Origin of the sequence: Streptomyces sp. NPDC050085 (genome assembly GCF_044460595.1) — a bacterium.
In the GTDB taxonomy this organism is placed as follows: Bacteria; Actinomycetota; Actinomycetes; order Streptomycetales; family Streptomycetaceae; genus Streptomyces.
The window spans coordinates 162,008-217,878 of record NZ_JBITJZ010000010.1 but is presented as its reverse complement, the minus strand read 5'-3'; the positions used below and the strand labels follow the sequence as shown (position 1 = coordinate 217,878).

The 55,871-nt window shown below is 72.2% G+C and carries 51 protein-coding genes and 1 pseudogene (2 of these 52 running past the window's edge); 28 read left to right on the top strand and 24 right to left on the bottom strand.

The window, feature by feature from the left end:
* A protein-coding gene (locus ACIBUY_RS31705) for an FAD-binding and (Fe-S)-binding domain-containing protein (protein WP_399154421.1) crosses the window boundary here: on the bottom strand, window positions 1–2,443 show its 5' portion. The gene continues 452 nt to the left of window position 1, outside the view; only the first 2,443 of its 2,895 coding nucleotides appear in the window; the start codon lies at window positions 2,441–2,443; its stop codon lies beyond the left edge, outside the window.
* A 178-nt stretch (window positions 2,444–2,621) separates the two neighbouring features.
* On the opposite strand from ACIBUY_RS31705, the gene serC reads away from it, so the two are divergent.
* From serC to ACIBUY_RS31690, 3 genes and pseudogenes are all read left to right on the top strand, one after another.
* Complete coding sequence (serC, locus tag ACIBUY_RS31700) at window positions 2,622–3,740, top strand: phosphoserine transaminase (RefSeq protein ID WP_399154420.1); 1,119 nt, start codon at window positions 2,622–2,624, stop codon at window positions 3,738–3,740.
* Between the two features lie 111 nt (window positions 3,741–3,851).
* Window positions 3,852–4,178, top strand: a pseudogene (locus ACIBUY_RS31695) (TetR/AcrR family transcriptional regulator C-terminal domain-containing protein); the annotation flags it as partial.
* Between the two features lie 31 nt (window positions 4,179–4,209).
* A complete protein-coding gene (locus ACIBUY_RS31690; protein ID WP_365580632.1) occupies window positions 4,210–4,611 on the top strand; it encodes a PPOX class F420-dependent oxidoreductase in 402 nt (133 codons plus the stop codon).
* 8 nt (window positions 4,612–4,619) lie between these two features.
* Here ACIBUY_RS31690 and ACIBUY_RS31685 read toward each other — a convergent pair whose 3' ends face one another.
* Entirely contained in the window at window positions 4,620–5,618 is a 999-nt protein-coding gene (locus tag ACIBUY_RS31685) for a WD40 repeat domain-containing protein (RefSeq protein ID WP_399154419.1), read from the bottom strand.
* Window positions 5,619–5,686: 68 nt separating this feature from the next.
* Between ACIBUY_RS31685 and ACIBUY_RS31680 the strand changes: the two genes are divergently transcribed.
* Window positions 5,687–6,349, top strand: a complete 663-nt coding sequence (locus ACIBUY_RS31680; protein ID WP_399154429.1) for an SGNH/GDSL hydrolase family protein — start codon at window positions 5,687–5,689, stop codon at window positions 6,347–6,349.
* 172 nt (window positions 6,350–6,521) lie between these two features.
* Here the strand turns inward: ACIBUY_RS31680 and ACIBUY_RS31675 are convergent, their stop codons facing one another.
* Window positions 6,522–8,375, bottom strand: coding sequence for a serine/threonine-protein kinase (locus ACIBUY_RS31675; RefSeq protein WP_365579699.1), 1,854 nt, complete (start codon window positions 8,373–8,375; stop codon window positions 6,522–6,524).
* Between the two features lie 228 nt (window positions 8,376–8,603).
* Between ACIBUY_RS31675 and ACIBUY_RS31670 the strand changes: the two genes are divergently transcribed.
* Entirely contained in the window at window positions 8,604–9,995 is a 1,392-nt protein-coding gene (locus ACIBUY_RS31670; RefSeq protein ID WP_399154418.1) for an Ig-like domain-containing protein, read from the top strand.
* A gap of 73 nt (window positions 9,996–10,068) precedes the next feature.
* Here ACIBUY_RS31670 and ACIBUY_RS31665 read toward each other — a convergent pair whose 3' ends face one another.
* Window positions 10,069–10,962 (bottom strand): MBL fold metallo-hydrolase, encoded by an 894-nt coding sequence (locus tag ACIBUY_RS31665; protein WP_399154417.1) that lies wholly within the window; start codon window positions 10,960–10,962, stop codon window positions 10,069–10,071.
* Window positions 10,963–11,068: 106 nt separating this feature from the next.
* Between ACIBUY_RS31665 and ACIBUY_RS31660 the strand changes: the two genes are divergently transcribed.
* A complete protein-coding gene (locus ACIBUY_RS31660) occupies window positions 11,069–12,013 on the top strand; it encodes an AraC family transcriptional regulator (protein WP_365579687.1) in 945 nt (314 codons plus the stop codon).
* Window positions 12,014–12,043: 30 nt separating this feature from the next.
* Entirely contained in the window at window positions 12,044–13,048 is a 1,005-nt protein-coding gene (locus ACIBUY_RS31655) for an aldo/keto reductase (protein ID WP_365579685.1), read from the top strand.
* 138 nt (window positions 13,049–13,186) lie between these two features.
* Here the strand turns inward: ACIBUY_RS31655 and thpR are convergent, their stop codons facing one another.
* The 3 genes from thpR to ACIBUY_RS31640 all read right to left on the bottom strand — a co-directional run bounded on the left by thpR (window position 13,187) and on the right by ACIBUY_RS31640 (window position 15,656).
* On the bottom strand, window positions 13,187–13,747 hold the full coding sequence (gene thpR, locus ACIBUY_RS31650) for an RNA 2',3'-cyclic phosphodiesterase (protein WP_399154416.1): 561 nt from the start codon (window positions 13,745–13,747) through the stop codon (window positions 13,187–13,189).
* Between the two features lie 81 nt (window positions 13,748–13,828).
* Window positions 13,829–15,175 carry an MFS transporter gene (locus tag ACIBUY_RS31645; RefSeq protein ID WP_365579679.1) on the bottom strand — a complete coding sequence of 449 codons (1,347 nt, stop codon included), beginning with the start codon at window positions 15,173–15,175 and terminating at the stop codon, window positions 13,829–13,831.
* A gap of 43 nt (window positions 15,176–15,218) precedes the next feature.
* The gene (locus tag ACIBUY_RS31640; protein WP_365579677.1) at window positions 15,219–15,656 is read right to left on the bottom strand and encodes a MarR family transcriptional regulator; all 438 of its coding nucleotides are present in this window, start codon (window positions 15,654–15,656) and stop codon (window positions 15,219–15,221) included.
* Between the two features lie 180 nt (window positions 15,657–15,836).
* Here ACIBUY_RS31640 and ACIBUY_RS31635 point away from each other — a divergent pair, with 180 nt between their 5' ends.
* Window positions 15,837–16,019 carry a ribbon-helix-helix protein, CopG family gene (locus ACIBUY_RS31635; RefSeq protein ID WP_365579675.1) on the top strand — a complete coding sequence of 61 codons (183 nt, stop codon included), beginning with the start codon at window positions 15,837–15,839 and terminating at the stop codon, window positions 16,017–16,019.
* Window positions 16,020–16,039: 20 nt separating this feature from the next.
* Here the strand turns inward: ACIBUY_RS31635 and ACIBUY_RS31630 are convergent, their stop codons facing one another.
* Window positions 16,040–17,494, bottom strand: a complete 1,455-nt coding sequence (locus tag ACIBUY_RS31630; RefSeq protein WP_365579673.1) for an NCS2 family permease — start codon at window positions 17,492–17,494, stop codon at window positions 16,040–16,042.
* A gap of 285 nt (window positions 17,495–17,779) precedes the next feature.
* Between ACIBUY_RS31630 and ACIBUY_RS31625 the strand changes: the two genes are divergently transcribed.
* Together ACIBUY_RS31625 and ACIBUY_RS31620 are read left to right on the top strand one after the other, a co-directional pair.
* Window positions 17,780–18,049, top strand: coding sequence for a DUF2530 domain-containing protein (locus ACIBUY_RS31625; RefSeq protein WP_399154415.1), 270 nt, complete (start codon window positions 17,780–17,782; stop codon window positions 18,047–18,049).
* Between the two features lie 83 nt (window positions 18,050–18,132).
* The gene (locus ACIBUY_RS31620; RefSeq protein ID WP_399154414.1) at window positions 18,133–20,532 is read left to right on the top strand and encodes an HAD-IC family P-type ATPase; all 2,400 of its coding nucleotides are present in this window, start codon (window positions 18,133–18,135) and stop codon (window positions 20,530–20,532) included.
* 37 nt (window positions 20,533–20,569) lie between these two features.
* Here ACIBUY_RS31620 and ACIBUY_RS31615 read toward each other — a convergent pair whose 3' ends face one another.
* The 4 genes from ACIBUY_RS31615 to ACIBUY_RS31600 form a co-directional block, all read right to left on the bottom strand.
* The gene (locus ACIBUY_RS31615; protein ID WP_399154413.1) at window positions 20,570–21,460 is read right to left on the bottom strand and encodes a hypothetical protein; all 891 of its coding nucleotides are present in this window, start codon (window positions 21,458–21,460) and stop codon (window positions 20,570–20,572) included.
* A gap of 113 nt (window positions 21,461–21,573) precedes the next feature.
* Window positions 21,574–21,936, bottom strand: coding sequence for a hypothetical protein (locus ACIBUY_RS31610; RefSeq protein ID WP_399154412.1), 363 nt, complete (start codon window positions 21,934–21,936; stop codon window positions 21,574–21,576).
* 421 nt (window positions 21,937–22,357) lie between these two features.
* Window positions 22,358–25,498 (bottom strand): sacsin N-terminal ATP-binding-like domain-containing protein, encoded by a 3,141-nt coding sequence (locus tag ACIBUY_RS31605; RefSeq protein ID WP_399154411.1) that lies wholly within the window; start codon window positions 25,496–25,498, stop codon window positions 22,358–22,360.
* Between the two features lie 197 nt (window positions 25,499–25,695).
* Window positions 25,696–26,637 carry a DUF3027 domain-containing protein gene (locus ACIBUY_RS31600; RefSeq protein ID WP_399154410.1) on the bottom strand — a complete coding sequence of 314 codons (942 nt, stop codon included), beginning with the start codon at window positions 26,635–26,637 and terminating at the stop codon, window positions 25,696–25,698.
* A 383-nt stretch (window positions 26,638–27,020) separates the two neighbouring features.
* On the opposite strand from ACIBUY_RS31600, the gene ACIBUY_RS31595 reads away from it, so the two are divergent.
* The 5 genes from ACIBUY_RS31595 (at window position 27,021) to ACIBUY_RS31575 (ending at window position 31,435) form a co-directional block, all read left to right on the top strand.
* A complete protein-coding gene (locus ACIBUY_RS31595; RefSeq protein WP_365579702.1) occupies window positions 27,021–28,361 on the top strand; it encodes an MFS transporter in 1,341 nt (446 codons plus the stop codon).
* A 128-nt stretch (window positions 28,362–28,489) separates the two neighbouring features.
* Window positions 28,490–28,966, top strand: coding sequence for a DUF2771 domain-containing protein (locus tag ACIBUY_RS31590; RefSeq protein WP_365579660.1), 477 nt, complete (start codon window positions 28,490–28,492; stop codon window positions 28,964–28,966).
* Entirely contained in the window at window positions 28,936–29,643 is a 708-nt protein-coding gene (locus ACIBUY_RS31585) for a futalosine hydrolase (RefSeq protein WP_365579658.1), read from the top strand. Before ACIBUY_RS31590 ends, ACIBUY_RS31585 begins: the two co-directional genes overlap by 31 nt.
* Window positions 29,640–30,530, top strand: coding sequence for a 1,4-dihydroxy-6-naphthoate synthase (locus ACIBUY_RS31580; protein WP_399154409.1), 891 nt, complete (start codon window positions 29,640–29,642; stop codon window positions 30,528–30,530). Before ACIBUY_RS31585 ends, ACIBUY_RS31580 begins: the two co-directional genes overlap by 4 nt.
* A gap of 140 nt (window positions 30,531–30,670) precedes the next feature.
* Window positions 30,671–31,435 (top strand): NAD(P)H-binding protein, encoded by a 765-nt coding sequence (locus ACIBUY_RS31575; RefSeq protein WP_365579654.1) that lies wholly within the window; start codon window positions 30,671–30,673, stop codon window positions 31,433–31,435.
* A 214-nt stretch (window positions 31,436–31,649) separates the two neighbouring features.
* Here ACIBUY_RS31575 and ACIBUY_RS31570 read toward each other — a convergent pair whose 3' ends face one another.
* On the bottom strand, window positions 31,650–32,033 hold the full coding sequence (locus ACIBUY_RS31570) for a cold-shock protein (protein WP_043226786.1): 384 nt from the start codon (window positions 32,031–32,033) through the stop codon (window positions 31,650–31,652).
* 156 nt (window positions 32,034–32,189) lie between these two features.
* Here ACIBUY_RS31570 and ACIBUY_RS31565 point away from each other — a divergent pair, with 156 nt between their 5' ends.
* Window positions 32,190–32,456: a hypothetical protein gene (locus ACIBUY_RS31565; RefSeq protein WP_365566638.1), complete on the top strand. Its 267-nt coding sequence runs from the start codon at window positions 32,190–32,192 to the stop codon at window positions 32,454–32,456.
* On the opposite strand, the gene ACIBUY_RS31560 is transcribed toward ACIBUY_RS31565, so the two are convergent.
* Window positions 32,420–33,097, bottom strand: a complete 678-nt coding sequence (locus ACIBUY_RS31560) for an HAD family hydrolase (protein WP_399154408.1) — start codon at window positions 33,095–33,097, stop codon at window positions 32,420–32,422. The genes ACIBUY_RS31565 and ACIBUY_RS31560 overlap by 37 nt on opposite strands.
* Before the next feature lie 87 nt (window positions 33,098–33,184).
* Here ACIBUY_RS31560 and ACIBUY_RS31555 point away from each other — a divergent pair, with 87 nt between their 5' ends.
* The 4 genes from ACIBUY_RS31555 to ACIBUY_RS31540 all read left to right on the top strand — a co-directional run bounded on the left by ACIBUY_RS31555 (window position 33,185) and on the right by ACIBUY_RS31540 (window position 37,119).
* The gene (locus tag ACIBUY_RS31555) at window positions 33,185–34,189 is read left to right on the top strand and encodes an iron ABC transporter permease (RefSeq protein WP_365566640.1); all 1,005 of its coding nucleotides are present in this window, start codon (window positions 33,185–33,187) and stop codon (window positions 34,187–34,189) included.
* A complete protein-coding gene (locus tag ACIBUY_RS31550) occupies window positions 34,186–35,274 on the top strand; it encodes a FecCD family ABC transporter permease (protein WP_399154407.1) in 1,089 nt (362 codons plus the stop codon). Before ACIBUY_RS31555 ends, ACIBUY_RS31550 begins: the two co-directional genes overlap by 4 nt.
* Window positions 35,271–36,062 carry an ABC transporter ATP-binding protein gene (locus ACIBUY_RS31545; protein ID WP_365566642.1) on the top strand — a complete coding sequence of 264 codons (792 nt, stop codon included), beginning with the start codon at window positions 35,271–35,273 and terminating at the stop codon, window positions 36,060–36,062. Before ACIBUY_RS31550 ends, ACIBUY_RS31545 begins: the two co-directional genes overlap by 4 nt.
* Window positions 36,063–36,150: 88 nt before the next feature.
* Window positions 36,151–37,119 carry an ABC transporter substrate-binding protein gene (locus ACIBUY_RS31540; RefSeq protein ID WP_399154406.1) on the top strand — a complete coding sequence of 323 codons (969 nt, stop codon included), beginning with the start codon at window positions 36,151–36,153 and terminating at the stop codon, window positions 37,117–37,119.
* Window positions 37,120–37,129: 10 nt separating this feature from the next.
* On the opposite strand, the gene ACIBUY_RS31535 is transcribed toward ACIBUY_RS31540, so the two are convergent.
* A complete protein-coding gene (locus ACIBUY_RS31535; RefSeq protein WP_365566644.1) occupies window positions 37,130–38,155 on the bottom strand; it encodes a hypothetical protein in 1,026 nt (341 codons plus the stop codon).
* A gap of 169 nt (window positions 38,156–38,324) precedes the next feature.
* On the opposite strand from ACIBUY_RS31535, the gene ACIBUY_RS31530 reads away from it, so the two are divergent.
* The gene (locus ACIBUY_RS31530; RefSeq protein WP_365566645.1) at window positions 38,325–40,760 is read left to right on the top strand and encodes a helicase-associated domain-containing protein; all 2,436 of its coding nucleotides are present in this window, start codon (window positions 38,325–38,327) and stop codon (window positions 40,758–40,760) included.
* Window positions 40,761–40,861: 101 nt separating this feature from the next.
* Window positions 40,862–42,508, top strand: a complete 1,647-nt coding sequence (locus ACIBUY_RS31525; protein WP_399154405.1) for a DNA repair helicase XPB — start codon at window positions 40,862–40,864, stop codon at window positions 42,506–42,508.
* Here the strand turns inward: ACIBUY_RS31525 and ACIBUY_RS31520 are convergent.
* On the bottom strand, window positions 42,457–43,611 hold the full coding sequence (locus tag ACIBUY_RS31520) for a glycosyltransferase 87 family protein (RefSeq protein ID WP_399154404.1): 1,155 nt from the start codon (window positions 43,609–43,611) through the stop codon (window positions 42,457–42,459). The two genes, ACIBUY_RS31525 and ACIBUY_RS31520, sit on opposite strands and share 52 nt — an antisense overlap.
* 161 nt (window positions 43,612–43,772) lie before the next feature.
* The gene (locus tag ACIBUY_RS31515) at window positions 43,773–46,034 is read right to left on the bottom strand and encodes a heavy metal translocating P-type ATPase (RefSeq protein ID WP_399154403.1); all 2,262 of its coding nucleotides are present in this window, start codon (window positions 46,032–46,034) and stop codon (window positions 43,773–43,775) included.
* 177 nt (window positions 46,035–46,211) lie between these two features.
* Between ACIBUY_RS31515 and ACIBUY_RS31510 the strand changes: the two genes are divergently transcribed.
* Entirely contained in the window at window positions 46,212–47,087 is an 876-nt protein-coding gene (locus tag ACIBUY_RS31510) for a hypothetical protein (protein ID WP_399154402.1), read from the top strand.
* Between the two features lie 85 nt (window positions 47,088–47,172).
* Complete coding sequence (locus ACIBUY_RS31505) at window positions 47,173–47,868, top strand: copper homeostasis protein CutC (protein WP_399154401.1); 696 nt, start codon at window positions 47,173–47,175, stop codon at window positions 47,866–47,868.
* A gap of 5 nt (window positions 47,869–47,873) precedes the next feature.
* On the opposite strand, the gene ACIBUY_RS31500 is transcribed toward ACIBUY_RS31505, so the two are convergent.
* Genes ACIBUY_RS31500 through ACIBUY_RS31490 form a run of 3 tightly spaced genes read right to left on the bottom strand, consistent with a single transcriptional unit; the run spans window position 47,874 to window position 50,914 of the window.
* On the bottom strand, window positions 47,874–48,611 hold the full coding sequence (locus ACIBUY_RS31500) for a TioE family transcriptional regulator (protein ID WP_399154400.1): 738 nt from the start codon (window positions 48,609–48,611) through the stop codon (window positions 47,874–47,876).
* 4 nt (window positions 48,612–48,615) lie between these two features.
* Window positions 48,616–48,894, bottom strand: a complete 279-nt coding sequence (locus ACIBUY_RS31495; protein WP_399154399.1) for a hypothetical protein — start codon at window positions 48,892–48,894, stop codon at window positions 48,616–48,618.
* A 28-nt stretch (window positions 48,895–48,922) separates the two neighbouring features.
* Complete coding sequence (locus ACIBUY_RS31490) at window positions 48,923–50,914, bottom strand: HelD family protein (protein ID WP_399154428.1); 1,992 nt, start codon at window positions 50,912–50,914, stop codon at window positions 48,923–48,925.
* A gap of 349 nt (window positions 50,915–51,263) precedes the next feature.
* On the opposite strand from ACIBUY_RS31490, the gene ACIBUY_RS31485 reads away from it, so the two are divergent.
* Window positions 51,264–51,452 (top strand): hypothetical protein, encoded by a 189-nt coding sequence (locus ACIBUY_RS31485; RefSeq protein ID WP_365566661.1) that lies wholly within the window; start codon window positions 51,264–51,266, stop codon window positions 51,450–51,452.
* A gap of 61 nt (window positions 51,453–51,513) precedes the next feature.
* On the opposite strand, the gene ACIBUY_RS31480 is transcribed toward ACIBUY_RS31485, so the two are convergent.
* Window positions 51,514–52,188, bottom strand: a complete 675-nt coding sequence (locus tag ACIBUY_RS31480; protein ID WP_399154398.1) for a maleylpyruvate isomerase family mycothiol-dependent enzyme — start codon at window positions 52,186–52,188, stop codon at window positions 51,514–51,516.
* A 30-nt stretch (window positions 52,189–52,218) separates the two neighbouring features.
* On the opposite strand from ACIBUY_RS31480, the gene ACIBUY_RS31475 reads away from it, so the two are divergent.
* The gene (locus ACIBUY_RS31475; protein ID WP_365566663.1) at window positions 52,219–52,872 is read left to right on the top strand and encodes a hypothetical protein; all 654 of its coding nucleotides are present in this window, start codon (window positions 52,219–52,221) and stop codon (window positions 52,870–52,872) included.
* A 162-nt stretch (window positions 52,873–53,034) separates the two neighbouring features.
* Window positions 53,035–54,243, top strand: coding sequence for a Cmx/CmrA family chloramphenicol efflux MFS transporter (locus ACIBUY_RS31470; protein WP_399154427.1), 1,209 nt, complete (start codon window positions 53,035–53,037; stop codon window positions 54,241–54,243).
* Here ACIBUY_RS31470 and ACIBUY_RS31465 read toward each other — a convergent pair.
* From ACIBUY_RS31465 to ACIBUY_RS31455, 3 genes are all read right to left on the bottom strand, one after another.
* Window positions 54,233–54,616: a DoxX family protein gene (locus ACIBUY_RS31465; protein WP_365566664.1), complete on the bottom strand. Its 384-nt coding sequence runs from the start codon at window positions 54,614–54,616 to the stop codon at window positions 54,233–54,235. The two genes, ACIBUY_RS31470 and ACIBUY_RS31465, sit on opposite strands and share 11 nt — an antisense overlap.
* A gap of 88 nt (window positions 54,617–54,704) precedes the next feature.
* The gene (locus ACIBUY_RS31460; protein WP_365566665.1) at window positions 54,705–54,971 is read right to left on the bottom strand and encodes a DUF4031 domain-containing protein; all 267 of its coding nucleotides are present in this window, start codon (window positions 54,969–54,971) and stop codon (window positions 54,705–54,707) included.
* The gene (locus ACIBUY_RS31455) at window positions 54,968–55,357 is read right to left on the bottom strand and encodes a hypothetical protein (RefSeq protein ID WP_399154397.1); all 390 of its coding nucleotides are present in this window, start codon (window positions 55,355–55,357) and stop codon (window positions 54,968–54,970) included. Before ACIBUY_RS31455 ends, ACIBUY_RS31460 begins: the two co-directional genes overlap by 4 nt.
* Window positions 55,358–55,462: 105 nt before the next feature.
* On the opposite strand from ACIBUY_RS31455, the gene ACIBUY_RS31450 reads away from it, so the two are divergent.
* Window positions 55,463–55,871, top strand: partial view of a MurR/RpiR family transcriptional regulator gene (locus tag ACIBUY_RS31450; protein ID WP_365566667.1) — the beginning only. The gene runs 521 nt beyond the window's last position; 409 of the gene's 930 nt are visible here — the first part of the coding sequence; the start codon lies at window positions 55,463–55,465; the stop codon falls past the right edge of the window.

The window sequence follows — 55,871 nt, the reverse complement described above, 5'->3', positions numbered from 1 at the left end:
GCAGGTCGGAGCGGAGCGCCGCCGCACAGGACGGCTCCAGGACGATCACCGGCGGCTCGCCCTCAAGGGCGGACGGCATCAGGTCGAGGGTGTGCTTCAACACCGTTCGCGCGCGGTCGAGTTGGCCCGTTGACGTGTACGTGAGTCCGCAGCAGACCCGGCGGCGCCGCGGGTCCAGCGCATGGCCGGACACCCGGTCGGGGCCGAACGTGAACGTCATCCGCGGCGGCAGCAGCACGGTCATCCCGGCCGCCTCGAGCACCCGTACCGCGGCCCGTCCGACCTCGGGCGCGAGGTGCTCGGTGAACGTGTCCGGCCACAGCACCACCACCTCGCTGCCCCGCGCACCGAAGCGCCGCTCCCGCATCCGCTGCCGGAAGTCCCGCCGCCACCGGGCGCTGAACGTCTCCCGCGCCACCCGCGGGACGCGCCGCTCCTGCGCGACCCCCGCGATCCGTTTCCCGATCCGCACCAACACCCCTACCGAGGAAAGGGCGTTGACGAGGGGCGCCGTCCGCGTCACCTCCACCAGGCGCAGCCAGCGCGGCAGCCACCCCATCGCGTAGTGCGCCATCGGCCGGCGCCTGCCCTCGTAGTGGTGGTGCAGGAACTCCGCCTTGTACGTGGCCATGTCGACGCCCACCGGACAGTCGCTGCGGCACCCCTTGCAGGACAGGCACAGGTCGAGCGCGTCCCGCACCTCCTCCGAGCGCCAGCCGTCCGTGACGACCTCACCGGCCAGCATCTCGTGCAGCAGCCGGGCCCGTCCGCGCGTGGAGTGCGTCTCGTCGCCGCCGGTGGCCCGGAAGGAGGGGCACATCACCGATGTACTCGAACTCGGCTGTTCCGTACGGCACTTGGCGACGCCGACGCACCGGCGCACCGCCGCGCCGAAGTCCCCGCCGTCGTGCGGGTACCCGAACACGACGTCCACCGGCCTGCGCGGCAGCACCTCGAACCGCAGGTTCTCGTCGAGCCGCGCGGGCCGCACAAGCATCCCCGGATTGAGCACGTCCGCCGGGTCCCACACCCCCTTGACCCGCTCGAAGAGCCCGACCAGGTCATCGCCGTACATCGCCGGCAGCAGTTCGGCGCGCGCCTGCCCGTCGCCGTGCTCGCCCGACAGCGATCCGCCGTGCGCGACGACGAGCCCGGCGAGATCCTCGGAGAAGCGCCGGAAGCGCGCGATGCCGTCCCGCGTCAGCAGATCGAAGTCGATACGGACATGGATGCAGCCGTCGCCGAAGTGCCCGTACGGCGTGCCGCGCAGCCCGTGCTCGCGCAGCAGCCCCCTGAACTCCCGCAGATACCCGCCCAGTTGGGCGGGCGGCACCGCGCAGTCCTCCCAGCCGGGCCACGCCTCGCTGCCGTCCCGCATCCGCGTCGCCGTGCCGCTCGCGTCCTCCCGGACCCGCCACAGCGCCCGCTGCCCCGCCGGGTCGTCGACGACGAGCGCGTCCACGACGTCCGCCGCCCGCACGATCCGCTCGGCGGCGGCCCGCGCCTCCCCTGGCGTCCCGCCGCCTGTCTCCACGAACAGCCACGCCCCGCCCCTGGGCAGCCCCGCATCGCCCGGTACGAGGTCGGCGGCCATGCCCTCCACCGTCAGCGGCCCGTACGGCAGCAGGCCCGCGGCGGCGTCCGCGGCCGCGCTCTCGTCCGCGTACGCAAGCACGGCGAGGGCCGTCGCGCGCGGCGCCTCGACCAGCTTGACCGTCGCCTCGGTGACCAGCCCGAGGGTGCCCTCGGTGCCGCAGAAGAAGCGGGCGAGGTCGGTGCCGTTCTCCGGCAGCAGCGCGTCCAGGGCGTACCCGGAGATCCGGCGCGGCAGCCCGGCGTACGGCGCGAACCCGGTCCTGATCGTCGCCAACTCCCGCTCCACCAGGGCCCGTAGCCCCTCGGGCGCGCCGTCCCAGCCCTGCCCGAGCCGGTACGTGTCGCCGCCCGCGGCCACCACGTCGAGCGCGGCCACGCTGTCGGCCGTCGTCCCCCAGGCCACCGAGTGCGAGCCGCACGAGTTGTTGCCGATCATGCCGCCGAGGGTGCAGCGGCTGTGCGTGGAGGGGTCGGGCCCGAACCGCAGCGGGGCCGCCTCCGCCTGCAGCCGGTCCAGGACCAGGCCGGGCTGTACCCGGGCCGTACGCGTCCCCGAGTCGACGTCGAGGATGCGGTTCATGTGGCGGGTGAAATCGACGACGACGCCCGTCCCCGTGGCCTGCCCGGCGATGGAGGTGCCGCCGCCGCGCCCGACGACCGGCACGTTCCGTTCCGCGCACAGGGCGAGGACCGCCCGGACGTCGTCGGCGTCGCGCGGCGCGACGACGCCGAGCGGGACTCTTCGGTAGTTGGACGCGTCCATGGTGTTCAGGGCGCGTGCCGTGGTGCCGAAGTCGACGTCGCCCCGGACGACGTCACGCAGTGCCTTGCCGATGTCGTCAGCCATGTCTTCAGCATGCCCGGGATCCCGTGTTCGATGGGGGCCGTGCGGCGCGTGTGGCGAGCGTCCGGCCCCCATCGAACACGGGACCCGGCAGCAGGAAGCGGTCCCGCAGGCAAGATGCCGTATCTCACCCGGCGGACGGATTGCGGCCCGGCACACCCCACCGACTACGCTCCACGACGTGGCTGAGATCCAGATTCCCGCTGACATCAAGCCCGCCGACGGACGTTTCGGCGCGGGCCCCTCCAAGGTGCGGACGGAAGCGCTGGACGCGCTGGCCGCCACCGGTACCTCCCTGCTTGGCACGTCCCACCGCCAGGCCCCGGTCAAGAACCTGGTCGGCCGTGTGCGCGAGGGCGTGCAGGACCTCTTCTCCCTCCCCGAGGGCTACGAGGTCATCCTCGGCAACGGCGGCTCCACCGCCTTCTGGGACGTGGCGACGCACGGCCTGATCGAGAACAAGTCGCAGCACCTGAACTTCGGCGAGTTCTCCTCCAAGTTCGCGAAGGCCTCGAAGCTCGCTCCCTGGCTGGCCGAGCCCACCGTGATCTCCTCCGACCCGGGCACGCACCCCGAGGCGAAGGCCGAGGCCGGCGTCGACGTCTACGGCCTCACCCACAACGAGACCTCGACCGGTGTCGCGGCCCCCATCAAGCGCGTCGCGGGCGCCGACGCCGGGTCCCTCGTCCTGGTCGACGCCACGTCCGGCGCGGGCGGCCTCCCGGTCGACATCGCCGAGACCGACGTCTACTACTTCGCCCCGCAGAAGTCCTTCGCCTCCGACGGCGGCCTGTGGCTCGGCGTGTTCTCGCCCGCCGCGATCGAGCGCGCCGAGCGCATCCACGCGTCGGGCCGCCACGTCCCGGAGTTCTTCTCGCTGCCGACGGCGATCGACAACTCCCGCAAGAACCAGACGTACAACACCCCGGCCCTGTCCACGCTCTTCCTGCTCGCCGAGCAGCTGGACTGGATCAACGGGCAGGGCGGTCTGGCCTGGTCGACGGCCCGTACGAAGGACAGCTCGAGCCGTCTGTACTCGTGGGCCGAGGACTCGAAGTACGCGACGCCGTTCGTCACGGACGCCGCGCAGCGCTCGCAGGTCATCGGCACGATCGACTTCTCGGACGAGATCGACGCCGCCGCCGTCGCGAAGGTGCTCCGCGCCAACGGGATCGTCGACACGGAGCCCTACCGCAAGCTCGGCCGCAACCAGCTGCGCATCGCGATGTTCCCGGCGATCGACCCGGCGGACGTCCAGGCGCTGACGGCCTGCATCGACTACGTCATCGGGCAGCTCTGATCCCACGCCCTGCTCGCCGCAGGGTTTGATCTCTCGCGGGGAACTGCGGACCGGCCGTGGCTGGTCGCGCAGTTCCCCGCGCCCCTTTCGGGACACGGGGGCGCGGCCCAGTGGCTGCTCCAGGTCAACCAGGCGCGTCCGGTGCTCGGCCCCGGCGCCATGGCCGGCATGGAGAAGATGATGGGCCGGCTGCGGCCGATGGGGCTCAGCGACCCCGAGCTGCTGTCCGTCCTCGTCCTGGTCGAGGGCATGACGGACGCCGCGTTCTGGGAGGCCCAGCGCCCGACCCTGGAGGCGGTCATGGACACCGGGAACTACCCGGTGATGATGTCGCTGTCCGACGACACGTTCTCGGACGCCTTCGACCACTTCGGATTCGGCCTGCAGCGCATCCTGGACGGCCTCGACGTACTCGTTGCAGCCCGCAGCAGAAGGTGACAGCGCGCCGGGGCAGTGCATTCATGGACGTATGACCACTCGACCGAGCCCGGAACTCGCACCGCTGGTCAAGCAGTACGCCGTCCTGCTCACCACGCACAAGAAGGACGGCACCGGCGTCGGCACGCCCGTCAACATCGTCATCGAGGGCGACCACGCCTACTTCCGCACCTACGGCAAGGCGTGGAAGGTCCGGCGGATGCGCAACAACCCCGAAGTGGAGATCGCCCCCTCCACCCTGCGCGGCAGGCCCACCGGGCCGGCCCTCAAGGCCCGCGTCCGCCTCCTCGACCACGGCAGCGCGGAGGAGAAGCACGCGGCGCACCTGATCCGCCGCAAGCACCCGGTCATGCAGGGCCTCGGGGTGCCGCTCGCACACCGCATGAAGCGCGACCGCACGCTGCACTACGAGGTCCGCGTCCTCGGCACGTAGCCCCCGGGTCAGCCCTTCTTGGGCCGCCGCAGCAGTCGCCCGATCCCGATCACGGCGATGAGCACGACGGCGGCCCCCACGGCACCCGCCTTGCCCGTGAAGCCACCGCCGTCCCCATCCACCGAACTCCCGCCGGAACCACCGGAGTTGCCGGACCCGTCGCTGCCCTCGACCTCAACAGCCTTCACCGAACTCCCCTGCCCCTCACTGCCGTACAGCAGGGTCTTGCCGTCGACGGTGTACGTGACGGACTCGCCCTGCGCCTGCATCGGCACGCTCAACTGCCCCTGGCGCTTGGGCTTTCCGTCGTTCCAGGAGTACGCGACGCCGCCGAAGTAGCCGCGCAGCGCAAGCTGTTTCCCGTCGGGCGAGAACGCGCCGTCGGTGACCCACAGGTCGATGTCGGCAACACGGCGGAAGGTATTGGTGGCGGAGGGGTTCAGCGGGTCGGGGCCCTCGTACAGGCCGCCGCCGTCCTCGTCCTTCTCCACGATGTAGACCCGGCCGGTCTTGGGGTGGACCATCATCGCCTCGGCGTTGCGCGGCCCGTCCGCGTACTTCACGACGTACTGCTTGGCCCGCACCGTCTGGTCGTGCAGGTTCTTGGGCTCGGGCAGCTTGTAGATCCACACGTGGTCCCACTTGCCGCCGAGGTTGTCACCGATGTCCCCGACGTACAGGTCGCCGTCGGGCCCGATCGAGACGGCCTCGACGTCGCGCGGGGCGCCGACGCCGGTGAGGGTGAGCCGCGCGACGGTCTTCCCCGTCCGCCCGTCGACCGCGTACAGGTACGCGCCGTCGTCGCTGTCGTTGTGCGTCCAGTAGATGCCCGGGTGAAGGCGGGAGGCGGCGAGGCCGCTGGACTCGGTGATCCGCGGGTCCTCGATCGTGAACCCGTCCGAGCCCGCCGGCCGTGAGTCGGCCGCGGCCGGCCCGGCCCCCGCGCCGAGCAGCACAACGGCAACGGCCGCAGCCGCCGCACCCAGCCTCGCCTTGTTCGCACGCATGCCCCCAGCTTGCCAGGCGTGTTCGGTCTCACACGCACGCGGTCCGAGTGATCGACGATGATGAGCGGATGCTCAGGTTCATGCCGGTCGGCGACTCGATGACCATCGGAAGCGCCGGTGAACACACCTGGCGCCACCGGTTCTGGCAGCACCTGCGCGCCACGGGCACCCCGGCGACCCTGGTCGGCCCGCGCACCGCCCTGCACGGCGACACCCACGACTACGCCGACCCCGGCTTCCCCCAGCACCACCTGGCCGGCTGGGGCGAGGGCTGGCTGCACATGGCCCCGGCGATCGCGGACGCGCTCACCGGGACCCGCGCCGACGTCCTGCTGATCTCCCTGGGCCTGATCGACCTCGGCTTCTACACGAACGCCGAGCAGACCGCGGACAACACGCGCCGCTTCGTCACCGCGGCCCGCACCGCGAACCCGGCCGTCCGCATGGTCGTGCTCCCCGTCATCCCGAACGTCAGGGCCGAGACCGACGCCCCCTTCGCCGCCCAGGTCGCCCACTTCAACACCCTGCTGGCGAAGGCCGTCGCAGACCTGGACGAACCCCGCTCACCGCTGCTGCTCGCGTCGGTCCCACCGTCGTACGACATCCACCGGGACACGTACGACGGTACGCATCCGAACGCGTCCGGCGAACACAAACTGGCCGCGGCGTTCGCGGACGCGCTGCACCAGGCGTGGAGGCTGGGCGGGCCCTATCGCGCGGCCCGCCCCTAGGGCGTGTCTTCAAACTCCCTCCCCCAGCCTTCGGCCGGGGGAGTGCCGGGTGCCGACCCTCGTACTGGATGTACTTGGGTCTGCGCCCGGTGCGGCGAGAGTGCGTGCCAGGCGTCGTGAGGCTGGGGGCACCTCCCAGCGTTAGCTGGGGGAGGGAGTTTGAAGACACGCCCTAGTAGTCCACCGTCCCGCACCAGGTCTCGGCCCACGCGGAGGGCCCGTACGTGTTGGCCGCGCGCACCGAGACGCAGATCTGGTCACCGGAGAACGGGCCGTTGATGACGTAGCTGAGGTTGCCGGTGGAGTACACGGTGTCGACGTTCTTCTTGCCGAACTGACTGCCCTTGTTGGTGTAGTGGATGTCGTAGCGCGTCGCCCGGGCCACCTTCGACCAGCTCACCTTGATCGGCATGTCGCACGCTCCGGCGCAGCCGTGCACGTAGTCGATCCGGTAGCTCGTCAGCGCGGCCGGCTTGGAGCCGGTCGACGAGCCGCCGGACGAGGACGACCCGCCACTGCTCGAACCGCCCGAGGAACTCGATCCGCCCGACGAACCTCCCGAGCCCGACGTCGAGCCGCCCGAGCTCGACGTCGAGCCGCCCGACGACGACGAGCCGCCCGAGCCGGAGGAACCGGTGGAGCCCGAGGACGTGCCGCCGATGTCGGCCGCACCGCCCCCGCCCGTCGCCGAACTCCCGCCGTCCGGCTGCTCCTTGGGCCGGTCGGCGCCGCCCTTGCCGTCGTCCTTCTTCTTCGGCTTGCCCGACGCCTTGCCTCCCTTGGAGGGCGAACTGCTGGGCGTATCGGGCGAGTTGCTGCCGTCGGGGGACGGGCTCACCGTGCTGGGCGCCTCGGCGTGCACGCCGTTGCCGCCGCTCCACGGCTGGAGCACGGCCACCGTGCCGCCGCCGACGCCGAGGACGACGACCACGGGCAGGGCTATGAGCGTGCGGCGCCTGCGCGGGCGGCGCTCCCGCTCCTCCGGCCTGGTGTCGCCCGCGCCCACGACGACGGGCGGCTGCTCGGGCTCGGCGGCCTGCGGGCGCAGCCCCACCGTCGACCGGTCCACGGGCTCCTCGCGCAGCGGCTGCACCTCGGCGTCGAGCAGCCGGGCGGCCTGCTGCGCGAGATGCGTGACCAGGTCGGCGGGCAGCCAGGCCTGACCAGCGGCCACGGGAACGACCCGCTCGGGGTCCGCGAGCAGCTCGTCCACGCCCGGACGCCGATCGGCGTCCTTGGTCAGGCACCGCTCGATGAGCGAGCGCAGCGCGGGATCGTCGATGCCCTCCAGGTCGGGCTCGTCCTGCACGATCTGGAACATGACGGCGTGCTGGTTGCTGGCCCCGTGCCCGAAGGGCAGCCGTCCCGTCGCCGCGTACGTGAGCACGCACCCGACGGTGAACACGTCGCTGCCGGGCCCCGCGCTCTGCCCGCGGATCTGCTCGGGCGACATGAAGCCGGGCGACCCGACGACCATCCCCGTACTCGTGAGCAGCGACTCGACGGAGGTCTCCAGGGCGCGCGCGATCCCGAAGTCGATGACCTTGGCCCCGTCCACGGTCAGCATCACGTTCGACGGCTTCAGGTCGCGGTGCACGATCCCCGCGTCATGGATGTCCTTGAGCGCGCGCAGCAGCCCGTCGGCGAGGGTGTGCACCGAATCGACGGGCAGCGGCCCGTGCCGCCGTACGACCTGCTCGAGCGAGAGCCCCGGCACGTAGCCGGTCGCCACCCACGGGGGATCGTCGTCGGCGCCGGAGTCGAGCACCGGAGCGGTGTACCGGTCGTCGACCCGGCTCGCCGCCTCGATCTCCCGCCGGAACCGCGCCCGGAACCGGGCGTCGGACACGTGCTCCTCGTGCACCACCTTCACGGCGACGGTGCGCCCGCTGTCCGACCGGGCGAGGAACACCCGCCCCATGCCACCGGCCCCGAGCCGCCCGAGCAGCAGATACGGCCCGATGCGGGCCGGGTCGAAGACGGTGAGCGGCTTGATGCCGCCGTCGACGTAGTCGTCCTCGCTCATGATGGTGTGGCTCCCCCGAACTCCGCCGCCTGGCAATCAACGCAACGCCGTTGAGAATAGAGGTTGTTGATGTTCCCGGTGCAGGCGAGGACGCGCCACGGAGCGGGTTCGGTTCTGATGAGACGTCAGCTCCCGTACGAAAGGGCCGAATCCGTCGTTCGGGGGATCTTGTGACAATCACGCGTGTATTGACCCGTCCGGGGCGCGGCCCGCTCCCACCATGGGCTCATGCCAGCCGACAAAGATCTGACAGCACCACCGCTCCGGGCGGCTCGCGCCCTCCTGGCCGGATCGGCCGCCCTCGCCCTCGCCGTCCTGCCCGCGACGTCCGCCGGCGCGGCCACGGGGGACGGCGAGTACGGCCACTGGGAAGTCACCGGCCGGGGCCAGGGGGTGGTGCACATGGACCAGGTGTCGGGCTTCCCCGAGGGGAGGTTCACCACGGACAGCACCTCGCACCCCGTCCAGTCCGGGAACTCCGCGTTCCTCGGCGCGAGCACGCCCGTGGGCGCCAAGTACGGCAGCTCCCAGGGCAAGCCGTACGTCAACCTGCGCACCGCCACGGGCGGCAGGACGTCGACCACGACCCTGAGCTACGCCCACTCGCCGGTCCCCGGCACCTGGGCCCTGACCCTGGGCGACGTGGACGCCGACCGCGTCCACGTCAGCGGCGTCGGCGCCGACGGCAGCCCGCTCACCGCCGCCCAGCTCGGCTTCAAGGGCGCCTTCAACTACTGCCAGAACTCCCCCAAGCCCTCCACCTGCGCCGGTTCCGGTCCCTTCACCGACATGCCCGTCTGGGACCCGGCCACCGCCACGCTGAGCGGCAACGGCCTGGACACCCTCGGCGCCTCCGGCTGGTTCGAGCCGACCGTGGAGATCCGCAGCATCACCCTGAGGTTCAGCGTCCAGACCGGCATCCCGATCTACCAGCTGTGGACGTCCACCCTGGACCAGAAGATCAGCGGCAAGGTCAGCTCGGACTGCGGCGTCCCCGTCGGTGACAAGGTCACGCTCCTGCACGACGGCAAGCAGGTGCTCGACGGCAGGGGCAACCCCGCGACCACCACGGTCGGCGCCGACGGCACGTACTCCTTCAAGGACGTGGCCCCCGGCACGTACGACGTGAAGGTCGGCCCCGCCGAGGGCTACACCCCCTCCGTGGTCACCAAGCCGGTCGACGCGACCGACGCCCAGGACAAGACCAACGTGAACGTCGCCCTGACCTGCACGGTCATCGAGGACCCGGTCCCCGAGGACGTCGACACCGGCGTGGACGAGCCCGTCGTCATCCCGGTCCCGCCGGGCCCCGGGCCCACCCAGGACAGCAGGCCCAGGACCATCCGCTGGCCCGAGCACGGCACGGTGACGGTCGTCCCCGGCAAGAACCAGCTGATCTACACGCCGGACGAGGGTTACGTCGGCCCTGACTCGTTCACCTACTCCAGCCTCAACAAGCGCGGCCAGACCGTCGTCAAGACGGTGGAGCTGCACATCAAGCGCTCGCTGGCCAACTCCGGCTCCCCCGGCACGTACGCGCTGGCCGGTTTCAGCGTGCTGCTGGTGGGCGCGGGCGTCTTCGCGATGCGCTTCGCGGGCGGGCGACGCCGCCGCTCCTGACCGCACCAACTCGCCTACCCTGCAGGGCTGTTCGCACCACGCGGACAGCCCTGCACCCGTCTGCGGGCGCCGGTCACTGCCACCGGCTGACCGCGAACCCGCTCCCCTCGCGCCGGATCTCCGCCGCCACGGGCCCGGGAAAGTGCGCCGGGATCACCAGCTCCCGCTCGTCGGCCGCCCGCCGCAGCACCCGCACCCGGCTGGCCGCGGACTCCGCCCGGTCCACGCACATCGCGCTGCTGCACGTGGGCGCCGCGAACTGGGCCGGGCTGTGCAGCAGGTCCCCGACGAAGACGGCCCGGTCGGCGCCGGAGGCGAGCCGCAGGACCGAGGAGCCCGGGGTGTGTCCTGGCGCCGGCTCCAGCACGAGACCCTCGTCGATGCGGTACGCGTCGCCCTCCCAGAGCACAGCCTGCCCGGCCTCGACGACGGGCGCGATGCTGTCGGCGAAGAGGAAGCGGTGGTTGTCGTGCGGGGTACGGGCGGCGCCATCGGGCCCGTAGTAGTCGTGGTCGGCGCGCGGTACGAGATAGGTGGCGTTCGGAAAGGTGGGCACCCAACTCCCGTCCTGTGCGCGGGTGTTCCACCCCACGTGATCCCCGTGCACATGCGTGTTGACGACGACGTCGACGTCCTCGGGCCGCACCCCGGCCCGCGCGAGCCGTTGCGGGAAGTCCGTGTCGAGGCCCGAGAAGTGCGGGGTGCCGGGGCGCTCGCGCCCGTTGCCGACGCCCGGGTCGACGACGATCGTGCGGCCCCCGACGCGCAGCACCCACGCCTGTACGGCGGCCAGCACCTGCCCGCTGTCGGGGTCCTGGAAGTCGGGCGCGAGCCACTCCTCGTGGGCCCGCCAGGCGTCGTCGATGCCGGGGAACAGCTCCCCGGGCTGCCCGAAGGGCCCGCGAACCTCCTCGACCTTGAGGATCTCGATGTCACCCAGGGTGATACGTGCGAAGTCGGTGTCCATGACGACCACGGTAGGAAGGAGCGGTCGAGCGTCTCAATGCTCACTCGGCTCGGTGCGATACGCGATCGGCTCACGGGCGGCGCCGTCGTCGGCCTACTCTTCCCTCATGGACGTGGTCAGCGATGCGATAGCCGCCGTACGGACGGGCAGCCCTTCCGCCAATCGCCTGCAAGTGAACGGGAGTTGGTGCGTCCGCCTGGCCCCGTACGAGGGTGCGGGCTTCCACGTCGCCCTGACCGGCACGTGCTGGCTGCTGCCCGACGGCGGGCCGCCGCTCACCCTGCGCCGCGGCGACGCGGTCCTGCTGCCGCACGGCGCGGGCCACGTCCTGGCCGACTCCCCCGCCGCCCCGGCCGCACTCGCCCGCGCGGTCCCCTTCGAGCAACTCCCCGCGCTTCCCCCGGCATCGGGGCCCGGCACCGTGGAGCTGCTGTGCGGCAAGTACCGCCTCGACCGCAGCCACACGCACCCGCTGCTCACCGAGCTGCCCGACGTGATCCACCTGCCGTACGACGACGAGCGCCACCCCGAACTCCGGTCGGCCATCGGCCTGTTGAGCCAGGAGGCCGCCACCGCGCGCCCCGGCTCCTGCGCGGCCGTGCCGAGCCTGCTCGACCTGCTGCTCGTCTACATGATCCGGGCCTGGACGACCGGCCCGGCGGGCCGCACCACCGCCCGCTGGCCGGCCGCGCTCGCCGATCCGGTGGTGACCGAGGCCCTGCGCCTGCTGCACAGCGACCCCGCGCACCCCTGGACCGCCGACCGCCTCGCGACCCGTACGGGCGTCTCCCGCGCCACCCTCAACCGCCGCTTCACCGCCCTGGTGGGACGCGCCCCGATGACGTACCTGACGTGGTGGCGGATGACCCGCGCGGCGACCCTGCTGCGCACGGCGACCACGCCGCTGGACGGCGTGGCCCGCGAGGTCGGCTACGGCTCGCCGTACGCCCTGTCGCACGCGTTCCGCCGGGAGTTCGGGGTGACGCCCGGGCGGTACCGCGTACGGCACGCGGCGGCGCGCGCCGGTCACACCCTCAACTCCCTTGCCTAGAGCGCACTCCAGCACATTGGCTAGGGACTCATGAAGTACACGCAGCTCGGACGCACAGGACTCAAGGTCAGCCGGCTCGTCCTCGGCACCATGAACTTCGGTCCGCAGACCGACGAAGCCGACAGTCACGCCCTCATGGACGCGGCGCTGGCCGGCGGAATCAACTACTTCGACACCGCCAACGTGTACGGCCGGGGCGAGGCCTCATCCATTAACCGCAGGGGCCGTACCGAGGAGATCATCGGCAACTGGTTCGCCCAGGGCGGCGACCGGCGCGACAAGACGGTGCTCGCCACCAAGGTGTACGGGAACATGACGGCCGGCGATGACGTCTGGCCCAACCACGACCGGCTCAGCGCGCTCAACATCCGCCGCGCCGTCGAGGCCAGCCTCAAGCGCCTGCAGACCGACTACATCGACATCTACCAGTTCCACCACATCGACCGCCGCACCCCCTTCGAGGAGATCTGGCAGGCGATCGACGTCCTGATCCAGCAGGGCAAGATCCTCTACGCCGGTTCCTCGAACTTCTCCGGCTACAAGATCGCCCAGGCCAACGAGACCGCGGCCCGCCTCGGCCACGTCGGCCTCGTCAGCGAGCAGTGCCTGTACAACCTGGCCGAGCGCCGCGCCGAGATGGAGGTCATCCCGGCCGCGCAGGACTACGGCCTCGGCGTCATCCCGTGGTCCCCGCTGCACGGCGGCCTGCTCGGCGGCGTGCTCAAGAAGGAGTCCGAGGGCAAGCGCCGCAAGGACGGCCGCAGCGCGAGCGCCCTGGAGAACACCGAGGTGCGCGAGCAGGTCCAGCGGTACGAGGACCTGCTCGACAAGCACGGCATCGAGCCCGGCGAGGCGGCCCTGGCGTGGCTGCTGACCCGGCCGGGGATCACGGGCCCGATCGTCGGCCCGCGCACCCGGGAGCAGCTGGACTCGGCGCTGCGCGCCCTCGAGCTCGAACTGAGCGAGGAGCTGCTGACCGGCCTCGACGAGATCTTCCCGGGCCCTGGCCCGTCCCCGGAGGCCTTCGCCTGGTAGTCACGCGGGTACCGGGAGCGGCGGCCGCCGGGCAGGAGTCACTGGCCGACGGCCGCCGCCACTGCCACCACGACGAACATCAGCACCAGCACACCGGCCATGATCCGGTTACGCGTTTTCGGGTCCACGCCTTCGAGACTAACGCGTGGCCGTCAGCGGCCACCCCTCGACCTTCTCGTACCGCGGCCGCTCTCCCGGAACCCCGGAGTCCGGCAGATTGCTGCGTACGAGGGCCAGCTCGCCCACGGTCCAGGCGGTGCCCGCGAAGCTGTCGAGCGCCTCGACGTACGGCCCGAAGTCGACGTCGTCGCCCCGGCTGCGCGCCAGCGTCAGGTGCGGCCGGTAGCGGCGGTGCTCCCCGGGCAGCCCGGCCCTGCGGCCCGCCGCCTCGGCCCGCTCGGCGAGCCGCCGCATCGCCGCCACGTCACCGTCGCCCCCCGCCCACAGAGCCCGGCCTCCGAAGTGCCCGCCGCCGCGCAGCGCGAGCTCGAACTCCTGCGTGTGCCCGGCCGCCCGCGCGAGCCGCTCCGCCAGCTCCGGCACGATCGCCTCCGGCACGTCCCCGTAGAAGGCGAGGGTGAGGTGCCAGCCGTCGCGGCCGGTCCAGCGCAGCCCCTCCCGGGCGGTCAACCGGTCGACGGCGCGGCCGAGTTCGGCGAGAACGGGGGCGGGCGGAAGCACGGCGGCGAAGAGTCTCATGGGGCCAGTTTCCCGGGAACGTCGTCGGCGGCGGGCCGGTGGGGGCTGGTCGCGCAGTTCCGCGAGAAGCCCCACCGGCCGTCAGGCCACCGCGGCCAGTTCCCGCGGAGCCCGCGGCACGAACTGCAGGTGCCGCTCGCCGCGCCGCAGATCCACCTTGAGCCGCAGGTTCGCCGCGCGGGCCAGCATCAGGCCGACGCCGACCGCGGCGGCGGCGCAGATCAGGCCGCCGAGCATGAAGCTGACGCGGACCCCGTACTGGTCGGCGAGCCAGCCGAAGAGCGGTCCGCCCAGCGGGGTGCCGCCGGTGAACACCATCATGAACAGGGACATGACGCGGCCGCGCATCTCGGGGTCCGTGCCCATCTGGACCGTGGAGTTGGCCGTCACGTTGACCGTGAGGCCGAGGATGCCGAGCAGCACGATCAGCGGCGCGAACGCCCACACGCCCGGGGCCCACGCGGCCAGGACCTCCAGCGTGCCGAAGCCGATCGCGGCGCCGACCAGGACCCTGAGGCGGGTCGAACGGCGCCGGGCCGCGAGCAGCGCACCGGCCAGGGAGCCGAGCGCCATCAGCGTGTTGAAGACGCCATACATGCCGACGCCGCCGTGGAAGACGTCGTCGGCGTACGCGCTCAGCCAGATCGGGAAGTTGAACCCGAAGGTGCCCACGAAGCCGACGAGCACGATCGGCCAGATCAGCTCGGGGTGCCGGGACACGTACCGCAGACCGTCCTTCAACTGGCCCTTGCCGCGCGGCGCGAGCTTCGTCTTGTGCAGCTCGGCGGTGCGCATCAGCGTCAGGCAGGTGAGCGGCGCGAGGAAGGACAGACCGTTGGCGAGGAACGCCCAGCCTGGGCCGACGGCGGCGGTCAGCGCGGAGGCGACGGCCGGGCCGATGAGGCGCGCGGACTGGAAGTTCGCGGAGTTCAGCGAGACGGCGTTGCGGACCTGGTCCGGGCCGACCATCTCGGAGACGAAGGACTGCCGCGTCGGGTTGTCGACGACCGTGACGAGACCCGTGAAGAAGGCGGCGACGTAGACGTGCCAGACCTGCACGTGACCGCTGAGCGTGAGTGCGGCCAGGAACAGACCCGACAGGCTCATCGCGCCCTGGGTGCAGAAGAGCAGGCTCCGCTTGGCGAACCGGTCGGCGATCACGCCGCCGTAGAGGCCGAAGAGCAGCATCGGCAGGAACTGCATCGCCGTGGTGATGCCGACGGCGGCGGAGGATCCGGTGATGGAGAGCACCAGCCAGTCCTGGGTGATGCGGGCCATCCAGGTGCCGGTGTTGGAGATGACGGCCCCGGTCGCGAACAGGCGGTAGTTCCGCACCTTCAGGCTCGCGAACATCGAGGGCTTGCGCCCTGCGCCGGGGGAAGTAGGGGTAGGTGCGGGGGCGGAGTCTGCTCCGGATCCCGTACTCAAAGTGGGTTCGCCTCCTCGGCGGTCGTCGTTCCCCCGAAGGGGCTCAGAGGTGGGCGAGCTTCTCGAGGACGGGTGCGGCCGCGCGCAGCTTGGCCCACTCGTCCTCGTCCAGACCGTCGGCCAGGGTGGCCAGCCACGCGTTCCGCTTGCGGCGGGACTCCAGGAGCATGGCCTCGGCCTGCTCGGTGGACGTGACGACCTTCTGACGGCGGTCCTCGGGGTGAGGCTCCAGCCTGACCAGTCCCTTGGCCTCCAGGAGTGCGACGATGCGGGTCATCGACGGCGGCTGCACGTGCTCCTTGCGGGCCAGTTCACCCGGGGTCGCGGTGCCGCATCGTACGAGGGTGCCGAGCACCGACATCTCGGTCGGGCTCAGCGATTCGTCGACCCGCTGGTGCTTGAGTCGACGCGACAGGCGCATCACTGCGGAGCGCAGGGAGTTCACGGCGGCGGCGTCGTCGCCATGGGAAAGGTCCGGCATGTTCGTTAGCGTAACTCATTACTATGCCTAACGACCACCGGAAATCCGCTCCAGGCCCGTGATCCACGCCACCGCACCCGCCCCACCGGCCCCTCCGCAGAAACCTCACGTCACCCATATGAGTGAGCCGAATCCGGAAAGTGACGCACGCGCACACGCCGCCCCGCGACCCTGTTCCGCATGGGATCGACAGTGCTCAGCCTGCGGATAGACGGTGAGCTGCTCGACCGGCTCAAGGGGCATGCCGCGAAAAGAGGAATGAGCGTCCAGGACTATGTGGTCCGGACGCTCATTCGGGACGACTTCGACGAACGCTTCAAGACGGCCGTCGAGGAGACGGAGAAGTTCTACGGGGCCGCCTGAGGGTCGCCTCAGGTCTCACCTCACGTGAGGCCGAGTGCGGGCATCAGGTAGTAGAAGGCGAAGACGGCCGACACGGCGTACATCGCGACCGGCACCTCCTTGGCCCGGCCGGCCGCGACGCGCAGCACGGTGAAGGCGATGAAGCCCATGCCGATGCCGTTCGTGATCGAGTACGTGAACGGCATCATCAGCATCGTCACGAACGCCGGGATGGCGATCGTCCAGTCGTCCCAGTCGATGGCGCGGATGCCGCCCGACAGGATCAGGAAGCCGACCGCGAGCAGGGCCGGGGTGGCCGCCTGGGACGGGACCATCGTGGCGATCGGCGTGAGGAACAGCGCGACCGCGAAGAGGCCACCGGTGACGACGTTCGCGAAGCCGGTGCGGGCACCCTCGCCGACACCGGCCGTGGACTCCACGAAGCAGGTGGTGGCGGAGGACGACGAGGCACCACCGGCGGCGACGGCGATGCCGTCGATGAACAGGACCTTGTTCATGCCGGGCATCTGACCCTTGTCATCGGTCAGATGCGCCTCGTCGCTGATGCCCATGATCGTGCCCATGGCGTCGAAGAAGCACGACAGCAGCACGGTGAAGACGAAGAGGACGCCGGTCAGGACGCCGACCTTCGAGAAGCCGCCGAACAGGCTGACATCGCCGACCAGGCCGAAGTCCGGCGTGGAGACGGGGTTGCCGGGCCACTTCGGGATGGTCAGCCCCCAGTTCGCGGCCGGCACCTTGGCGACGGCGTCGATGATCATCGCGACGACCGTCATGGCGACGATGGAGATCAGGATCGCGCCGGGCACCTTGCGCACCATCAGCGCCAGGGTCAGCAGCACGCCGAGCACGAAGACGAGCACGGGCCAGCCGTTGAGGTGGCCGTCGGCGCCGAGCTGCAGCGGCACGGTGGTGTGCGCGGCGTCGGGGATGCGCGAGACGAAACCGGAGTCGACGAGACCGATCAGCATGATGAACAGGCCGATGCCGATCGCGATGCCCTTGCGCAGGCTCAGCGGCACGGCGTTCATCACGCGCTCCCGCAGACCGGTGGCGACCAGCAGCATCACGACGAAGCCCGCGAGGACGACCATGCCCATCGCGTCCGGCCACGACATGCGCGGCGCGAGCTGCAGGGCGACGACGGTGTTCACGCCGAGGCCCGCGGCGAGCGCGATCGGCACGTTGCCGATGACACCCATCAGGAGCGTGGTGAACGCGGCGGTCAGCGCGGTCGCGGTGACCAGCTGACCGTTGTCGAGCTGGTGCCCGTACATGTCCTTCGCGCTGCCGAGAATGATCGGGTTCAGCACGATGATGTAGGCCATCGCGAAGAACGTGGCGAATCCGCCGCGGACCTCACGGGCGACGGTCGAGCCGCGCTCGGAGATCTTGAAGTACCGGTCGAAGCCGTTCTTCGGGGCCGATGGCGGCTGCGCGTTGACATCGACCGGGGCGGTGGCCGAAGTGGACATGGGTGACCTCAGCGGTATTCAGCAGTGATTCTGCGGGCGGGAAGTTCAGGAGCATGCGGCGGGACAGCATGATCGGGAGGTGATCAAGACCTGATCGAGTCTGGTCCGTACGCGATCACCAACAGGTTTCCCCGATGTTTCCGTTGGCATTTCGTACGAACAGAAGTGGCCAGACTCAGGCTGTTTCAGTATGAACATCTGAGGTCGAAATCGCTATCTCCGCGCGTAGACCCGTGCGGCACAGGGCCTGTGACACAGCTGATGGCGGCCTCGTAAGCTGTGCACATGGCTGTGTTTTCTTCGGGATCCGCGAAGCACGAGGCACCGGAACCCCTGGAGGGGCCCGTCGTCGCCACCATCACCGGCGGCACGATCCTCTGGTTCGTCCTCTTCCTCGTACAGCTGCCGTTCTACGGCTGGTTCGACGACCACGGACACACGTGGTGGATCTGGACGTGTCTGGCCGGAGCCGGGCTCGGCCTGATCGGCATCTGGTACGTGCGGGGGCGCGACGCGGCGATCAAGCGAGCGGCGGCTACGACCGAGGGTGCATAAGGGGTAGTCCCCGGTCCTCCCCAGGTCGGATCTTTCGCCCGCCCGACGGGTGAACGCCCCAAATCGCCCGTACTGTCGTTCCCATGACCCACATCGACGCGGGCGCGGAACTGGATCCTGTCCACCCGGTTCCCGTGCCGGACCGGGCCACGGGGCTGACCGGTGCCGAGGTCGCGGAGCGGGTGGCCCGGGGCGAGGTCAACGACGTCCCCGTGCGCAGCTCCCGTTCCCTGCGGGAGATCGTCCACGCGAACGTCTTCACCCGGTTCAACGCGATCATCGGCGTGCTCTGGCTGATCATGCTGTTCGTCGCGCCGATCCAGGACAGCCTCTTCGGCTTCGTGATCCTCGCCAACACCGGCATCGGCATCGTCCAGGAGTGGCGGGCCAAGCAGACCCTCGACTCGCTCGCGGTGATCGGCGAGGCCAAGCCCACGGTGCGGCGCGACGGGGTCGCGACCGAGGTCTCCACCTCCGAGATCGTGCTCGGGGACCTGATCGAGATCGGGCCCGGCGACAAGATCGTCGTGGACGGCACGTGCGCCGAGGCCGACGGCCTGGAGATCGACGAGTCGCTGCTGACGGGTGAGGCCGACCCGGTCGTCAAGCACCCCGGCGACGAGGTCATGTCGGGGTCGTTCGTGGTCGCGGGCGGCGGCGCGTTCACCGCGACGAAGGTGGGGCGCGAGGCGTACGCGGCCCAACTCGCCGAGGAGGCGAGCCGGTTCACCCTCGTCCACTCCGAGCTGCGCTCCGGCATCTCCACGATCCTCAAGTACGTGCAGTGGATGATGATCCCGACCGCGATCGGCCTGGTCATCAGCCAACTCGTGGTCAAGAAGCACAACTTCAAGGACTCCATCGCGCGCACGGTGGGCGGCATCGTGCCCATGGTCCCCGAAGGGCTCGTCCTGCTCACCTCCGTCGCCTTCGCCATCGGCGTCATCCGGCTCGGCCGCAAGCAGTGCCTGGTGCAGGAGCTCCCGGCGATCGAGGGCCTCGCCCGCATCGACACGGTCTGCCTCGACAAGACGGGCACGCTCACCGAGGGCGGCATGGACGTCGCCGACCTGCGCCCCCTTGGCGACTCGGACGAGGCGTACGTACGCAAGGTGCTCGGCGCGCTGGGCGAGTCCGACCCGCGGCCGAACGCCTCGCTCCAGGCGATCATCGACGCCTACCCGGACAGCGAGGACTGGCGCTGCACGCAGGCCCTTCCCTTCTCCTCCGCCCGCAAGTACAGCGGCGCCGCGTTCAGCGAGGGCGACGGGACCAGCAGCGCATGGCTGCTCGGGGCCCCTGACGTGCTGCTGCCCGCAGGTGACCCGGCCCTCGCCGAGATCGACGCGCTGAACGAGCAGGGCCTGCGCGTGCTGCTGCTCGCCCGGGTGACGAAGGACCTGGAGGACCCGGGCGTCAAGACGGACGCCGAGCCGGCCGCCCTCGTCGTACTGGAGCAGCGGCTGCGCCCCGACGCCGCCGACACCCTGCGGTACTTCTCCGAGCAGGACGTCAAGGCCAAGGTCATCTCCGGGGACAACGCGGTGTCGGTCGGCGCGGTCGCCGCCAAGCTCGGCCTGGCCGGCGCGGAGAACACCGTCGACGCCCGCACCCTGCCCAAGGACCGGGCGGAGATGGCCGACGCGCTCGACGAGGGCACGGTCTTCGGCCGCGTGACGCCGCAGCAGAAGCGCGACATGGTCGGCGCCCTCCAGTCGCACGGGCACACGGTCGCGATGACCGGCGACGGCGTGAACGACGTACTGGCCCTGAAGGACGCCGACATCGGGGTGTCGATGGGGTCGGGCTCGGAGGCGACACGGGCGGTCGCCCAGATCGTCCTGCTCAACAACTCCTTCGCGACGCTGCCTTCGGTCGTCGCCGAGGGGCGCCGCGTCATCGGCAACATCACGCGCGTGGCGACCCTGTTCCTGGTGAAGACCGTCTACTCGGTGCTGCTCGCGCTGCTCGTGGTCTGCTTCCAGGTCGAATACCCGTTCCTGCCACGGCACTTGACCCTGCTGTCGACCCTGACGATCGGCATCCCGGCGTTCTTCCTGGCCCTCGCCCCGAACAAGGAGCGGGCGAAGCCGCACTTCGTGAGGCGCGTGATGCGGTACGCGATTCCGGGCGGCGCGGTGGCCGGACTCGCCACCTTCGTGATGTACATGATCGCCCGGCACTTCTACACGGGCTCGGGCTCGCTCGACGCGGAGACGAGCTCGGCGACGCTGACGCTGTTCCTGATCTCGATGTGGGTGCTCGCCATCATCGCCCGCCCGTACACGTGGTGGCGGATCTGCCTGGTCCTGGCGATGGCCTTCGCGTTCCTGCTGGTCCTGGTCGTGCCGTGGCTGCAGGACTTCTTCGCGCTGAAGCTGGTGGGCACCGCGATGCCGTGGACCGCGGTGGGTGTGGCGGTGGTGGCGGCGGCCGTCCTCGAACTCACGTGGAAGTGGGTCGACCGCCGCTTCCCCGCCTAGGAGAAGGCCCCGGCGAAGGGCCTGGCGAGTAGGGACGTCACTCGGTGAAGACCTTCACCGAGTCGGCGCTCCCGCCGTTTCGGTTGACGCCGATGAAGAAGTCGCCCCCGATGTGGGTGATGTCTTCGATCTCGTCGGCCAGGTCGTTCCCCGGAATTCCGATGTCGCTCTCCACGTCACCTCCGGACCAGTTGTACTGGTACACCCAGTTCCACCCGGTGGTGGGCGTTGACTTGTTGATGGACTTGGTGTTCCAGATGTAGTTCTCGGAGCAGTCGGTGCCCTGGTCGGAACGATTGTCGTGACTCGTCAGGCTGGTCTCCACCCGCGTCCATCCGCTCGTCAGCGAACCGGCACCGGGATGGGTCCACAGGCTGCCCGCGCGGCGAGCGGCGTATTTGCCGGCCCCGCCGGCCGCCGTCGCGCTGTAGCAGAGGCCGCTGATATCGCCGGTGGGCAGATGGACCACCTCGCTCGCGCCAACGGCTCCCGACGAGTTCAGGTGAATGACCGTCACATCGTCGCTCGGGTACTCCGATTGACTTCCCTGAGTGGCGATCAGGGCGGCGCCCTGGCCCTGGTAGTTCGGGTGGTAGGCGAGGTCGTTGCCGTGGCCGAGTGCGGGGATGGAGGTCGGCGCCCCGGCACAGGTCCAGCTGGCCCCGTCCCAGGTCGAGCCGTCGCGCAACCATCGGGACAGGACCGGCTCCGCCCCGCCCGCCTTGGTGAAGATGATGTAGAGCTGGCCGCCCGCCCCCGCGACCATGCCCTGCATGACGGTGCGGCCTGCCTTGCATGCACTGCTGTCAGGGATGTTCAGCCGTTCCGCCCCGCTCCTGTCCGTAGCGGCGTGGGCGGACGTTGTCGAAGCAAGGGCGATTCCGGTCACGGCTGCCACTACGGACGCGAATCTCAGCAGTTTCTTCATTCGGTGCCTCCCCGTTGCGGACAAGGGGAGGAGGCTAGCATTTGACGTGTATCTCGCATCCGATTGGCATCAACTCGCTTCCAAATCAATGCCTGTGACAGTCAGTCAGCACCTCAGAGCCAGCCCTTCTTGCGGACGAAGCCGAAGGTGGCGAGCGCGGTGAGCGCCACCGTGCCGATCAGGATCGGCAGGGCGTAGAAGTTGTCGAAGCCGTATTCGTCGAGGTGGACGAAGTTGGCTCCGGGGATGGCCGCGAAGGTCGACGGGATGACGAACATGAGCGTCATCGCGGTCAGCCTGCGGTTCTCGACCGTGGACGTCACCTGCTCCTCGGTCAGCGCGTTGAGCTTGTCCATGTCCCGGTTGAAGTCCCGCAGTTCGTCGCGGATCTCGGTGAGCAGGGCAATGGCCTCGGGGGTCTCGGCGGCGCCGTTCAGCGCCCGGTCGAGCGTGCGGGGGTCGATGTTCGTGGTCATGGTGATGCTCCGTTTTCTGTACGTCGCTGTACGTAACCGCATGCCGTCGTACGGGAGTTGGCGCGGGCCGCGCCGCGGCACGGGGACATGGCGATGGGACGCGTACCGGTGAGTTCAGGGGTACGCGACAGGGGGGTTACCAGGGGCGACGCGACGGCGTACGGCTAAGCGCTCGGAACCGGGTTCAGGTTCAGGTTCAGGTTCAGAGCGTGCCGGAGGTCGAGGCGACGCGGTGCTGCGGGGAAGGGCAACTCGGACTGTGGTCCATGGCGGTTCGCCTCCTCTCGGTCGGTCGTGCGGTGTGCGGATCGCGGTGTGCGGATCGCACGTCCCACGCTAACAGCGACCTTGGACCCGCAGAGGGGCAGAAAGCCCCCGGCCGCCCGGGACCAAGGTCCTGAGCGGCCGGGGGTGCGTGCGGTCAGTCGAACCAGCGGTCGCGGGCCAACTCCGCGGTGCGCGACGGGTCTTCGAGCAGCGCCGCCACTTCGAAGCGGCGCGGCCACTGCCCTGCCGCCCAGGCGAGGCCCGCGGCGACGCCCTCCAGGGTCGCGGCGTGCACGGTGCCGTCGGGGGTGCGCCGCCAGTCGAGTTCGGTGCCGGAGACGAACAGTTCCTCGTGTTCGACGTACGTCGCCGGGGTCGCGGCCCCGAGGAGCGTGCGCACGGAGTCGGGCACGGGGTGCTCGGCGCCCTCCTCGGTGACCTCCGCGTCCACGGCCTCGCTGAGGCGGCGCACCTGGAAGAGCTCGGCGAGCTGCGCGGCCCGGGCCGGGGCGACGGGCAGCAGCGCACGTCCGGCGGCGAGCGGGATGAGGTCGGGCGCGTCGGCGACCAGCGCGTCGGCGGCATCGACCACGACCACGTCCCCGTCGCGCACGGCCCGCAACTCGTCGGGCAGCGTGACCTGTTCGGGGTCGAGGTCGGCCAACATGCCGTAAATGGCGTGGAGTTGAGCGGCATCGACCGGGCGGTCCGGGTCGGCGAGGCGGTCCAGGAGCTCGGCGGCGCCGCCCGGCTCGTCGAGCAGTGCGGCGACCGAGGTGCGGACCCCGAGGGCGCGCAGCACCTGCTCGTCGTCGAACCCGGAGGCGTCCACGGCCTCGTACAGGCCGGTCAGCAGCGGGTCACCGCTCTCGGCGCGCAGCCCTGCGGGGCGGCGGCCGTCGAGGACCGGGTTCCCGCGCAGCCACCACGCGGTGTACGAGCGGACCAGCTCGTGCGTGCCGTCGGGCAGCAGGATGCGGACGGGCTGGGTGAGCGCGTCGCGCAGCGGCGGCCGCGAGAGCAGGGCGAGCGCCTGCGGCCAGCGGTCCTCGTCGACCAGGTCGAGATCCCGGACGGCGACGAGCTCGGTGACGACGGGCGGCACGGGGGTGTCGGGCAGCCGGTCGAGGACGTCCTCGCACCACACGTCGACGGCGTCGAGCAGCCCCGGGTCGTCGGGCTCGGGGAAGTCGCTGTCGCGCGGGTCGAGTTCGTCGGGGTCGAGGACGACGTCGGTGGCGCGGACGAGGGCGAAGGTGGCGAGGACCCCGCAGGCCGCAAGGGGCTGCTCGCCCCAGCGCTCGGCCAACTCCTCGTCCACGTACGGGAGTTCACCCTCGCGCGCGACGGAGGCGATGGCGCTGCCGGGCAGGACGAGTTCGGCGGCGGGGGCGAGTTCGCCCTCGTCGTCGAGGAGGGCGAGGGCGCCGAGCCACGGCTCGTCGCCGGGGTCGAGGTGGGCGTCGCGCACGAGCGTGAGCACGAGGTCGGTCAACTCGTCGGTGCTCAGGGTGCCTTCGTCGTCCCAGGAGGGTTCGTCGTCGAGGGACGCGGCGACCGCGGCCCGCACCTGGGGCGTCGTCAGGATCGCGCGGGCCGTGGCGGGCAGCGCGCCCAGCTTCTCCAGGAGGGGGTGCGCGGCGTCGGCGTGGGCGACCTTGAGGCCGAGCCTGGCCAGGGCCTCGCCGGGTACGGCCGACGCCTCGGCGGTGGGCAGCAGCACCTGGCGCGGCCCGATCGTGGTGCGGCCCCCGGCGAGCGGCACGGGAAGCCCGCTGAGCCGGTCGGGGTCGACGCCGGCCAGGGAGTCGTAGAGCCGCCGCCACCAGCCCGGCTCCTTCTCGAGCCCGGCGAGCCGGTCGATCGCCTCGGTCAGCGGAAGCCGGGCGACGCCCAACGTCCGCAGTTCCACCCGGCGTTCGAGCCCGGCGGGCAGCAGGCTGGGCAGGACGTCGGCGAGGACGCGCACGGTGTCGGCACCGGCACCCTCGACGACCTCGGCGTCCCGCGGCTTGAGCGCGACGGGCCGGTCGTCGTCCTCGCCGTCGGGCGCGAGAGCGGGCGGCAGGAAGGCGACCCGTGGCAGCCGCTCCAGGATCGCCGCCCGCAGCGCCCCGTCGAGCTCGCTCTTGCCGAGCGGCCCCGGCACCAGGTCAAGGATCGCGGGGCCCACCGGCCGCCAGTCGCCGAGGAGTTCGGCGTAGGCGTCGGCGGCGCGCTGCACGAGGTGATCGGTGAGCGGCCCGGGCGCGACGTGCCGCCGCGCGGTGTCCAGCGGGAACGAGGCGATGAGCAGCGCGGGCACGCCGAGGGCCTCGTCGCTGGGCGTCGGCGCGTACAGGACGGGCTCGCTGCGCGGCGGCTGCGGGGCCCCGTTCCCGTCGGCGGGCACGGCCCAGGTGACGGACCAGTGGGGGCGCAGGCGCTCCTCGACGGGCCGGTCGGCGAGCAGCTCGGCGTCGAGGCCACCGGAGCGGGTGACGGTGCGCCAGCGCAGCTCTGCGGGCTCGCGGGCGTCGTCGCTGATGACGGTGTACGGGTCCTCGTCCGACGCGGCGCGCCGGCGCAGCGTGCGCGTACCGGCGTCGGTGGTCACCGTGACCTCGGCGAGGCCGGGCAGGGCGAGCAGCAGCGTGTCGTCGACGGCGTCGAGCAGCCGGGCGGCGAGCGCCTGTGCCGCCGGGTCCCGCAGCGGCAGGATCACGACGGTGTCGTAGCCGTCGGGGGCCGACCCCTCGGCCGCGAACGGCAGCCGCAGCAGCGGCACATGGCCGTCCCGGCGGCGCAGTTCGTCCCCGAGGGCCGGGCTGTGCCGGGCCGTGTCGGCGGCCTCGACGCGCGCCTCGCGCAGCGACCACCGCACGCCTCCGGTACGCCCCACGACGGCGGGCTCGTCGCTCACGGCGAGCACGGCGGCGAACCCGACGCCGAACCGCCCCACGGCCGACTCGGTGTCCTCCCGCTTCGCCGAAGCGCGCAGCGTGGACAGCGACTCGACCCCGGCGGCGTCCAGCGGGGCCCCGGTGTTCGCGGCGGCCAGCACGCCGTCGCGCAGGGTCAGCGCGAGGCGCCCCTCGGCTCCGGCGCGGCCCGCGGCATCGGCGGCGTTCTGGGCGAGCTCCACGACGAGCCGGTCCCGGTACCCGCCGAGCGCCAGATCCTCCTCGGCGTTCGCGTCCTCCCGGAACCGGGCCCCACTGGCGGCCCACGCGTCCAGCACCCCGCGCCGCAGTCTGGCGGTACCGAACGGGTCGATGCCCTCCGGCGCCGGACGCGCGATCTTGCTGACGCTCACGGGTGTCTCCTCTGGGGCCGGTGAATCGATCGGGCCGAACGGTATCGCGGCTACCCAGGCTGCCTCGGATCGTGCGTCCCCGAGTGCGGGTGGTGCGTGGCTGGTCGCGCAGTTCCCCGCGCCCCTGAAGGGGCGCGGAGCAACCACGACGGCGCAGCAGTCGCTACGAAACAGAAGCCCCTACGGCGCGAAGGCGCCTAAGAGTGGCCGAGGTCCTCGACGCCCTCGGGGACAGCCCCGACAGACCCCGCGTCCGCGGCAGGCCGCAGCGGAAGCTCGTCCACGATCGTCTCGTCGATCACCGGCCCCGCGGGACGCACCGGCTTCGGCATGACCGCGGCCTCCGAATGCCCCCCGCACCCGTACGCGAGAGAGACGACGCGCCCGTCCGCCGGCGAGAACTCATTGGCACAGACGCCGAACGCCTGCCCGAGCGAGCCCCCGATCGGCGAGAGGAACCCGCACGAGACGCACGTCGCCGGCGCGGCCTGCGCCATCGGGGTCTTCGCGCCGAAGGACTCCTCCCAGCGGTCGGCCGCGACATGCAGCCCGTAGCGGGACAGAACGCGCGCCCGGCGCAGCCCCAGCTCCTCCGCGACCGCCGCGATCGAGCCACGGGTCGGGACGACCGGCAGGTCGGAGACGGGGCCCGCGATCACCTCGGCGTCCTCGGTGTCCGCGATGTACTCGGCCTCGACCAGCTCGGCCATCTCCTCGGACACCGGGGAGTTCGGCGGCGGCGCGTCCTCGCCGGTGAAACCGGGCTCCAGACGCAGATCGTCGGCCTCGGTGGGGAGCAGGTCGCCAGGACCGAGGTCCCCGGGACGAAGCCGCTCGCTCCACGGCACCCATTCGGGGGCGAGCAGGGCGTCGGGCCCGGGCAGCAGCACCGTCTCGTCGAGCGTGACGAACTTCGCACGCGAGGCCCGGGCGACGGTCACCGCCCAGCGCCAGCCGCGGTAGCCGAACTCCTTGCACTCGAAGAGGTGCGTGACGACCCGGTCGCCCTCGACGACCGTCTCGACGTGCTCGCCGACCACGCCGGGCGCGGCGGCCTCCTCGGCGGCCGTGCGGGCGAGATCGACCGCCTCGGCGCACAGGCGGTCAGGGGTGCGGCTTCGCGTTGTCGCTGCGCTCACAGGTATCGCTTCTCTCCTACGCCGTCTCACGAGTGCGCCGTCCTGTGTGCGGGAGCGCGGACGGAGCGGACCGGAGGGCCGCGTCGACGTCCGCGCCCGACGTTCCGGGCGCACCTACGCCACCCATTCTGCGGGATGGCCAAGAGGCGCGCGGCCGAGAACAACCGCCGCGGGCGCGCTACGCACGCTACCTCCTCCTGCGCCCTGCGCCCACACCGACGTACGAGCGGCACTCGACCCGAAACCCGACCCGCGTGCCCATATCGGCACTAGTACGCCCGTTCAAGGGGCACTATGACTGGGTGGCTACCGCAAGGTCGTCGTCCCGTCCGTCGTCGCGCACGACGGGTGCGACGGCGTACGGACACGGCGGCTCGGGCCCGGTGCGCGGGGCCGTCCGCGCGATCGGGCGCGCCCTCCACCTGCCGTTCACCGGCACCGCGCGCGGCATCCGCAAGGCGACGCACGCGCACGGGGCGGGCGAGTCGGGCCTCGGAAAACTGATCGAACTGCACGCGGTGAACGGCGCGGGCGACGTCATGATCACGGTCGCGCTCGCCTCGACGGTCTTCTTCTCGGTCCCCACGGACGAGGCACGCGGCCGCGTCGCGCTCTACCTCGCCATCACCATGGCGCCCTTCACGCTCCTCGCGCCGGTCATCGGCCCGCTCCTGGACCGGCTGCCGCACGGGCGGCGGGCCGCGATGGCCGGTGCCATGTTCGCGCGGGCGCTGCTCGCCCTGGTCCTGTCGGGCGCGGTGGTCACCGGCGGCATCGAGCTGTACCCGGCCGCGCTCGGCGTCCTCGTCTCGTCCAAGGCGTACGGGGTCGTGCGCTCGGCGGTGGTGCCACGGCTGCTGCCGCCCCGCTTCTCCCTGGTCAAGGCCAATTCCCGGGTCACGCTCGGCGGGCTGCTCGCCACCGGGATCGCCGCTCCCATCGGGGCGGGGCTGCAGATGCTCGGGCCGCGCTGGCCCCTGTACGGCGCCTTCGTGATCTTCATGACCGGGATGTTCCTGTCCTTCTCGCTGCCGCCCAAGGTCGACTCGTCCAAGGGCGAGAGCAAGGCGCTGCTCGCCGCCGACGAGGACCATCTGCGCGGGCCCGGCAAGCGGCAGCGCCGCCCCGGCCTGCGCACGGTGGGCACCTCCGTCACGCACGCCCTCGCCGCGAACGCCGCGCTGCGCTGTCTGTCCGGGTTCCTGATCTTCTTCCTGGCGTTCCTGCTGCGCGAGCATCCGCTGACCGGACAGAGCGCGGCCATGTCGCTCGGCCTGGTGGGCGTCTCGGCGGGCGCGGGGAACGCGCTGGGCACGGCCGTCGGGGCATGGCTCAAATCGCGCGGCCCGGAGATCATCATCGTAACGGTCGTCGCGGTGGTGCTCGGCGCGGCGATCGTCTCCGCGGTCTTCTTCGGGGCGTTCATGACGGCGTGCCTCGCGGCGGTCGCCGGGTTCGCCCAGGCCCTGGCGAAGCTGTCCCTGGACGCGACGATCCAGCGGGACGTGCCCGAAGGCGTCCGCACCTCCGCGTTCGCACGCTCGGAGACGTTGTTGCAGGTGGCGTGGGTGATCGGGGGTGCGATCGGGATCGCGCTCCCGTTGAACGGGGCCCTCGGCCTGTCGGTCGCTGCGGCCATCGTGGCGGTGGGCTGGCTGTCGACGGTGCGGGGTCTTCTTTCGGCGGCCCGCCACGGCGGGCCGGCGCGGGCCCGGGTGACCTAGGGCGTGTCTCTCAGATCCCTCCTGCCCCGGCCACAACGAAAGCCGCACTCGGCAACGAACCGCACAGGGCGCACGGCACGCCGTACCCGCCTAGCAGACGCAGCGGACCCGCCAGATAGCCTTCCGCCATGACCTCCCAGCGTTTCGTTGTGCGCCACAGGCGCACCGTGGCCGCCGTCGGTGCCGTAGGCGCCGGACTGCTCGTCCTCTCCGCCTGCGACAAGCCGACCCCGCTGGCCACCGTCACGGTGGGCCGCAACACGGTGAACTCCGAGGCCTCCTGCTACAAGGACGGCAAGGCGCTCGAGCCGACGTCGCTCGAGGGCTGCCTCAAGGACAAGGACATCAAGTCCATCAAGATCGACCCCGATGAGACGGTCCGCTTTGGTGTCGACCCGGACATCGCGGACAAGGGCTGGACGATCCTGATGAACGGTCAGCCGCTCACGGACGCCAGCAAGAAGACGTACCGCACGGTCCCGGGCAGCGTGTTCTTCAACCAGCAGTACGGCGCCACCGGCACCGCCACCACCGTGACGATCCTGGAGGGCAGCGACTCCAAGGCGTACGGCCTGTGGTCGTTCAAGCTCAAGAAGGACTCCTGACCACGGACACCGCACGCGTCCTCGTCGCCACCGCCGTCCCGGCCGAACGGGACGCGGTGGCGCGCGGCCTGCACGACCACCCGGCGGGCGACACCGGCACGATCGATGTCATCGCCGTAGGGGTGGGTCCGGCCGCCGCGGCAGCCGGCACCGCCACCGCGCTCACCACCGCCGCGCTGTCCGGCCGCCGGTACACGCTCGTCGTCTCGGCCGGCATCGGCGGCGCCTTCGCCGCCCCGCCCGGCGCGATCCTGGTCGCCGACGCGATCACCGCGGCCGACCTCGGCGCCGAGACCCCCGAGGGTTTCCTCCCGGTCACCGAACTCGGCTTCGGCACCGTCACCCACCGTCCGCCGGCGTCCCTCGTACGAGACCTCGCCGCGGCCACCCGTGCCACCGTCGGCACCGTGCTCACCGTCTCCACGGTGACGGGCACGGCGGCCCGCGCCGCGCTCCTCAGGGACCGTCATCCCACTGCCGTCGCCGAGGCGATGGAGGGGTTCGGGGTCGCCGAGGCCGCCGCCGCGCACGGCGTCCCCGTGGCCGAGATACGCACCGTCTCCAACGCCGTCGGGCCCCGAGACCGCGCCGCCTGGCGCATCGGTGACGCGCTGGCCGCGCTCACCGACGCGTTCGGGAAGTCGGCGCCCGTACTGGAGAGTTGGAACCAGACATGACGCAATCCACGGCATCCACGGCACCCGGGACCCCCGCGGCACCCACGCGCATCGCGTACTCGCCCTGCCCGAACGACACCTTCGTCTTCGACGCCTGGGCCCACGGCCGCGTCCCCGGCGCCCCCGCGCTCGACGTGACCTTCGCCGACATCGACATCACCAACGGCGTCGCCGAGCGCCGCGACCCCGCGTACGACGTCCTGAAGGTGTCGTACGCGGTCCTGCCGTACGTCCTCGACGACTACGCGCTGCTGCCGTGCGGCGGCGCGCTCGGCCGCGGCTGCGGGCCGCTCGTCCTCACCCGCGAGCCGGACGTGGACCTCAGCGACAAGCGGGTCGCCGTGCCGAGCGAGACCTCGACCGCGTATCTGCTGTTCCGGCTGTGGGCCGCCGACGTCGTGCCCGGGGGCGGGGTCGGCGAGATCGTCGTCATGCCGTTCCACGAGATCATGCCCGCCGTGCGCGACGGGAAGATCGACGCCGGGCTCGTCATCCACGAGGCCCGCTTCACGTACCAGAACTACGGCCTGCACAAGCTCGCCGACATGGGCGAGCACTGGGAGGCCACGACGGGCCTGCCGATCCCGCTGGGCGCGATCATCGCGCGGCGTTCGCTGGGCGCCGAGACGCTGCGCTCGTACGCGGACGCGGTCCGCACCTCGGTCCGGATGGCCTGGGACGACCCCGAGGCGTCGCGGCCGTACGTCATGGAGCACGCCCAGGAGATGGACCCGGCGGTCGCCGACCAGCACATCGGGCTGTACGTGAACGAGTTCACCGCGGATCTCGGCGAGGACGGCTACGCGGCGATCCGGGGGCTGCTGACCCGGGCCGCTGTGGAGGGCCTGGTTCCGGCGCTCGCCCCGGACGCGCTCGCGTTCCCCTGACCCGATCCGACTCGACCCGATCGAGAATTGACCCGCCGTTCCCGGGTTCAAATGCACCCGGCGGCGGGTCTTTCCGCACCGTAGATTCGACGTCGTAAGCAGCACAGAACGCCGTCGAAGTCGTAGAAGAAGGTGCGGACATGAGCAGAATCGCTGTCGCGGGTGCCACGGGAACGGTCGGCGCGAAGATCGCCTCCCGGCTCACCGCGGCCGGTCACACCGTGGTGCCGATCTCCCGCTCGACCGGGGTCGACCTGCACACCGGCGAGGGCCTGACAGCAGCCCTCGCCGGGGCCGACGCGGTCATCGACGCGTCGAACGCGTTCCCCGCGGATCCGGCCGGCGATGTCGTCGAGGCCGTGGCCGGGGCGACGCGGCGGCTGCTCGGGGCGGCGCGCGAGCAGGGGGTCCAGCGGTTCGTCCTGGTCTCCATCTGCACGGTCGAGGACCCGGTCTTCGACGAGTTCCCGTACTACGTGGCCAAGCGGGAGCAGGAGAAGGCGGTGCTCGGCAGCGGGCTGCGGGCGACGGTGGTGAAGACGACGCAGTGGCACGAGTTCGCCGAGAACCCGGGGGCCGTGGCCTTCGCGGACGACTCCGTCACGGTCGGGGACTGGCTGGTGCAGCCCGTCGCGGCGGACGCGGTGGCCGGGGCCGTGGCCGAACTCGCCCTGGACCTCGACCCTGACCGTGCCGCCCCCGAGCGGGTCGAACTCTCCGGCCCCGAGCCGATCCGGCTCCCGGAACTGACGCAGCGCCTGCTGACGGCGCGGGGCGACACCCGCCCGGTGAAGACGACCCCGCCGACCCTCCCCGAACTGGCCGACGGCCTGCTGCTGGCCCCCGAGGGGGCGCGCATCATCGGCCCGACGGTGACGGAGTGGCTCCGCGAACAGGGGCGCTAGGGCGTGTCTTCAAACTCCCGTCGTCGCCCGCAGGGCGGCCGCGCGGCGTCTGGTGCGTGCTCTCGGCGTGCCGGGTGCAAGGCCTCGTACTGGATGTACTTGGCCTTACGCCCGGTGCGGCGAGAGTGCGTGCCAGGCGTCGTGAGGCAGACGGGAGTTTGAAGACACGCCCTAGCACCCGGAGTTGAGGAAACCCCGGGGTTGCCGGTGCCGGTCAGACGTCCAGTTGGTCGGCGACCGCCCTGAGGAGGCCGGCGATCTTCTTGCCCGCGGCCTTGTCGGGGTAGCGGCCGCGCTCCAGCATCGGCGTGATGTTCTCGAGCAGCGTCGTCAAGTCCTGGACGATGGACGCCAGTTCGTCCGGCTTGCGGCGCTGGGCCGCGGCCACGGACGGGGTCGGGTCGAGGATCGTGACGGAGAGCGCCTGGTCACCGCGCTGGCCGGCGACCACCCCGAACTCGACGCGCTGGCCGGGCTTGAGGGCGTCGACACCGTCGGGCAGTACAGAGGAGTGCACGAAGACGTCGCCGCCGTCGTCGCGGGAGAGGAAGCCGAAGCCCTTCTCGCTGTTGAACCACTTGACCTTGCCGGTAGGCACCTGGAGTCCTCGTCCTCGTACTAGAAAGAAAGCGCTCTGGATAGCAGTACAGCGGGTCGTGGTAGTACGACCCGCCCGCCACCAAGACTATGGGTCCCGGGGTCGGTGACAAGACGTCTGTGCTTGTCCCTCTGCGCTGGGAACTACCCTGGCTGGGTGCGTGACAAAACCCAAGTCAATTCCCGGGCGGCCGCGGCCGGTCCCGGCGACGGCCTCGTGAAAGCGGGCGGCATCGTCTTCATCGTGGGGGCGGTCGCCACCCTCGTCACGGTGGCCCCGCTGTTCCTCCACACCGACACGTTCCCGCCCGTCGCCTACGCGGTGTGCATGCTGATGGGCGTCGGCTTCCTGCTGGCCGCGGCCGGCGTGCTGCGCGGTGTCGCGGCTCAGCGCCGCTCGGCGCGCTCCGTGCGCCCGACGTAACTCTCCAGCCAGGCGGGGAACTCGGTGAGGTCGGCGAGGATCACGTCCGCGCCCGCCGAGCGCAGCTCGTCCGCGTCGCAGGGCCCCGTCGTGACGGCCACCGAGTGCGCCTCGGCCGCCCGCGCTCCCCGTACGTCGCCGACGTGGTCGCCCACGTAGACGCTCGCGCCGTACTCGCGCAGCGCCTGCGCCTTGCCCTCGGCCCACAGGTCGCCGACGAGGACGTCCGCGTCGATGCCCAGGTGCGCGAGGTGCAGCTTGGCGCTCGGCTCGAACTTGGCGGTGACGACCATCGTGCGGCCGCCCGCCGCGTGCACCGCGGCCATCGCCTCGTGGACGCCCGGCATCGGCAGCGTCGGCGCGATGGCGTATGTGGGATACATCTCACGGTAGAGCGCGGTCATCGCCGGGATCCGCTCCGCCGGGAACCACTGCGCGAGCTCCTCGACCAGCGGCGGGCCGAGACGGCTGACGGCCAGGTCCGCGTCCACGTACGTACCGGTCTGCTCGGACAGGGCCACCCAGGTCGCCCGGATGCCGGGGCGCGAGTCGATCAGGGTCATGTCGAGGTCGAAGCCGACGGTCGGACCGGAGCCGGAGCCGGGGACGTGGGCGGATTCCGGGTCTGTGAGGGCAGCCATGGGGTTCATTCTGCCCCGGCATACGATGGGCCCTCACAGCCCATACTTAGCTAAGCCTTACCAAGCCCGACCCGACCGGAGTTGTGCATGCCTGTCAGACACGGTGCCGCCAAGGTCCTCGCGATCGTGGCGGCGGCCGTGGCGCTGGCCCTCGCGGTGCTGCTCAGCCTCGCGGTGGGCGCCCGCGCGATCGCACCGTCCGCCGTGTTCGACGCCCTGCTGCACGGCGGCCACAGCAACGCCGCCGAGGTGATCAGGGGCCTGCGTCTGCCGCGTACGGTCATCGGCCTGATGGTCGGCGCGGCCCTCGCGCTGGCCGGCACCGTCCTGCAGGGCATCACCCGCAACCCCATCGCCGACCCGGGCATCCTCGGCATCAGCCAGGGCGCGTCGGTCGGCGTCGTGCTCGCCATCGCCTATCTCGGCATCCACACGCTCACCGGGTACGTGTGGTTCGCGTTCGCCGGAGCGGGCATCGCATCGGTCGCCGTGTACGCGATCGCGTCGAGCGGCCGGGGCGGCGCGACGCCGGTGAAACTCGCGCTCGGCGGCGCCGCGATCAACGCGCTGCTCGTCTCCGTCACCACCGCGGTCCTCACCACCAAGGCGTCGGCGCTCGACGAGTTCCGGTTCTGGCAGGTGGGTTCGCTCTCCGGCCGGGACTCCGAACTGATCGGCCAGATCTGGCCGTTCCTCGTCGTGGGCGTCGTGCTCGTCCTCTCGGTCGCGCGCGGCCTCGACGCGCTCGCGCTCGGCGAGGACGTGGCGAAGGGGCTCGGGCAGCGGGTGGCGACGGTCCGCATCGTCGGCGGGCTCGGCGCGACGATCCTCACCGGGGTGGGCGTGGCCGCGGCCGGACCCATCGCGTTCATCGGCCTGGCCGTCCCGCACATCGCCCGCGCCCTCGTCGGCTCCGACCACCGCTGGCTGCTGCCGATGGCGGCGCTGACAGGACCGGTGATGCTGCTGGTCTCCGACACGGTCGGCCGGATCGTGTTCCCGCCGAGCGAGGTGCCCGCGGGCGTGATGACGGCCCTGATCGGCGTCCCGTTCCTGGTCACCCTGGTCCGCAGGAAGGCGGTCCCCGCATGAGCGCCACGACGGCCGGGGTGCGCCCCGCCGGTTACGCGGTGGTGCGGGCCGGTCGCGCCCGCTTCCTGGTGCACCGCCGGGCGACGGTCGTCGCCGCCGCCCTCACCGTCGCCCTCGGCTTGAGCTGTCTCGCGTACCTCTGCGTCGGCGAGACGTTCACGAGCCCCGCCGAGGTCCTCAAGGTCCTCACCGGGCAGCCGTCCCCCGACGAGCTGGTGGTGGGCACGCTGCGCGAACCCCGCATGGTGGTCGGCCTGCTGGTCGGCGCCGCGTTCGGGATCGCGGGCGCCCTCATCCAGACCGTCGCCCGCAACCCGCTGGCCAGCCCCGACATCATCGGCATCAGCCAGGGCGCGAGCGCGGTCACCGTGGCCGCGATGACGTTCGGCCTGACCTCGTACGCCGTCCTGCCGTACGTGTCCGTGGCCGGCGGCATCGTCGCCGCCGCCCTCGTCTACCTCTTCGCCTGGCGCGGCGGCCTGCACGCCACCCGCTTCGTGCTGATCGGCATCGGCTTCGCGATCGCCCTGCGCTCGATCACCACCCTGTTCATGACGAAGGGCGACTACCTCGTCGCGCAGCAGGCCCAGATCTGGATGACGGGCTCGCTCAACGGCCGCGGCTGGCCCGAGGCCCGCCCGCTGGCCTGGATCCTGCTCCTCCTGGTCCCGTGCATCGCGTGGGCGGCCCGCGCGCAGCGCACCGTCAGCCTGGACGACGACACGGCGACGGCACTCGGGGTGCGCCTGGGCCGCGTACGCCTGGGACTCGTCGCACTCGGCGTCGTCCTCGCGTCCGTCGCGACCGGCGCCGCGGGCCCGGTCGACTTCGTGGCGCTGCTCGCCCCGCAGATCGCCCGCCGGCTGACCCGGACCGCGCAGATCCCGCTGCTCTGCTCGGCGCTGCTCGGCGCGGTGATCGTGGTCGTCTCCGATCTGCTCGCCCGCCGCCTGTTCTCCCCCACCGAACTGCCGGTCGGCGTCCTGACCGCGGCCGTCGGTGCCCCGTACCTGATCTGGCTGCTCGTGAGAAGTCACAGTGTCCGCAGCCGCTCCGCCCGCTCCACCTCCGGAGGCACCGCATGAGCCGGCTCACGGCCCGCGACCTGACGCTCGCCTACGAGGACCGCACCGTCGTGCACGACCTCGACCTCGCCGTCCCCGACGGCGAGGTGACGGTGATCGTCGGCCCGAACGCCTGCGGCAAGTCGACGACCCTGCGCGCCCTCGGCCGACTCCTCAAGCCCGCGGCCGGTTCGGTCCTCCTCGACGGCAAGGCGCTGGCCGGCCTGCCCACCAAGAAGATCGCCCAGCAGATCGGCCTGCTGCCGCAGAGCCCGGTCGCGCCCGAGGCGATCACCGTCGCCGACCTCGTCTCGCGCGGGCGCCAGCCGCACCAGAGCTGGTGGCAGCAGTGGTCCGACGCCGACGAGAAGGCCGTCACGGAGGCGATGGAGCGCACCGATGTCGCCGCCCTCGCCGACCGCAACGTCGACGAGCTCTCCGGCGGCCAGCGCCAGCGCGTGTGGATCGCGATGGCCCTCGCCCAGGAGACGGACATCCTCCTCCTCGACGAGCCCACGACGTACCTGGACATCTCGCACCAGGTCGAAGTCCTTGATCTGGTACGCCAGTTGAACCATGACAAGGGCCGTACGATCGCCCTCGTCCTGCACGACCTCAACCAGGCGGCCCGCTACGCCGACCACCTCGTCGCCATGAAGGAGGGCCGCATCGTCGCCGAGGGCGCCCCCGCGAAGATCGTCACGGCGGACCTGGTGCGCGAGGTCTTCGGCCTGGAGTGCGTGGTCGTCCCCGACCCGGTGACCGGCTCCCCGCTGGTGGTACCGGGGATGCCATGGAGCGCCCCGTAAGGGGCGCGGGGAACTGCGCGACCAGCCACGACGGACCGGCACACGGCAACGCACGAGCACCCGGCAGACGAGACACCGAAAGGCACCCATGCACAAGCACCGCGGCACTGTCATCGGAACCCTCGCCCTCACCACGGCCCTCTCCCTATCGGCCTGTAGCTCCGACGACGCCGCGAAGGACAAGCCCGGCCCGCCCGCGGCCGACGGCACTCACACGGTCAAGACCGCCATGGGCGACGTCAAGGTCAAGAACAACCCCCAGCGCGTCGTCGTCCTCGACACCGCGGAACTCGACTCCGCGATCACCCTCGGCGTGAAGCCCGTCGGCGCCACGCGCGCAGGCGCCGAGCAGGCCTTCCTCTCGTACCTGCCGCAGTCGCAGACCACCGGCATCACGGAGGTCGGCGAGATCGCGAACCCGAACCTGGAGAAGATCGCCGGGCTCAAGCCCGACCTGATCCTGTCCAGCAAGATCCGCGACGGCCAGCGCTACCAGCAGCTCAGCGCCATCGCCCCGACCGTGCTCACCGAGTCGACCGGCTACCCCTGGAAGCAGAACTTCCGCACGCACGCCGACGCCCTCGGCAAGAAGCCCCGGGCCGAGCAGGCGATCAAGCGGTACGAGACCCATGTCGCCGCCGTCACCAAGGCTCTCGGCGGCAAGGCGAAGGCGGCCGGGACGCAGGTCAACGTCGTCCGGTTCGTCGAGGGCGCCGACATCCGCATCTACGGCAAGCAGAACTACATCGGCACGATCCTCGCCGACGTCGGCGTCGGCCGCCCCGCGGTCACCGACAAGGCCAAGGACGGGTTCTCGTACGACGTCAGCCCGGAGCAGATCGACAAGGCCGACGCGGACGTCATCTTCACGTCCACGTACGGGAGTCCGGGCAAGGCCAAGGTCACCGAGACCACCACGAGCGGCCTGTGGCGGGGCCTGAAGGCGGTCAGGGACGACCGCGTGTTCCAGGTCGACGACGAGCTGTGGATCCAGGGCATCGGCTACAGCGCGGCGGACCAGATCCTGGACGAGCTGCAGTCCGACCTCACGCGCTGACCCGGCGCGCTCAGCGGGCCCGCTGCGAACGCCACACCAGGTACAGCGCGGACGCGATCGCCGCACACCGCAGCACCCACGGCCAGGTCTCGCCGAGCGCGCCGCTCATCCGCCCGTCGGGGATCGGCGCGCCCCACCGCCCGTCCGTACGCCCCCACAGCCAGACGATGCCGCCGACCGCGGCGAGCCCGGGCAGCCCGAAGACCGCCCACTTCTTCTGGCCCAGGGTCAGGTTCCGGGAGAGGTAGACGACGGCCCAGCCGATGAGCAGCGCGAGGATGTTGCCGAGGACGGCGCCGACGACGAGCGCGGCGGCCGCGAGCAGCAGCAGCGGGTTCGTGAGGCCGCCGGCCGGGGCGAAGCGGGGGCGGGCGAACCGCCGTACGCGGCGCCCGGTCTCCGCCGCGTCCTCGTACGCCTCCTCGTCGTCGGCGGCGTACTCCGCGTACTCCTCGTCCTCTTCGGGCTCCGCCCGCGGCACCGGCCTCTTGCGCAGCTCGGGCCCGGGCCCGGGCCGCCTGAGGATCTCCGGGATCTCCACCCCGCCGACGAACCCCGGCACGGAGTCCGTGTCCGCGAGCGATCCGGTGCCACCCGCCCCTATGCGCCACCAGTCGGTCTCGTCGCCGGACGCGCCGAGTTCGTCGGTGCCCGCCAGGTGCGGGGGCGAGGGCACGTCGGCGGGCTCTTCGCGTACGTCCTCGCGCTCGCGCCGGGGCCGCGGCACGACCCGTCGTCGGCGACGCTCCGGGGCGGGCTGCTCGGGCAGCGGCCGGAGCAGCGGCGCCGCCGGGTCGGCCCCGGGCCCCGCCTCTGTGGCGCCGCTGACTATCCCCTCCGGGGTACCGAGCCGGTCCAGGATGCGGCGCACCGCGGCCGGGCTGTCCACGGTGGCCTTGGCGCGGCGCCGGTCGATCTCGCCCCGCAACTCCGTGACCAGGCGCATCCTGGTGCCCGACGGCAGCTGCCGCTGCTGGGCCAGGTCGCCGACGCGGCTCAGATAGTCGTAGACGAGTTGATCACTCTCGATCCCCACGAAGTCCCCTCCGGGGCTGCACAGTTGACCCCCCGACGGTACAGCGCCCCGCAGGGGCACGGGACCCTGTCCATATGCGGCTCCGCCGCGGGGCGCGACCAGCCACGACGAAAGCCGCACCCGGCAACCAACAGCCGTGGCAGGACGGAAGCCCGCTACCGTGGGTCAGATGAGCCCCAACGAGCAGCCCCCGGCGGCCCCCCGCTCCCTCGCGGAAGCCCTGCGGACCCGTGACGACGCGTCGTTGGCCCGTCTGCTGCGGGCCCGTCCCGACCTGCTCGGCCCGGTCCCGAACGACCTCACCCAGCTCGCGACGCGCGCAGGCACCCGCGCCAGCGTCATCCGTGCCCTGGACCGCCTCGACCGGTTCACACAGCAGGTGGCGCAGGCGCTGGCCGTGGCCCCGGAACCGGCGACGTACGAGAAGCTGCTCGCCCTGCTGCCGGGTGAGCACACCGCCGACGCGCTGCCCGGCGCCGTGGCGACCCTGCGCGAACAGGCCCTGCTGTGGGGCGGCGACGAGCAGATCCGGCTCGTGCGCACCGTCCGTGAACTGCTCGCGCCGGCCCCGCAGCACCCCTCGCCCACCGGCCTCGGCCCGACGGTCGCCGAGGCCACGTCGGGCATGTCGCCGACCCGGCTGCAGGAGATCGTGGCGGCGGCCGGGCTGCCGTCGACGCACGACGGGGTGTCGGCGGTGGCGGGGCTCACCGAGCTGTTCACCACGCCCGAGCGGATGTCGGCGCTGCTCGACGAGGCCCCGGCCGAGTCCGTCGACGTACTGAACCGCCTGGTGTGGGGGCCGCCGTACGGTCAGGTGACCGCCCAGCCCGCGGCACACCTGCGCTGGCTCCTGGACCGCGGCCTGCTGCTGCCCACCACGCCCGGCACGGTCGTGCTGCCCCGGGAGGCGGCGCTGCACCTGCGCGGCGGCCGTGCGCACCGCGAGCTGGAGCCGCTGCCGCCCGAGGTGCGGGAGAAGGCGGCGCACCGTCCACAGGTTGTGGACGCGGCGGCGGCCGCGCAGGCGTACACGGCGCTCGACACGGTCGAGGAGCTGCTGAAGGACTGGGACGAGGGCGGCCCCACCGTCCTGCGCGCGGGCGGGCTGAGCGTGCGGGACCTCAAGCGCACGGCGACGGCCCTGGACACGACGGAGCAAACAGCCGCGTTCTGGGTCGAACTGGCTTATGGAGCCGGCCTGTTGGCGTCGGACGGCGAGGCCGACGAGCAGTACGCGGCGACGCCCGCGTACGACGAGTGGCTGGAGCGGCCGCCCGCCGAGCGGTGGGCGCGGCTCGCGGCGCCCTGGCTGGCGGCGACGCGCACCTCCGGCGTGGTCGGCGGGCGCGACAGCAAGGACCGCACGCTGTCCGCGCTCGGCCCGCACCTGGACCGCTCGGCGGCGCCTGAGGTACGCCACCGGGTCCTGACCCTGCTCGCCGCCCTGCCCGAGGGCGCGTCCCCCGACCCGGAGTCGCTGCTCGCCAGGCTCACGTGGGAGCGGCCCTCGCCCAGCACGCGCGACCTGCGCACGCGCCTGGCCCAATGGACGCTGGCCGAGGCCGAGTTGCTCGGCGTGACGGGCCGCGGCGCGCTCTCCGCGCACGGCCGCGCGCTGCTCGCCGACCAGAACCTGACCTCCAGTTCAGGACCGGTACACGCCACGGCGACCGCCCGCGCCGAGAAGCTCCTGGCCCCGATGCTGCCCGAGCCCCTCGACCACGTCCTGCTCCAGGCGGACCTGACGGCGGTCGCGCCGGGACCGCTGGAGCGCCCCCTCGCCGAGGCGCTCGCCGTGCTCGCGGACGTCGAGTCGAAGGGCGGCGCGACGGTCTACCGGTTCACGCCGGGTTCGGTGCGCCGCGCGCTCGACGCGGGCCGCACGGCCTCCGACCTGCACGCGTTCCTGGCCGCCCACGCCCGTACGCCGGTCCCCCAGCCGCTCGCCTACCTGATCGACGACGTGGCCCGCCGCCACGGCCACCTGCGCATCGGCGCGGCCTCCGCCTACGTCCGCTGCGACGACGACGCCGTCCTCGGCGAGATCCTCGCCGACAAGCGGGCCGCCGCCCTGCGCCTGCGCCGCCTCGCCCCGACCGTCCTCGCGGCCCAGGCCGACCCCGGCACGCTCCTGGACGGCCTGCGCTCGATGGGCTTCGCGCCGGCCGCGGAGACCCCCGACGGCGACGTCCTCATCACCCGCGCCCACGCCCACCGCACCCCGCCGCGCACGGCCCCCGAGCCGGTCCCCGACGGCCCGCCGCTGCCCGACGGGACGCTCCTGGACGCCGCGATCCGGGCCATCAGGGCGGGCGACCTGGCGGCCACGACCCCGCGCAAGGAGACCCCCGCCCACCCCGGCGACGGCGCACTCCCCCGCACCACGGCCGCCGAGACCCTCGCCACGATGCAGGCCGCGGTCATGACGGGCGACACCCTGTGGATCGGCTACGTGAACGCGGAGGGCGCCGCCAGCCAGCGCGTCATCGCCCCGATCCGCGTCGAGGGCGGCTTCGTGACGGCGTACGACCACACGGCCGACGAGGTGCGCACGTATCCGCTGCACCGGGTGACGGGGGTCGCGGAACTCTCCGAGCAGTAGGGACGCCGGACGCGACCTGCGTCACTCCGCTCACCGCGCGGCATGCGGCACACTGGACGTTTGGCCACTCCGGCCAGGCCCATGCAGAAAGGGTGCCGCGCGTGAACGGTCCACTCATCGTCCAGTCGGACAAGACCCTGCTTCTTGAGGTCGACCACGAGCAGGCCGACGCGTGCCGCCGGGCGATCGCCCCGTTCGCCGAGCTGGAGCGGGCCCCCGAGCACATCCACACCTACCGGCTCACGCCGCTGGGGCTGTGGAACGCGCGGGCCGCCGGGCACGACGCGGAGCAGGTCGTGGACGCGCTCGTCGAGTTCAGCCGGTACCCGGTGCCGCACGCGCTGCTCGTCGACATCGCCGAGACGATGGACCGCTACGGCCGCCTCACGCTGTCCAAGCACCCGGCCCACGGGCTGGTGCTCACGACCACCGACCGGCCCGTGCTCGAGGAGATCCTGCGGTCCAAGAAGGTCGCCCCGCTGGTGGGCGCCCGGATCGACGCCGACACCGTGGCCGTGCACCCCTCCGAGCGCGGGCAGGTCAAGCAGACGCTCCTGAAGCTGGGCTGGCCGGCCGAGGACCTCGCCGGGTACGTCGACGGCGAGGCGCACCCCATCGAGCTCGCCGAGGACGGCTGGGCCCTTCGCCCGTACCAGAAGCAGGCCGTCGAGGGCTTCTGGCACGGCGGCAGCGGTGTCGTCGTGCTGCCGTGCGGGGCGGGCAAGACGCTCGTCGGCGCCGGGGCCATGGCGCAGGCCAAGGCGACCACCCTCATCCTCGTCACGAACACTGTCTCCGCCCGGCAGTGGAAGCACGAGCTGGTGAAGCGGACCTCGCTGACCGAGGACGAGATCGGCGAGTACAGCGGTACGAAGAAGGAGATCCGGCCGGTCACCATCGCCACGTACCAGGTCCTGACGACGAAGCGGAAGGGTGTCTACCCGCACCTGGAGCTCTTCGATTCGCGCGACTGGGGACTCGTCGTCTACGACGAGGTGCACCTGCTGCCCGCGCCCGTCTTCAAGTTCACCGCCGACCTCCAGGCCCGGCGCCGGCTGGGGCTCACCGCGACGCTCGTGCGCGAGGACGGGCGGGAGTCGGACGTCTTCTCGCTCATCGGGCCGAAGCGGTTCGACGCGCCGTGGAAGGAGATCGAGGCGCAGGGGTACATCGCGCCCGCCGACTGTGTCGAGGTGCGGGTCAATCTGACGGACTCCGAGCGGCTCGCGTACGCCACCGCCGAGGCCGAGGAGAAGTACCGGTTCTGCGCGACGACCGCCACCAAGCGCAAGGTCACCGAGGCGCTCGTGCGCAAGCACGCGGGTGAGCAGACCCTCGTCATCGGGCAGTACATCGACCAACTCGACGAGCTGGGCGCCCACTTGGACGCGCCGGTCATCAAGGGCGAGACGACGAACGCGGTCCGCGAGAAGCTCTTCGAGGCGTTCCGGCAGGGCGAGATCAGCGTGCTGGTCGTGTCGAAGGTCGCGAACTTCTCCATCGACCTGCCCGAGGCGACCGTCGCCATCCAGGTGTCCGGCACGTTCGGGTCGCGGCAGGAGGAGGCGCAGCGCCTCGGCCGTGTGCTGCGCCCGAAGGCGGACGGGCACGAGGCCCGCTTCTACTCGGTCGTCGCCCGCGACACCATCGACCAGGACTTCGCCGCCCACCGGCAGCGCTTCCTGGCGGAACAGGGCTACGCGTACCGGATCGTCGACGCGGACGAACTCCTCGCGGGCGGCAACTGACCGACCGCCGCACCCAGCAGGGCGAGCCCCACGAGGGGGTACGGGGCGGCCAACGGCTGCTGCCACCAAGGGAGTTGCAGGTCCAGGTCGCCCTGGTGGGGCAGCAGCCACATCGTGCGGGCCGTGAAGACGACCGCCGCGGCGACCGCCGTACGGTGATGGCCCCGCGCCCACAGCAGCGCGAGCAGCGGTACGCACCACACCCAGTGGTGGGACCAGCTGATCGGGCAGACCAGGAGCATCGTCAGGGCGGTCAGGGCGATGCCCTCGGCGTCCGTCCTGGCCCGGCGCGTGGCCGCGTAGAGCCCGAGGACGGCGGTGAGCGCCGCCGGGAGCGCCCACCACGGGCCGGGTTCGCCCGCGTGCATCGCCCGTGCCACCAGGCCTTGCAGCGACTGGTTGTCGACGATCCACGCCTTGCCGACCCGGCCGGTCTCGAACAGCCTGCGCGTCCAGAACTCCCAGCTGGCGTACGGGAGTACGGCCGCGCCGAGCAGGACGGTCGCCGCCGCCCCCGCCGCCGCCCACCCGGCCTCGCGGCGCCTGCCCCGCAGCAGCAGCCAGAGGATGAAGAGCGCCGGGGTGAGTTTGACGCCTGCCGCGACACCGAGGGCGAGCCCCTTGGCGCGGGCGCCCTCCGGCCGTGTCAGGTCCCACAGGATCAGGCAGGCGAGCGCGAGGTTGACCTGGCCGAACAGGACGGTCTGGAAGACCGGTTCGAGCCAGAGGGCTCCGCCGGCGAGCAGGCACAGGGTGGCCCGCGTGGGGCGCAGGCCCGCCAGGCGGCAGGACAGGTGGATCAGGGCCGCGGTGAGGGCGATGTTGGCGAGGAGGAAGACGGCCTTGAGGGCGGGGAGCGGGAGCCAGGTCGTCGGGATGAAGAGGAGTGCGGCGAACGGGGGGTAGGTGGCGGGGAGTTGCCACGCGGTGACCGTGAATCCGTAGAGGTCCGCGCCGCCTGCTGCCGCGGCGGCGCCTTCTGCTCTGTAGACCAGGGCGTCGGCCATCGGGGTCTTTTGGATGACGCAGAGGGCGAGGAGCGCCGCCGCGGAGGTGGCGAACGGGAGGTAGGTGATCGCTGCTGTGCGTGTGCGGGGGGTCACGGTGGGCGAGCCTATGCGTCGTGGCTCCGCCGGTGCGATCGCGACCACCGGCCGGTGGGGGCCGGTCGCGCAGTTCCCCGCGCCCCCGAAGGGGCGCGGGGAACTGGGCGAGAAGTCCACCGGCGGTTGGTCGAATACCGGGCCGGCGGAGCCACGGCGCTCTAGAAACCCGCCCGGAACCGGCGGAGCCGCAAGCTGTTGCCGACCACGAAGACCGAGGAGAAGGCCATGGCCGCCCCGGCGATCATGGGGTTCAGCAGACCCGCCGCGGCGAGCGGCAGTGCCGCCACGTTGTAGGCGAAGGCCCAGAACAGGTTCGAGCGGATCGTGCCCAGGGTGCGGCGGGAGAGCCGGATCGCGTCGGCCGCCGAGCGCAGGTCACCCCGTACCAGAGTGAGGTCACCCGCCTCGATCGCCGCGTCCGTGCCCGTGCCCATCGCCAGGCCCAGGTCGGCCTGGGCGAGTGCGGCCGCGTCGTTGACGCCGTCGCCGACCATGGCCACCGAACGGCCCTCCGCCTGGAGGCGCTTGACGACGTCGACCTTGTCCTGCGGCAGGACCTCGGCGATGACGTCGGACTCCGCGATGCCGACCTCGGCGGCGACCGAGCGGGCCACGGCCTCGTTGTCGCCGGTCAACAGGACCGGGCGCAGGCCCAGTTCACGGAATCGGCGGATGGCCTCCGCGCTGGTCTCCTTCACCGCGTCGGCGACTTCGAGGACCGCGCGGGCCTCGCCGTCCCAGGCCACTGCGATCGCCGTACGGCCCGCCGCTTCCGCCTCGGCCTTGGCGCGGGCGAGCTCCACCGGGAGGTGGATCTCCCACTCCGCGAGCAGCTGCTCGCGGCCGACGAGGACGGCGTGGCCCTCGACGACGCCCTGGACGCCGAGTCCGGCGATGTTGGCGAAGTCCTCGGGGGCGGGCAGCGCGCCGGCCTCCGCGGTGGCGCCCGCCGCCACGGCCTGCGCGATGGGGTGCTCGGACGCGTGCTCCAACGCGCCTGCCAGGCGCAGGACTTCGGCCTTCGAACCGCCCTCCACGACGTGCGTGGCGAGCAGCGTCATCCGGCCCGTCGTCACCGTTCCGGTCTTGTCGAGGACGATCGTGTCGACCTTGCGGGTGGACTCGAGGACCTCGGGGCCCTTGATGAGGATGCCGAGCTGGGCGCCGCGTCCGGTGCCGACCATCAGGGCCGTGGGCGTGGCGAGGCCGAGGGCGCACGGGCAGGCGATGATCAGGACCGCGACCGCGGCCGTGAACGCGGCGGTCAGGCCCGCGCCGTTGCCGAGCCAGAAGCCGAGGGTGGCGACGGCCAGGGCGATGACGACCGGCACGAAGACGGCGGAGATCTTGTCGGCGAGGCGCTGGGCCGCCGCCTTGCCGTTCTGCGCGTCCTCGACGAGCTTGGCCATGCGGGCGAGCTGGGTGTCGGCGCCGACCCGGGTCGCCTCGACGACGAGCCGGCCGCCGACGTTGAGCGTGGCGCCGGTGACCGCGTCGCCGGTGGCGACCTCGACGGGCACGGACTCGCCGGTGAGCATGGAAGCATCCACGGCGGATGAGCCCTCGACGACGGTGCCGTCCGTGGCGATCTTCTCCCCGGGGCGGACGAGGAAACGGTCACCGGCCTTCAACTCACTGACCGGGATGGTCATTTCGTGGCCGCCGTCGTGGAGGACGGTGACGTCCTTGGCGCCAAGTTCGAGCAGGGCCTTGAGCGCGGCGCCCGCCTTGCGCTTGGAGCGCGCCTCGAAGTAGCGGCCCGCGAGGATGAACGCGGTGACTCCGGCCGCGGCCTCCAGGTAGATGTTGCCCGCGCCGTCGCTGCGCCCGATGGTCAGCTCGAAGGGGTGCGTCATGCCGGGCGTGCCGGCCGTGCCGAAGAACAGCGCCCACAGCGACCACAGGAACGCCGCCGACGTGCCGACCGAGATCAGCGTGTCCATCGTCGCGGCGCCGTGCCGCGCGTTCGTGAACGCCGCCTTGTGGAAGGGCCAGGCCGCGTACGTGACGACGGGCGCGGCGAGCGTGAGGGACAGCCACTGCCAGTACTCGAACTGCAGGGCCGGGACCATCGCCATCGCGATGACCGGGAGCGCGAGCGCGACCGCGGTGATCAGGCGCTGGCGCAGAGGGCGAAGCCCGTCGTCCTCGGCGTCGGCCCCGGACTCCTCGTCCCGCGCCGCCGGGGGCGTGGGCTCCTGCGCCGTGTACCCGGTCGCCTCGACGGTGGCGATGAGGTCCGCGACCCCGACGCCGTCCGCGAAGGTGACCTTCGCCTTCTCGGTCGCGTAGTTGACGGTCGCCTCGACGCCGTCCATCCGGTTCAGCTTCTTCTCGATGCGGGCGGCGCACGACGCGCAGGTCATGCCGCCGATGGCGAGTTCCACCTGTGCGGGCGGGGCGACGGTGTGCGCCGACATGATGCCTCCTGGTGAACGGGTACCCGGGGCGGGTACCCCGTGATGTGATCCAGTTATACCCCTGGGGGGTACCAATCGCAAGGCTGACCCCTGCTTGACTTCATACCCCCTGGGGGTATCTTCGTATCCATCAGGACCATCCATCAGGACCGAGGCACCACACCCCAAGGAGTCGCCATGCGTACCGGACTGAAGATCACCGCCTTCGCCGCCGCCGTCGCCGCCACGTTCGGGACCGCATACGGGGTGGGCAGCGGGGTGTCCCCGGTGACCGCCGCGGACGAGCGGCCCTCAAACGAACACGGCGGGCACGGCCAGAACACAGAGGAGGGTGCGGTGGCGGCCACGGACGTCGTGCCCGGCGGGCTGCAGGTGTCCGAGCGCGGGTACACGCTCGCCCTGGCGAAGGACCGGCTGCCGGGGACCAGCGGCGAGCTGCGCTTCACGATCCGCAAGGACGCCACCGGAAAGCCCGTGACCTCGTACGAGACGGAGCACGGCAAGGAGCTGCACCTCATCGTCGCCTCGCGCGACCTGACCGCGTACCGGCATCTGCACCCGGTGCGGGCGGCCGACGGGACCTGGTCGACACCGGTCTCGCTGCCGAAGGCCGGCGACTACCGGGTCTTCGCGGACTTCACGCCGAGCGGCGAGAAGGAGGGGCTGACGCTCGGTGCGGGGCTCGGCGTCGCCGGGCAGTACGCGCCCGCGCGGCTGCCGGAGCATGCCGCACGGGCCGAGGTCGAGGGCGGCTACGAGGTGCGGATCGAGGGCGCGCTGCGGCCCGGCGCCGCGAGCGAGCTGGCGCTGAGCGTGTACAAGGACGGGCGGCCCGTCACCGATCTGGAGCCGTACCTCGGGGCGTACGGGCACCTGGTCGCGCTGCGCTCGGGCGACCTCGCGTACCTTCACGTTCACCCGCACGACGGCAGGCCGGGCCCGGAGGTTTCCTTCACCGCGACCGCGCCCAGCACCGGGACGTACCGCCTCTTCCTGGATTTCAAGCACGACGGGGAGGTCAGGACGGCTGCGTTCACCGTGCACGCGGCGTAGGCTGGGCGGGACATTGGACTAGACCAGACTAGACCTATCTGTGGCCTCCGACCGGGCCCTGCCGGGTCTTCGCGACAGGAGCGTCATGAGCAAGCGTGCAGTCCTGGAGGTGATCGCCCTCGACGCGGAGGACGCCATCGCCGCCCAGGCCGGGGGTGCGGACCGCCTGGAGCTGGTCACCGACATGGCGGCGGACGGACTGACGCCGTCGGTGGAGACCTTCGCGGCGATCCGCTCGGCCGTGGACATCCGGCTGCGCGTGATGCTGCGCCTCGCGGACGGCTTCGACGCGGGGGACGTCGCGTCGCTCGTGCGGGCCGCGCGGGAGATGCGGGACGCGGGGGCGGACGAGTTCGTGCTCGGGTTCCTGGACGCGCACGGGGGCCCCGACATGGCCGCCGTCGAGCGGGTCGTCGAGGAGCTCGACGGATGCCGGTGGACGTTCCACCGGGCCATCGACCGTGCCGCCGACCGGGACGCGCTGCGCAAGCAACTGGCCGATCTGCCGGGCCTGGACACGTATTTGACCGCCGGGTCGGCGGACGGCGTGGACGCGGGGCTCGACGTCCTGGTGGCCGAGGCGGCCCGGGCGGCCTCCGGCGAGCCGGGGTACGAGCAGGAGATCCTCGTCGGCGGCGGCCTCCGGCTCGAGCACGTCGCGGGGCTGCGGGAGGCCGGGATCTCGGCGTTCCACATCGGCGGGGCGTCCCGGCCCGACGGCTGGAACGGGCCGGTCTCCGCCGACGCGGTACGGGTGTGGCGCGAGGCGCTGGACGCGTAACTCGCCTATGCGGAAGGCGAGTTGAGCCCTGCCGGATATGCCAGATATGCCAGATACTCGTCGAGGCGGCCCGCGGCGCGCAGCATCAGGCGCGTGCGGGCGGTGAGCGCGCGGTCCCGTTCGTCGAGCGCCGCGCGCAGCGCCTCGCCGCCGCCGCTCGCGCGCAGCTCGTCGAGGACCGGGCGGATCTGCCGGAACAGGTAGTGGCTCGCCCGCAGGGTGTGGATGATGCGGGCGTCACGGATGTCCTCCGGGCCGAACAGGCGGTAGCCCGTGCCCCGTTCGCGCCGCGGGGCGAGCAGGCCCGCGGCTTCCCACACGCGCAGCGCCGACGCCCGTACGCCGATCAGCCGGGCCAGCTCGCCGACCCTCAAGTCCCCTGTCACGGGCGGCAGTTCACCACCACCCGCAAGCGCCTCCCACGCCTGCCGGGTCGCCGCGAGCGCGCACCGCTGCTCGTGCGCGGCCGCGTGCGCCGCGTCGACCGCCGCCAGCGCCCCCGCCTCGTCACCCGCACGCACGGCCCGCATGACCTGCTGCGCGACGGGCCCCCCGTACCCCTCGGCGAGCACCCGATAGGCGAGCAGCGCCTCCCGGTGCACGTCCCCGAAGACGCGGTACCCGGATTCGGTGCGCGGGACGTCGGGGAGCACGCCCAGGTCCTCGTAGTTGCGGATCTGCTGGGTGGAGAGGCCTACGAGGCGGGCGAGGTCGACGGTCCGCAGCCGTTCCCTGGCGCTCATGGGATCATGGCGCCTTGCGCGTCGCCTGTACGGGGCCGAGCAGATGGAGCGGGGCGCGGTACCGACGGCCGTGGCCGTACGCGCCCACCCGGTCCCGCTCGTTCCACGTCGGGGGGACCATCGGCACGACGGACTCGTAGAGATGGGAGCCGCGGTCGAGGGCGCGCTCGAACGCGGGCTGCCCGTCGAGCATGAGGAGCACCCGGTCCGCCAAGCCCACCTCCAGGCGCGCAAGCCCGAACCGCAGCCGCGCCTCCCCCTCCGGCACCCCCAGCCTGCGCACCTACCGGCCTGCACCCGAACGTCCATGCTCACGACCGTACGGTGTCCTCCAGGCCGAGCTGGGGCGGCAGTGGGGCCGAATGGATCACCAGGAGGCCGGAGACCGCCCTCGTCAGGGCCACGTAGAGGCGGCGCAGGCCCGTGCGTTCGTCCGGTTCGCCGTCGACCACCGCGGCGGGCTCGTCCAGGACCACGTAGTCGTACTCCAGGCCCTTGGCCAGCGACGCGGGGACGAGGGTCAGGCGGGAGTCGGCCGTCGTCTCCTCGCCGGGGGCGAGGAAGGACAGGCCCGCCCGCGTGAGCGCCTCGGCCAGGTCCGCGCAGCGCGCGTCCGCGGCGATCAGGCCGATCGAGCCCTCGTGCGCCAGGGCCTCGCGGCAGGCGGCCACCACGTCCGCGGTGCCGGTGACGGTCCTGACCTCGAACTCGCCGGGGTTCTCGCGGACCGACGCCACCGGCGCGAGCCCGGGTGCGATGGACGGCAGCAGGCGCGAGGCGTACGTGATGACGTCCGTCGGGACGCGGAAACCTGCGGTCAGCTCCTCCACCACCGCGTCCGGCTTGCCCAGGTGGGACAGCGCCTCGGCCCAACTCCGCGTCGCCCAGGGCGTGGTGCCCTGCGCCAGGTCGCCGAGCACGGTGACCGACCCGGTCGTCGCGCGCCGCCCCACCGCCCGGTACTGCATCGGGGAAAGGTCCTGCGCCTCGTCGAGGACGACGTGCCCGAGGGAGTGCGTGCGCGCGATCAGATCGCCCGCCTCGTCGATCAACACCGCGTCCGCGGCGGACCACTTGGCGCTCTTCACGCTCCGCGCCGGCTTGTCCCACAGGATGGTCTTCTGCTCCTCCTCGTCGAGCAGGCCGTCCGCGTGCTCGGCCAGGAAGTCCGCGTCCGAGAGCAGCCGCAGCACCAGCTTCGCCGGGTCGACGGCGGGCCAGATCTCCTTGACCGCCGCCTTCACCGCCGTGTTGCGCGCGACCGCGTCCTGCACCCGGTCGTCCGGCGCCTCCCCCGACCGCTCCATCTGCACGAGCACGGCGTGCGCGATGCGCTGCGGCAGGGCCTCGCGCGCCGCCCCGTACCGCATGTCACGCTCGGTCAACTCCCGCACGATGTCTTCCAGTTCGTACGAGGCGACGCGCCAGCGGCGTGATCCGCGCACGACGACGACGCCCTCGGTCGGCGGCGTGATGTGCGAGCGCAGCGCCCGCCGCAGCACCTCGGCCATCCGGGCGTCGCCCTTGATCACGGCCGCCGGTGCGGCGTCGGCGCCCCGCACCTCGACCTGCGCGCCGGTGACCAGGTCATCGACCGTCGCCTGCTTGACCTCCAACTCGCCCAGCGCGGGCAGCACTTGCTCGATGTAGTGGAGGAACGACTTGTTCGGGCCGATGACGAGGGTGCCGGTGCGGGCGAGCCGCTCGCGGTGCGCGTACAGGAGGTAGGCGACGCGGTGCAGGCCGACCGCCGTCTTTCCGGTGCCGGGGCCTCCCTGTACGCACACCGACCCGGCCAGGCCGCTGCGGACGATCTCGTCCTGCTCCGGCTGGATGGTGGCGACGATGTCCCGCATCGGGCCGACGCGCGGCCGCTCGATCTCCTGCTGGAGCAGCTTGCTGGTCTGCGCCACCTCGGCCGGGTCGGACAGGTGCTCGTCCTCGTACGCCGTCAACTCCCCGCCGGTGTAACCGAATCGGCGGCGCAGCGCGATGTCCATCGGGTCCTTCTTCGAGGCCCGGTAGAACGGCTGCGAGACCGGCGCGCGCCAGTCGATGACCATCGGGTCGCCGTCGGCGTCGTGCACATGGCGCCGCCCGATGTAGAACTGCTCGCCCTCCGCGCCCTCGGCGAGCTCGACGCCCGGCGCGTGCAGATAGTCGAGCCGCCCGAAGAAGAGCGGCGTGTGGCTCAGGTCGGCGAGTGCCTTGATCCGCTCGTCGACCTGGCGCTGCAGCACCTCGGCGTTCACCCAGTTCGCGGTGACGTCGCGGATGTCGAGCGCCTCGGCGTCCTCGCGCATGGCGCGCAGCGCGGCCCGGGACGAGAGAAGGTGCTCGCGCTCGCGGTCGAGCGGCGACGTGGACGTACTCACAACTACTGCCTCCGGCTCCAGATACGCGTACGCAACAAGGGCCGACCGGTTTCCGACCGGGCGGCGGCTCTCCGGCTTCAGCGAAGGAGCGAAGGGAGGCGGGCAAGACGGAGGAGTGTACGGGACGGTCGGCTGCCGGTGCCACGGGTTTTCCGCGGGGCCGTGCGCACCCGGAGTCCTGCCCGGGGTCCCTCAGGGTCGGGGTCCCCCGCAGGTCGTACACGGATTACACCTCGGGGGCGATGCGCACGGAATGCCCGATTCGCATCCTTGAAGCATGACTACAGCGACCTTCACCCCGGCCCCGTCCGGCGCCACTGCGGCGACCGGAGCACACCACCCGCACCGCGTCGGGAACGCGGTGCGGGCCGTCAGAGTCTTCGCGGCGGCGGCGTTCAGCGTCGTCCTGCTGGGAGACACCGACCGTGACCTGTATCGGGACGCGGGCGTCGTCACCCGTCACTGACCTGGCCCGACGACCTGACCTGACCTGACCTGGCCTGATCCGGCCCCGGACTGGGTCGTGCTCAGCCGAACAGATTGAGCTCCGGCTCCTTCACCCCGGCCAGTTCATAGCGCGCCCCCACCACCGGGCGCCCCGCGTACAACCGCACCAGCGTCGCCGCACCCCCGATGAACCGCGCGGGCGGCCCGTCCCCGCCCACGGCCCCGAGCACCAGCGGCTCGTCCAGGTCGTCCACGTCCGCGTGGAGCGCCACGTGCTCCCGCTCCCGGCTGATCCGCACGAGCAGGTCGAGCGCGGCCCCCAGGCCCGCCCCCTCGTACGCCCCGGGCTCACCGAACGCCTCACGGATGTCCCCCGCGTGCACCCACTCCCCGAGCGCCACGCCGTCGAGCCTCCCGCCCGCCCGTGCGATCGCCGGGCCCGCCCCGGTCATCCCGCGCTCCAGCTCGTCCACGACCTCCTGGTGCGACAGGGCCGCCCGCTCGGCGATGTCCCGGTCGTTGCACTCGGGGCTGAAGACGCCCTCCTCGAAGCGGCTCTCCACGACCCGGCTCAGCGCGGCCGAACAGTGCGCGAGCACATCCCGTACGGTCCACCCCGGACACGCGGTCCGCAGCTCGAAATCCGCGTCGGGCCGCGCCCTCAACAGCGGTATCAGGGCGTCGCGTTCGGCCACCAGAAGGCGCCCGGGCAGCTCGGGGTCGCGGGCGTTGTCGCGTACGGCGTCTGCAGTCATGGCCACACGGTAGGGCGTTAGGGTCGTCCCATGACGTACGAGGACGAGGATCCGCGGGGGCTGCGCGAGCGCTTCGCCCGCACCCTGCGGGCGACGACGGGAGACGCCGGCCCCGACCCGTACCCGTACGCCGACAACCTGCTGGCCCGCTGGTGCGAACCGCAGCGCCGATACCACACCACCGACCACCTCCGCGCGGTCCTCGACCACATCGACGTACTGGCGGAGCACGCCGACGACCCGGAGCTCGTGCGGCTCGCGGCCTGGTTCCACGACGCGGTGTACCGGCCGGACCGCTCCGAGAACGAGGAGCGGTCCGCGGCCCTCGCCGAGCGCGCCCTCGCCGAGGCCGGGCTCGCCGGCAAGGGGGTGGGCGAGGTCGTCCGCCTCGTGCTCCTCACCGTCACGCACGACCCGGCCGACGGCGACGCGAACGGCGAGGTGCTGTGCGACGCCGACCTGGCGATCCTGGCCGCGCCACCGGACGCGTACGCCGCGTACACGCGCGCCGTCCGCGAGGAGTACGGATTCGTGCCCGACGAGGCGTTCCGGTCAGGGCGCGCCGCCGTGCTGCGCCAACTCCTCGACCTGCCACGGCTGTTCAGGACCCCGCACGGCGCCGCGCACTGGGAGGCGCGGGCCCGGGAGAACCTCACGACCGAGCTGGAACTGCTCACGGACTGAGCTCACGGACCGAGCTGACGGACCGAGCTCACGGACCGAGCTCACGGACTGAGACGGGGCAGGAGTGGTCCGCGTGCGGGAATGCCACTCCCTCACCTCCGGTTGACTTCTTACATGCCGCCTACGTCCCCCGACGCGTCCCCCGCTGCCCCGCCCACCCGCATGCCCCTGGCCGTCTACATCCTCGGCCTGAGCGTCTTCGCCCTCGGCACGAGCGAGTTCATGCTCTCCGGGCTGCTCCCCGCGGTCGCCGACGACATGGACGTCACGATCCCGCAGGCCGGACTGCTGATCTCGGCGTTCGCGATCGGCATGGTGGTGGGCGCCCCGCTGCTCGCCGTGGCGACCCTGCGCCTGCCCCGCCGCACCACCCTGATCTCGCTCATCACCGTGTTCGGCCTCGGCCAGATAGCGGGCGCGCTCGCTCCGACGTACGCGGTCCTGTTCGCCTCCCGCGTCGTGTCCGCCCTCGCCTGCGCCGGATTCTGGGCGGTCGGCGCGGCCGTCGCCATCGCCATGGTCCCGGTGAACCAGCGGGCCCGCGCCATGGCCGTGATGATCGGCGGCCTGTCGATCGCGAACGTGCTCGGCGTCCCCGCCGGTGCCTTCCTCGGCGACGGGCTCGGCTGGCGGGCGGCCTTCTGGGCCGTGGGCGCGGCCTCGGCGATCGCCCTCGTCGGCATCCTGACGATGGTCCCGACCATCCCTCTCCCGGCCGAACGCCCGCAGCTGAAGCGCGAGTTGAGCATCTACCGGGACCGCCAGGTGTGGCTGTCGGTGGCCGTCACCGCGCTCGCCGCGGGCGGCGTCTTCTGCGCGTTCAGCTATCTGTCGCCGCTGCTCACGGACGTGGCGGGGCTCGACGAGGGCTGGGTGCCCGCGGTGCTCGCCCTGTTCGGCATCGGGGCGCTCGTCGGCACGACGGTCGGCGGCCGGATCGCGGACGCGCACCTCTTCGGCGTCCTGCTGACCGGCATCCTGGCCTCCACGGTCTTCCTGGCCGCGCTCGCCGTGCTCGGCCGGTTCGCGATCGCGGCCGTGGCCCTGTCCTTCCTCCTTGGCCTGTCCGCGTTCTACACGGCCCCGGCGCTCAACGCCCGCATGTTCAACGTCGCGGGCGCCGCACCCACCCTGGCCGGGGCGACCACCACCGCCGCCTTCAACCTGGGCAACACGGGCGGCCCCTGGCTCGGCGGCACGGTCATCGACGCGGACCTCGGCTTCTCCGCCACGGCCTGGGCGGGCGGCGCCATGACGGTGGCCGCGCTCGGCCTGACGGCGGTGTCGCTGCGCCTGCACCGGCGTACGGCGTCGAAGGTCGTGACGGGCTCCGCCCCCGCGGCCGAACCGGCCCCGGCCGTCACCCGCTGAACGCCCCGGGCCCGAAGCGGCCCCACGCCACGACCACGGCCAGCGCGAGATAGACCGCGTTCACCGCCACGAACCCCCGCTCCCCGAGCCGGCCGTGGGTGATCATCGCGCCGACCATCAGGAGCACCCAGCAGACCGCGGTCACCGGTACGAGGACGGGCGCGACGCCGACCGCGGCGGGCAGCACCAGGCCCGCCGCGGCGAGGAGTTCGAGCACGCCGAGGGTCTTCACGAAGCCGGGGCCGACGCCCGCGGTCCAGCCCCCGCCGTGGGCGGCGGCCAGCTTCTCCCTGGGGACGAACGTCTTGGTGATGCCGCCGCCCAGGGCCACGGCGGCCAGCAGTCCCGTCACGATCCACAACGCCAGGTTCATCGTCACTCCCGGTTCGGCTGTCGGCTCTCGTCTTCCTGCACCTGGGACGAGACAGCCCCACCGTTCTGTGACACGGACGCGTGCTGTTCTACGCGGGACGGCCCTTCGGCCGGCGCAGGCCCGCCTCCGTGATCCGCCGCACCAGTTCCTTCGACCCGATCTCGACCGCCCCCGCCCGCACCGCGTCCGCGTAACGGTGCGACGGAATGTCGTAGTGATCGCGCTCGAAGGCCCGGCCCGGCACGCCCAACTTCTCGGCGAACACGTGCAGTTCGTCGAACGAGACGTCGCTCACGAGGTGCGACCACATCCGGCCGTGGCCCGGCCAGTTCGGCGGGTCTATGTAGACCGTCACCCGGCCACCGTCCCCAGGGACCCCACCGGCGCCACCACGACGCCCGCCTCCGAGCACACCCAGTGCGGGTCCGCGCCCAGCTCCGGCTCGACGTCGAGCGCGTGCGGCCCCTCGTGGCCCGAGCCGGGACCGCACACCGGGCACAGCGGCCAGCGCCCGTACCGCTCGAGCAGCCCGTCCTGCACGTCCTGGGCGACGAGCCCCGTCACGTACTCCACGCCCTCGGGCCACTGCTCGACCCACCAGCGGCGCGAGGCGATCGACTCCTCGACGAGCGAGACGACGGCTGCGTCCATGCCGTCGACAGCGTCCCCCGCCTTGAGGTCGGCGAGGACGAGGGCGCGGGCGGCGTGCAGGGCCTGTTCCAGCGGGCTGACGGAATCCATGCCCCCCATTGTCCGCCCGTCCGCCCCGCCCGCCGCGCTGTGTGACCTACGTCCCGCCCGTTCGACTCTTGACCCGCCCGAGGTTCCGAAAATATCTTTCAGAACGTGAGCAATGACGTGAAGGAAAGTTTCGCCAGCGACGCGCCGCCCGCCCCCGCGGCCCTCGCGGCCAAGGTGCGCACCCTCGCCCCGTCGATGACCCGGTCCATGCAGCGGGTCGCCGAAGCGGTCGCCGGGGACCCCGCAGGTTGCGCCGCCCTCACGGTCACCGGCCTCGCCGAGCTCACCGGCACGAGCGAGGCGACGGTGGTCCGCACCGCCCGCCTGCTCGGCTACCCCGGCTACCGGGACCTGCGCCTCGCCCTCGCCGGGCTCGCCGCCCAGCAGCAGTCGGGCCGGGCGCCCGCCGTCACCGCCGACATCGCCGTCGACGACCCGATCTCCGACGTGGTCGCCAAGCTCGCCTACGACGAGCAGCAGACCCTCGCCGACACCGCCGCCGGGCTCGACATGG

Coding starts and splice junctions, on each gene's coding strand:
- ACIBUY_RS31690 (WP_365580632.1), top strand. CDS start 4,210: ATGACCACTCGACCGAGCCCGGAACTCGCACCGCTGGTCAAGCAGTAC.
- ACIBUY_RS31685 (WP_399154419.1), bottom strand. CDS start 5,618: ATGCGTGCGAACAAGGCGAGGCTGGGTGCGGCGGCTGCGGCCGTTGCC.
- ACIBUY_RS31680 (WP_399154429.1), top strand. CDS start 5,687: ATGCTCAGGTTCATGCCGGTCGGCGACTCGATGACCATCGGAAGCGCC.
- ACIBUY_RS31675 (WP_365579699.1), bottom strand. CDS start 8,375: ATGAGCGAGGACGACTACGTCGACGGCGGCATCAAGCCGCTCACCGTC.
- ACIBUY_RS31670 (WP_399154418.1), top strand. CDS start 8,604: ATGCCAGCCGACAAAGATCTGACAGCACCACCGCTCCGGGCGGCTCGC.
- ACIBUY_RS31665 (WP_399154417.1), bottom strand. CDS start 10,962: ATGGACACCGACTTCGCACGTATCACCCTGGGTGACATCGAGATCCTC.
- ACIBUY_RS31660 (WP_365579687.1), top strand. CDS start 11,069: ATGGACGTGGTCAGCGATGCGATAGCCGCCGTACGGACGGGCAGCCCT.
- ACIBUY_RS31655 (WP_365579685.1), top strand. CDS start 12,044: ATGAAGTACACGCAGCTCGGACGCACAGGACTCAAGGTCAGCCGGCTC.
- thpR (WP_399154416.1), bottom strand. CDS start 13,747: ATGAGACTCTTCGCCGCCGTGCTTCCGCCCGCCCCCGTTCTCGCCGAA.
- ACIBUY_RS31640 (WP_365579677.1), bottom strand. CDS start 15,656: ATGCCGGACCTTTCCCATGGCGACGACGCCGCCGCCGTGAACTCCCTG.
- ACIBUY_RS31635 (WP_365579675.1), top strand. CDS start 15,837: ATGGGATCGACAGTGCTCAGCCTGCGGATAGACGGTGAGCTGCTCGAC.
- ACIBUY_RS31630 (WP_365579673.1), bottom strand. CDS start 17,494: ATGTCCACTTCGGCCACCGCCCCGGTCGATGTCAACGCGCAGCCGCCA.
- ACIBUY_RS31625 (WP_399154415.1), top strand. CDS start 17,780: ATGGCTGTGTTTTCTTCGGGATCCGCGAAGCACGAGGCACCGGAACCC.
- ACIBUY_RS31620 (WP_399154414.1), top strand. CDS start 18,133: ATGACCCACATCGACGCGGGCGCGGAACTGGATCCTGTCCACCCGGTT.
- ACIBUY_RS31615 (WP_399154413.1), bottom strand. CDS start 21,460: ATGAAGAAACTGCTGAGATTCGCGTCCGTAGTGGCAGCCGTGACCGGA.
- ACIBUY_RS31610 (WP_399154412.1), bottom strand. CDS start 21,936: ATGACCACGAACATCGACCCCCGCACGCTCGACCGGGCGCTGAACGGC.
- ACIBUY_RS31590 (WP_365579660.1), top strand. CDS start 28,490: ATGACCTCCCAGCGTTTCGTTGTGCGCCACAGGCGCACCGTGGCCGCC.
- ACIBUY_RS31580 (WP_399154409.1), top strand. CDS start 29,640: ATGACGCAATCCACGGCATCCACGGCACCCGGGACCCCCGCGGCACCC.
- ACIBUY_RS31575 (WP_365579654.1), top strand. CDS start 30,671: ATGAGCAGAATCGCTGTCGCGGGTGCCACGGGAACGGTCGGCGCGAAG.
- ACIBUY_RS31560 (WP_399154408.1), bottom strand. CDS start 33,097: ATGGCTGCCCTCACAGACCCGGAATCCGCCCACGTCCCCGGCTCCGGC.
- ACIBUY_RS31555 (WP_365566640.1), top strand. CDS start 33,185: ATGCCTGTCAGACACGGTGCCGCCAAGGTCCTCGCGATCGTGGCGGCG.
- ACIBUY_RS31550 (WP_399154407.1), top strand. CDS start 34,186: ATGAGCGCCACGACGGCCGGGGTGCGCCCCGCCGGTTACGCGGTGGTG.
- ACIBUY_RS31545 (WP_365566642.1), top strand. CDS start 35,271: ATGAGCCGGCTCACGGCCCGCGACCTGACGCTCGCCTACGAGGACCGC.
- ACIBUY_RS31540 (WP_399154406.1), top strand. CDS start 36,151: ATGCACAAGCACCGCGGCACTGTCATCGGAACCCTCGCCCTCACCACG.
- ACIBUY_RS31530 (WP_365566645.1), top strand. CDS start 38,325: ATGAGCCCCAACGAGCAGCCCCCGGCGGCCCCCCGCTCCCTCGCGGAA.
- ACIBUY_RS31515 (WP_399154403.1), bottom strand. CDS start 46,034: ATGTCGGCGCACACCGTCGCCCCGCCCGCACAGGTGGAACTCGCCATC.
- ACIBUY_RS31510 (WP_399154402.1), top strand. CDS start 46,212: ATGCGTACCGGACTGAAGATCACCGCCTTCGCCGCCGCCGTCGCCGCC.
- ACIBUY_RS31505 (WP_399154401.1), top strand. CDS start 47,173: ATGAGCAAGCGTGCAGTCCTGGAGGTGATCGCCCTCGACGCGGAGGAC.
- ACIBUY_RS31500 (WP_399154400.1), bottom strand. CDS start 48,611: ATGAGCGCCAGGGAACGGCTGCGGACCGTCGACCTCGCCCGCCTCGTA.
- ACIBUY_RS31490 (WP_399154428.1), bottom strand. CDS start 50,914: ATGCGCGAGGACGCCGAGGCGCTCGACATCCGCGACGTCACCGCGAAC.
- ACIBUY_RS31485 (WP_365566661.1), top strand. CDS start 51,264: ATGACTACAGCGACCTTCACCCCGGCCCCGTCCGGCGCCACTGCGGCG.
- ACIBUY_RS31480 (WP_399154398.1), bottom strand. CDS start 52,188: ATGACTGCAGACGCCGTACGCGACAACGCCCGCGACCCCGAGCTGCCC.
- ACIBUY_RS31475 (WP_365566663.1), top strand. CDS start 52,219: ATGACGTACGAGGACGAGGATCCGCGGGGGCTGCGCGAGCGCTTCGCC.
- ACIBUY_RS31470 (WP_399154427.1), top strand. CDS start 53,035: ATGCCCCTGGCCGTCTACATCCTCGGCCTGAGCGTCTTCGCCCTCGGC.
- ACIBUY_RS31465 (WP_365566664.1), bottom strand. CDS start 54,616: ATGAACCTGGCGTTGTGGATCGTGACGGGACTGCTGGCCGCCGTGGCC.
- ACIBUY_RS31455 (WP_399154397.1), bottom strand. CDS start 55,357: ATGGATTCCGTCAGCCCGCTGGAACAGGCCCTGCACGCCGCCCGCGCC.